General features: G+C 50.1%; 53 protein-coding genes (2 of these 53 cut by a window edge). 24 read left to right on the plus strand and 29 right to left on the minus strand.

All coding sequences use genetic code 11. The annotated features are described in order from the left end of the window. A protein-coding gene (locus tag WH45_RS07070) for a potassium/proton antiporter (protein ID WP_046213707.1) crosses the window boundary here: on the plus strand, positions 1 to 1420 show its 3' portion. The gene continues 56 nt to the left of window position 1, outside the view; the window shows 1420 of its 1476 coding nt (coding positions 57-1476); its start codon lies off the left edge, out of view; its stop codon occupies positions 1418 to 1420. A 102-nt stretch (positions 1421 to 1522) separates the two neighbouring features. Here WH45_RS07070 and WH45_RS07075 read toward each other — a convergent pair whose 3' ends face one another. Next, entirely contained in the window at positions 1523 to 2446 is a 924-nt protein-coding gene (locus WH45_RS07075) for an anti-sigma factor domain-containing protein (protein ID WP_046213708.1), read from the minus strand. After that, the gene (locus tag WH45_RS07080) at positions 2439 to 3020 is read right to left on the minus strand and encodes an RNA polymerase sigma factor (protein ID WP_046213709.1); all 582 of its coding nucleotides are present in this window, start codon (positions 3018 to 3020) and stop codon (positions 2439 to 2441) included. The genes WH45_RS07075 and WH45_RS07080 overlap by 8 nt, the downstream gene beginning before the upstream one ends. A gap of 615 nt (positions 3021 to 3635) precedes the next feature. Between WH45_RS07080 and WH45_RS07085 the strand changes: the two genes are divergently transcribed. From WH45_RS07085 to WH45_RS07110, 6 genes are all read left to right on the plus strand, one after another. Next, on the plus strand, positions 3636 to 4118 hold the full coding sequence (locus WH45_RS07085; protein WP_046213710.1) for a stalk domain-containing protein: 483 nt from the start codon (positions 3636 to 3638) through the stop codon (positions 4116 to 4118). A gap of 293 nt (positions 4119 to 4411) precedes the next feature. Continuing rightward, positions 4412 to 4894: a copper amine oxidase N-terminal domain-containing protein gene (locus WH45_RS07090; RefSeq protein WP_046213711.1), complete on the plus strand. Its 483-nt coding sequence runs from the start codon at positions 4412 to 4414 to the stop codon at positions 4892 to 4894. Positions 4895 to 5862: 968 nt separating this feature from the next. Further along, a complete protein-coding gene (locus WH45_RS07095; RefSeq protein WP_046213712.1) occupies positions 5863 to 6558 on the plus strand; it encodes a response regulator transcription factor in 696 nt (231 codons plus the stop codon). After that, positions 6551 to 7639: a HAMP domain-containing sensor histidine kinase gene (locus WH45_RS07100; RefSeq protein ID WP_046213713.1), complete on the plus strand. Its 1089-nt coding sequence runs from the start codon at positions 6551 to 6553 to the stop codon at positions 7637 to 7639. Before WH45_RS07095 ends, WH45_RS07100 begins: the two co-directional genes overlap by 8 nt. Positions 7640 to 7737: 98 nt before the next feature. Beyond that, positions 7738 to 8607, plus strand: coding sequence for a D-Ala-D-Ala carboxypeptidase VanY (locus tag WH45_RS07105; protein ID WP_046213714.1), 870 nt, complete (start codon positions 7738 to 7740; stop codon positions 8605 to 8607). 28 nt (positions 8608 to 8635) lie between these two features. Continuing rightward, a complete protein-coding gene (locus WH45_RS07110) occupies positions 8636 to 9205 on the plus strand; it encodes a VanZ family protein (protein WP_052723661.1) in 570 nt (189 codons plus the stop codon). Between the two features lie 347 nt (positions 9206 to 9552). On the opposite strand, the gene WH45_RS07115 is transcribed toward WH45_RS07110, so the two are convergent. Beyond that, positions 9553 to 9861 (minus strand): MTH1187 family thiamine-binding protein, encoded by a 309-nt coding sequence (locus WH45_RS07115; protein ID WP_017812536.1) that lies wholly within the window; start codon positions 9859 to 9861, stop codon positions 9553 to 9555. Between the two features lie 338 nt (positions 9862 to 10199). Here WH45_RS07115 and WH45_RS07120 point away from each other — a divergent pair, with 338 nt between their 5' ends. The 4 genes from WH45_RS07120 to WH45_RS07135 all read left to right on the plus strand — a co-directional run bounded on the left by WH45_RS07120 (position 10200) and on the right by WH45_RS07135 (position 16046). Continuing rightward, complete coding sequence (locus WH45_RS07120) at positions 10200 to 12332, plus strand: anaerobic ribonucleoside triphosphate reductase (RefSeq protein WP_046213715.1); 2133 nt, start codon at positions 10200 to 10202, stop codon at positions 12330 to 12332. Then, complete coding sequence (nrdG, locus tag WH45_RS07125) at positions 12332 to 12832, plus strand: anaerobic ribonucleoside-triphosphate reductase activating protein (protein ID WP_046213716.1); 501 nt, start codon at positions 12332 to 12334, stop codon at positions 12830 to 12832. Before WH45_RS07120 ends, nrdG begins: the two co-directional genes overlap by 1 nt. Positions 12833 to 13232: 400 nt before the next feature. After that, a complete protein-coding gene (locus WH45_RS07130) occupies positions 13233 to 14063 on the plus strand; it encodes a TerC family protein (RefSeq protein ID WP_046213717.1) in 831 nt (276 codons plus the stop codon). A gap of 396 nt (positions 14064 to 14459) precedes the next feature. Then, entirely contained in the window at positions 14460 to 16046 is a 1587-nt protein-coding gene (locus tag WH45_RS07135; protein WP_046213718.1) for a methyl-accepting chemotaxis protein, read from the plus strand. A 163-nt stretch (positions 16047 to 16209) separates the two neighbouring features. On the opposite strand, the gene WH45_RS07140 is transcribed toward WH45_RS07135, so the two are convergent. The 5 genes from WH45_RS07140 to WH45_RS07160 all read right to left on the minus strand — a co-directional run bounded on the left by WH45_RS07140 (position 16210) and on the right by WH45_RS07160 (position 20994). Continuing rightward, positions 16210 to 17919 carry a bifunctional ADP-dependent NAD(P)H-hydrate dehydratase/NAD(P)H-hydrate epimerase gene (locus WH45_RS07140; protein ID WP_046213719.1) on the minus strand — a complete coding sequence of 570 codons (1710 nt, stop codon included), beginning with the start codon at positions 17917 to 17919 and terminating at the stop codon, positions 16210 to 16212. A 251-nt stretch (positions 17920 to 18170) separates the two neighbouring features. Beyond that, on the minus strand, positions 18171 to 18731 hold the full coding sequence (locus WH45_RS07145) for a hypothetical protein (protein ID WP_152663500.1): 561 nt from the start codon (positions 18729 to 18731) through the stop codon (positions 18171 to 18173). 48 nt (positions 18732 to 18779) lie between these two features. Beyond that, positions 18780 to 19565 (minus strand): hypothetical protein, encoded by a 786-nt coding sequence (locus tag WH45_RS07150; RefSeq protein WP_046213721.1) that lies wholly within the window; start codon positions 19563 to 19565, stop codon positions 18780 to 18782. Between the two features lie 267 nt (positions 19566 to 19832). Beyond that, the gene (locus WH45_RS07155; protein WP_046213722.1) at positions 19833 to 20465 is read right to left on the minus strand and encodes an NAD(P)-dependent oxidoreductase; all 633 of its coding nucleotides are present in this window, start codon (positions 20463 to 20465) and stop codon (positions 19833 to 19835) included. Positions 20466 to 20547: 82 nt separating this feature from the next. Beyond that, positions 20548 to 20994, minus strand: a complete 447-nt coding sequence (locus WH45_RS07160) for an Rrf2 family transcriptional regulator (RefSeq protein WP_046213723.1) — start codon at positions 20992 to 20994, stop codon at positions 20548 to 20550. Positions 20995 to 21336: 342 nt separating this feature from the next. Between WH45_RS07160 and WH45_RS07165 the strand changes: the two genes are divergently transcribed. Then, positions 21337 to 21660 carry a hypothetical protein gene (locus WH45_RS07165; protein ID WP_046213724.1) on the plus strand — a complete coding sequence of 108 codons (324 nt, stop codon included), beginning with the start codon at positions 21337 to 21339 and terminating at the stop codon, positions 21658 to 21660. A 98-nt stretch (positions 21661 to 21758) separates the two neighbouring features. Further along, positions 21759 to 22607 carry a hypothetical protein gene (locus WH45_RS07170; protein WP_046213725.1) on the plus strand — a complete coding sequence of 283 codons (849 nt, stop codon included), beginning with the start codon at positions 21759 to 21761 and terminating at the stop codon, positions 22605 to 22607. A 121-nt stretch (positions 22608 to 22728) separates the two neighbouring features. Here the strand turns inward: WH45_RS07170 and WH45_RS07175 are convergent, their stop codons facing one another. The 5 genes from WH45_RS07175 to WH45_RS07195 all read right to left on the minus strand — a co-directional run bounded on the left by WH45_RS07175 (position 22729) and on the right by WH45_RS07195 (position 28501). Further along, on the minus strand, positions 22729 to 23796 hold the full coding sequence (locus WH45_RS07175) for a lactonase family protein (RefSeq protein WP_046213726.1): 1068 nt from the start codon (positions 23794 to 23796) through the stop codon (positions 22729 to 22731). A gap of 102 nt (positions 23797 to 23898) precedes the next feature. Then, positions 23899 to 24978 (minus strand): AbrB family transcriptional regulator, encoded by a 1080-nt coding sequence (locus tag WH45_RS07180; RefSeq protein ID WP_046213727.1) that lies wholly within the window; start codon positions 24976 to 24978, stop codon positions 23899 to 23901. Beyond that, on the minus strand, positions 24975 to 25703 hold the full coding sequence (locus WH45_RS07185; RefSeq protein ID WP_046213728.1) for an MBL fold metallo-hydrolase: 729 nt from the start codon (positions 25701 to 25703) through the stop codon (positions 24975 to 24977). The genes WH45_RS07180 and WH45_RS07185 overlap by 4 nt, the downstream gene beginning before the upstream one ends. A gap of 122 nt (positions 25704 to 25825) precedes the next feature. Next, positions 25826 to 26989, minus strand: a complete 1164-nt coding sequence (locus WH45_RS07190; protein WP_046213729.1) for a GGDEF domain-containing protein — start codon at positions 26987 to 26989, stop codon at positions 25826 to 25828. Positions 26990 to 27292: 303 nt separating this feature from the next. Next, positions 27293 to 28501, minus strand: coding sequence for an amidase (locus tag WH45_RS07195; RefSeq protein WP_046213730.1), 1209 nt, complete (start codon positions 28499 to 28501; stop codon positions 27293 to 27295). 230 nt (positions 28502 to 28731) lie between these two features. Here WH45_RS07195 and WH45_RS07200 point away from each other — a divergent pair, with 230 nt between their 5' ends. Genes WH45_RS07200 through WH45_RS07210 form a run of 3 tightly spaced genes read left to right on the plus strand, consistent with a single transcriptional unit; the run spans position 28732 to position 30423 of the window. Beyond that, the gene (locus tag WH45_RS07200) at positions 28732 to 29217 is read left to right on the plus strand and encodes an Lrp/AsnC family transcriptional regulator (protein ID WP_046213731.1); all 486 of its coding nucleotides are present in this window, start codon (positions 28732 to 28734) and stop codon (positions 29215 to 29217) included. Positions 29218 to 29221: 4 nt separating this feature from the next. Further along, positions 29222 to 29857 carry a chromate transporter gene (locus tag WH45_RS07205; protein WP_268748566.1) on the plus strand — a complete coding sequence of 212 codons (636 nt, stop codon included), beginning with the start codon at positions 29222 to 29224 and terminating at the stop codon, positions 29855 to 29857. Beyond that, a complete protein-coding gene (locus WH45_RS07210) occupies positions 29857 to 30423 on the plus strand; it encodes a chromate transporter (RefSeq protein WP_324292922.1) in 567 nt (188 codons plus the stop codon). The genes WH45_RS07205 and WH45_RS07210 overlap by 1 nt, the downstream gene beginning before the upstream one ends. Positions 30424 to 30570: 147 nt before the next feature. Here WH45_RS07210 and WH45_RS07215 read toward each other — a convergent pair whose 3' ends face one another. The 7 genes from WH45_RS07215 to WH45_RS07245 form a co-directional block, all read right to left on the minus strand. Then, complete coding sequence (locus WH45_RS07215) at positions 30571 to 31023, minus strand: Lrp/AsnC family transcriptional regulator (RefSeq protein WP_046213732.1); 453 nt, start codon at positions 31021 to 31023, stop codon at positions 30571 to 30573. A gap of 256 nt (positions 31024 to 31279) precedes the next feature. After that, on the minus strand, positions 31280 to 32419 hold the full coding sequence (locus WH45_RS07220) for a hypothetical protein (RefSeq protein WP_052723662.1): 1140 nt from the start codon (positions 32417 to 32419) through the stop codon (positions 31280 to 31282). Then, entirely contained in the window at positions 32416 to 33897 is a 1482-nt protein-coding gene (locus tag WH45_RS07225; RefSeq protein ID WP_200897665.1) for a glycosyltransferase family 2 protein, read from the minus strand. The genes WH45_RS07220 and WH45_RS07225 overlap by 4 nt, the downstream gene beginning before the upstream one ends. After that, on the minus strand, positions 33878 to 34993 hold the full coding sequence (locus tag WH45_RS07230; RefSeq protein ID WP_046213733.1) for a HEAT repeat domain-containing protein: 1116 nt from the start codon (positions 34991 to 34993) through the stop codon (positions 33878 to 33880). The genes WH45_RS07225 and WH45_RS07230 overlap by 20 nt, the downstream gene beginning before the upstream one ends. Then, a complete protein-coding gene (locus WH45_RS07235; RefSeq protein ID WP_162198439.1) occupies positions 34990 to 37128 on the minus strand; it encodes a GGDEF domain-containing response regulator in 2139 nt (712 codons plus the stop codon). Before WH45_RS07235 ends, WH45_RS07230 begins: the two co-directional genes overlap by 4 nt. Positions 37129 to 37248: 120 nt before the next feature. After that, a complete protein-coding gene (locus WH45_RS07240; RefSeq protein ID WP_052723663.1) occupies positions 37249 to 40260 on the minus strand; it encodes an ATP-binding response regulator in 3012 nt (1003 codons plus the stop codon). Next, a complete protein-coding gene (locus tag WH45_RS07245) occupies positions 40260 to 40649 on the minus strand; it encodes a response regulator transcription factor (RefSeq protein ID WP_046213735.1) in 390 nt (129 codons plus the stop codon). The genes WH45_RS07240 and WH45_RS07245 overlap by 1 nt, the downstream gene beginning before the upstream one ends. Positions 40650 to 41250: 601 nt before the next feature. Here WH45_RS07245 and WH45_RS07250 point away from each other — a divergent pair. Continuing rightward, entirely contained in the window at positions 41251 to 41751 is a 501-nt protein-coding gene (locus WH45_RS07250) for a CcdC family protein (protein WP_046213875.1), read from the plus strand. A 291-nt stretch (positions 41752 to 42042) separates the two neighbouring features. Here the strand turns inward: WH45_RS07250 and WH45_RS07255 are convergent, their stop codons facing one another. Next, complete coding sequence (locus WH45_RS07255) at positions 42043 to 43059, minus strand: NADP-dependent oxidoreductase (protein ID WP_046213736.1); 1017 nt, start codon at positions 43057 to 43059, stop codon at positions 42043 to 42045. A gap of 511 nt (positions 43060 to 43570) precedes the next feature. Here WH45_RS07255 and WH45_RS07260 point away from each other — a divergent pair. Both WH45_RS07260 and WH45_RS07265 read left to right on the plus strand, forming a co-directional pair. Continuing rightward, positions 43571 to 44527 carry an L-lactate dehydrogenase gene (locus tag WH45_RS07260; protein WP_152663501.1) on the plus strand — a complete coding sequence of 319 codons (957 nt, stop codon included), beginning with the start codon at positions 43571 to 43573 and terminating at the stop codon, positions 44525 to 44527. 361 nt (positions 44528 to 44888) lie between these two features. After that, positions 44889 to 45287, plus strand: a complete 399-nt coding sequence (locus WH45_RS07265; protein WP_046213738.1) for a hypothetical protein — start codon at positions 44889 to 44891, stop codon at positions 45285 to 45287. A 145-nt stretch (positions 45288 to 45432) separates the two neighbouring features. Here WH45_RS07265 and WH45_RS07270 read toward each other — a convergent pair whose 3' ends face one another. From WH45_RS07270 to WH45_RS07280, 3 genes are all read right to left on the minus strand, one after another. Continuing rightward, positions 45433 to 45879 (minus strand): universal stress protein, encoded by a 447-nt coding sequence (locus WH45_RS07270; RefSeq protein WP_046213739.1) that lies wholly within the window; start codon positions 45877 to 45879, stop codon positions 45433 to 45435. A 362-nt stretch (positions 45880 to 46241) separates the two neighbouring features. Beyond that, a complete protein-coding gene (locus tag WH45_RS07275) occupies positions 46242 to 47456 on the minus strand; it encodes an MFS transporter (protein WP_046213740.1) in 1215 nt (404 codons plus the stop codon). A 266-nt stretch (positions 47457 to 47722) separates the two neighbouring features. Beyond that, positions 47723 to 48157: a MerR family transcriptional regulator gene (locus WH45_RS07280; RefSeq protein ID WP_046213876.1), complete on the minus strand. Its 435-nt coding sequence runs from the start codon at positions 48155 to 48157 to the stop codon at positions 47723 to 47725. Between the two features lie 315 nt (positions 48158 to 48472). On the opposite strand from WH45_RS07280, the gene WH45_RS07285 reads away from it, so the two are divergent. Then, positions 48473 to 48712 carry a hypothetical protein gene (locus WH45_RS07285; protein ID WP_046213741.1) on the plus strand — a complete coding sequence of 80 codons (240 nt, stop codon included), beginning with the start codon at positions 48473 to 48475 and terminating at the stop codon, positions 48710 to 48712. A gap of 253 nt (positions 48713 to 48965) precedes the next feature. Here the strand turns inward: WH45_RS07285 and gnd are convergent, their stop codons facing one another. Beyond that, positions 48966 to 49865 (minus strand): phosphogluconate dehydrogenase (NAD(+)-dependent, decarboxylating), encoded by a 900-nt coding sequence (gnd, locus tag WH45_RS07290; RefSeq protein ID WP_046213742.1) that lies wholly within the window; start codon positions 49863 to 49865, stop codon positions 48966 to 48968. Positions 49866 to 50125: 260 nt separating this feature from the next. Beyond that, positions 50126 to 51625 carry a glucose-6-phosphate dehydrogenase gene (gene zwf, locus WH45_RS07295; RefSeq protein WP_046213743.1) on the minus strand — a complete coding sequence of 500 codons (1500 nt, stop codon included), beginning with the start codon at positions 51623 to 51625 and terminating at the stop codon, positions 50126 to 50128. Between the two features lie 458 nt (positions 51626 to 52083). Between zwf and WH45_RS07300 the strand changes: the two genes are divergently transcribed. Next, a complete protein-coding gene (locus WH45_RS07300) occupies positions 52084 to 52542 on the plus strand; it encodes a MarR family winged helix-turn-helix transcriptional regulator (protein WP_046213744.1) in 459 nt (152 codons plus the stop codon). 166 nt (positions 52543 to 52708) lie between these two features. Here WH45_RS07300 and WH45_RS07305 read toward each other — a convergent pair whose 3' ends face one another. Both WH45_RS07305 and WH45_RS07310 read right to left on the minus strand, forming a co-directional pair. Then, a complete protein-coding gene (locus WH45_RS07305) occupies positions 52709 to 53221 on the minus strand; it encodes a hypothetical protein (RefSeq protein WP_052723664.1) in 513 nt (170 codons plus the stop codon). 165 nt (positions 53222 to 53386) lie between these two features. Further along, a complete protein-coding gene (locus WH45_RS07310; protein ID WP_046213746.1) occupies positions 53387 to 53989 on the minus strand; it encodes a TetR/AcrR family transcriptional regulator in 603 nt (200 codons plus the stop codon). A gap of 206 nt (positions 53990 to 54195) precedes the next feature. Here WH45_RS07310 and WH45_RS07315 point away from each other — a divergent pair, with 206 nt between their 5' ends. Then, complete coding sequence (locus tag WH45_RS07315; protein WP_046213747.1) at positions 54196 to 55497, plus strand: aldehyde dehydrogenase; 1302 nt, start codon at positions 54196 to 54198, stop codon at positions 55495 to 55497. A gap of 439 nt (positions 55498 to 55936) precedes the next feature. Beyond that, on the plus strand, positions 55937 to 56302 hold the full coding sequence (locus tag WH45_RS07320) for a hypothetical protein (RefSeq protein ID WP_046213748.1): 366 nt from the start codon (positions 55937 to 55939) through the stop codon (positions 56300 to 56302). Between the two features lie 91 nt (positions 56303 to 56393). Here WH45_RS07320 and WH45_RS07325 read toward each other — a convergent pair whose 3' ends face one another. Beyond that, positions 56394 to 56894, minus strand: coding sequence for a hypothetical protein (locus WH45_RS07325; RefSeq protein ID WP_046213749.1), 501 nt, complete (start codon positions 56892 to 56894; stop codon positions 56394 to 56396). A gap of 351 nt (positions 56895 to 57245) precedes the next feature. On the opposite strand from WH45_RS07325, the gene WH45_RS07330 reads away from it, so the two are divergent. Next, positions 57246 to 57671, plus strand: partial view of a hypothetical protein gene (locus WH45_RS07330; protein ID WP_046213750.1) — the 5' portion only. It continues 42 nt past the right edge of the window; only the first 426 of its 468 coding nucleotides appear in the window; it begins with the start codon at positions 57246 to 57248; its stop codon lies beyond the right edge, outside the window.

Genomic DNA, 57671 nt, shown 5'->3' on the forward strand with positions numbered 1-57671 from the left:
GCTCGGCGTCCTCTCGACCAAGTTTTCTTCGCGCTTTGGCATGCCTGCACTCGTCTTCTTTATCGTAGCCGGGATGATTCTCGGCCGTTTTATTTATTATGACAATGCGTTTATTACCCAGTGGTTTGGCGTCTTGGCGCTGGTCATCATCCTGTTCGAGGGTGGTATGCAGACCGATATGAAGCTGATCAAGCCGGTCATTCGGCCTGCCCTGTCGCTGGCGACGATCGGAGTACTGCTGACGGCCTTTATTATCGGCTATTTCGCCCATCTGATCCTCGGTGTCAGTCTGCTGGAGGGCATGCTGTTCGGCTCCATCGTCGGCTCAACCGATGCAGCGGCCGTCTTCTCCGTCCTCGGCAACAAGAATGTACGCAAAAAGCTCACCTCTACCCTGGAAGTGGAATCCGGCAGTAATGATCCGATGGCGGTTTTCCTGACGCTAATGTTTATCGAGCTGCTGAACAACCCGGAGACCAGTGTATGGGGCGAGATCTTGTCTTTTGTCTGGGAAATGGGATTTGGTCTGGTGCTGGGGATTATCTGCGGCAAGCTGGCTGTCTTCCTGATTAATAAAATCGATTTTGAGACGTCCAGTCTCTATCCCGTGCTTGCTGTGTCCAGCGCACTATTCACCTATGGCGTGAGTTCGCTGACGCATGCCAGTGGCTTTCTCGGCGTCTATGTAATGGCGCTTGTAATGGGTAATTCCGATCTGACCTACCGCCGAACGATTCTACAGTTCAATCAGGGCTTCGGCTGGATTATGCAAATTCTGATGTTTGTCCTGCTCGGTCTGCTCGTATTTACCGATCAGCTAATCTCTATCATCTGGCAGGGTTTGGCTCTGTCGCTGCTGCTGATCATTGTCGCCCGTCCGGTCGGCGTGCTGCTCTCCCTCCTGTTCAGTCAGTTCTCCTTCCGAGAGAAGACACTGCTGTCCTGGGCGGGGCTGCGCGGAGCCGTACCGATCGTACTCGCTACGTACCCGCTGCTGGCCGGCGTCGAGCATGGACAGCTGTTCTTTAACGTTGTGTTCTTTATTGTGCTGACTTCCACGCTCATTCAGGGAACGACGATCGCTCCGCTCGCCGAGCGGCTCGGACTGACCGAGAAGGTGCTGGATCAGCAGCCGTCGATTCTGGAGCTGGTCGCTACCGGGCGCACCACATCCGAGATTACCCATATGACGCTGACCAGCCGCAGCCGGATGATCCACCGCGAGCTGCAGGAGATTGATCTGCCGCCAAGTGTACTGATTACCGCCGTACTGCGCAATGAAGAGATTGTCACACCTCGTGGAGATACCGTTCTGCTGCCCGGAGACAAGGTCTATCTGCTCGGTCCAAAAGCCAAACGTGAAGATATCCGCCGCCTGTTCACCGGTGAACGGGTTCCGGATTCATCCGGCGCTTCCTGAACATCAAATGCGAATTATAACCCTGAACACAGCAAAAGCAGCGTATCCTGACAGGATACGCTGCTTTTTTACCATGGACCACCTGCTCGGCAGGTTATTCAATTAACCTTGATCCTGAATGCTGGCTGCGAGAATAACCGGCCCGCGCGGCTGGCTGCCCTTCTCATCCGGCTCCAGCGTAATGGCTACTGTATCATATCCCTCCGGTTCAAAGGTATAGTACATCGCGCCTTTGCCATTACTTGCCCAGAAGGTTCCGGCGCTCTGTTTGACATCGCCCTTAATGAGCCATACCTGGAAAGCTTGCTTGCCCTGGAGCTTCGGCAGATTATCCGCCTGTACCAGCAGATGCGTACCTTTGTCATCAATGACGATCGTAGCCAGTCCCTGTGCCACAATATCCTTGGCTGCCGGACTCAGCTTGACCGCTTCATCCACGCGCGCTCCCTGCGTCGGCATCGAGACGGTCGCCAGCTGCCCCTGCAGACTGTCCTTCTGACTATCCGCAATCGCGAGCTGCTGCTGCAGATCCTGAACTTGCCCCTGCAGGTTACCGGCATACAAGCCTGCAATAATCGCTGCTGCTGCCGTTATGGCTGCTGTGGCACGCCAGAATATACCTGCTTTTGGTTTTGCGCCGGAATCTGATCGCTGCCGGTCTTGTGCCACTGATGCAGCGGTCGACGGCCGCGCAGCCTCCTTTTGTATCGCTGCCGGTATCGTGCTGGGTACGGCATCCCGGTAGGCCATCGGCGTACCCTCGGCTGCGCTGCTGCTGCCTGCCTCGTTACTGCTGCCCAGTACCCGTTCCAGAACACGGTTTCTCATGCCCTGCGGCGGCTCCACAATCTCGGAAGTCAGCGGAAGGAAACCGATAATATCCAGAAGCTCTTCTACAGCTGTACGGCAATCGTCATCCTGTGTCATATATGCTTCAAACCGCTCCTTTTCTTCACGATCCAGACCGCCGAGCACATACATTTCGACCATATCCATCATATCGCTTTTTTTGTAATCGTTACTCATATGCGTTTCCCCCCTTTACCGCTTCAGCAAGCTTGTTATGAAGCTGCCGTATGGCAAGGCGTACCCTGCTCTTCACGGTTCCAAGCGGAATGCTGAACTTTTCAGATACTTCATGCTGAGTCAGTCCCTGGAAATAGATCGACTCAATCACCTGCTGCTGCTCCTCCCGGAGTTCCATCATGGCTTCGCGTATACGCTCTCGTTCCCAGTTCAGCGATACCTGCTCCTGTACATTCGTTTTCGTATCCGGTAATACCTGAAGTGCTTCGTCACCGGACGGATCAGTTGTAGCACGGGAGGCTTTGCGCCGCAGCATGTCTACTGCTATATTACGCGTAATAGTGAACATCCATGTCGAGAGTTTCCCCTGGCTCCGGTCATAACGTTCCGCGTTATTCCATACTCTGAGAAATAATTCCTGAACAACCTCTTCCGCAGTCATCGTGTCATGAACGATACGATAGGCAAATGAGTATACAGCCCGCTCATAACGGTCGTATACATGCTCCAATGCATCGGTGTCCTTTTCGGCAATACGCCGCATGAGTTCTCTATCATCAGTTATGTCATTCATCCAAGGGCTCCTTTCCCATTCCCTTATATTATAGCGTTCGCAGGAAATATTGCGATGGATGACTTTTTGCAATATTTATTTTTTGTCGTTGAACGCCTGACAGCCCTCTTTTATCATCCTTATTTTTGAGTAAACGTTTTCGTTTCCAGCCGTTCCTCCTATGCTTTTCTGACCAAAATCCTTTCCCTGCAAGGCAATTTTACCGTCTTGGAACAGATAACCATAATCGCACGCAGTCATTTTACATAGTCATTTGGTTCCTTAATTTTATGTGGTTTGCCTGCTTGCTTTTGCTGATACCGGCACTACGGCTATATTCTTCCTGTTCCGCCAAACTGGAAACCATCCCCATAGGCTTAGGTCTTACATAGCAGTAAGCGTATAAATCCACCTTTTTTGGTACTATCTGATTAACTACTCCTTAATAGGTTTATACAATACATAGACAGCAAGGTAACAAACTTGATCTCCGGGCTCTCCGCCCTGGCTCCAATAGACCAGCACGGCCGGCAAAGACCGAAAGATCCACTTGACTACTCCAACCTCATGATAGCGCTTTGATTTTACTCATCAGGTACAGACAGAATAATACATTAGACAAAGGAGCAATACACTATGAAAATGAGAAAACTGATCGCACCTGTTCTTGGACTTTCCCTGTTACTGCCGGCTGCTGGCGCATTCGCTGCCGAAGGAACAACTGCAGATTACAACCCTGAGCTGAAGACAAGAGCTATCCAGTTCAATCTGGGCAGCAAAATGTACATGGTTAATGGTCAATCCATGAGCATGAGCATCATGCCTGTCGAATACATGGGTACTACATATGTACCGCTGCGCTACCTCGCCAACAACGCCAACATGAGAGTTTCCTATGATAGAGCTACTTCCACAACATGGCTCGACACAGGTATCCAGCGTTATGAGTTCTGGGCGAACTCCAAAGTATACAAAGTCGACAACATGCGTAAAGGCATGAACGACATGGTCATCTCCAGAAATGGACATGTACTTGTACCGGTTCGCTGGTTCGCAGACAACTTTGAATGGAATCTGACTTACGATAACGGTATGATCACTCTTACCAAAACGTACTAATCCGCCCATTCTTCATATTCATACTACGGCGATCAGGATCGAATACCATCGTTCCCTGTCACGCCCTTACAGCCCTGACTGCTTGTTATAGCGGTCAGGGCTTTTGCATGCAAAATATATTATAAAAGTTTACAAAATTGTATCTTTTTATGTTAAAAGCTGATTGAGCGGTTTATGCCGGGTTTATTAATTAATGATTGATCAAGAAAGCGTACTGCTGTCCATATTATTTTTCATGCTGCCATGTTTTCCAAGGCTTTTCCAATCCCATGATTTGAAAAGGAGCTGTGCATATGAAACTCAGAAAATGGATCGTCCCTGCTCTGTCCCTCTCCCTGCTGCTGCCTGCTGCCGGTGCTTTTGCCGCCGAGACGACCGCTGACCAGAATCCGGAGCTGCAGACCAAAGTTATTCAGTTTACGGTTGGCAGCGATATGTATATGGTTAACGGACTATCCGAACCGGTGGATACCGAGGCTACGGTGTATAACAATGTAGCCTATATTCCGCTGCGCGATCTGGCCGACAGCATGGATGGCGCGACCGTATCCTACGATGCAGCCACAGGTACGACTTGGCTGGACACCGGGCTCGCCCGTTACGAATTCTGGGATAACAGCAGCCGTTACAGAGTCGACAATATGGAGATGAGAGCGGATGCGCCGATCATTTCCCGGGATGGTCATGTGCTCGTTCCTGCATCATGGGTAGCGGATACGCTCGACTGGACACTTGTTTATGAAAATGGACTGGTGACATTGTACAAACGCTACTAATTGGTATTCTCCCGATATCCTGCTTGTTCTCTGATTATTCGGAGCAGGTCTGTTTTTGAACATCCTATTTCGCTCGGTAAAACAGGCACTCTCTGCGGGGAGTGTCTTTTTAGTGGGAATAAAATAACTTTACAGCTTTTACAACTTCCATAACTTTCATAGCTCTCATAGCTTTTACAGAATTATTATTTAATAATACAGGTTATACTGTAATTATTTGACTTTCACTTCAATCTGTTATATGATAGAAGAGTTGTTTTTAACCCTCGGTTTTATCCTTCGCAAATTTTTCCGGGTGCTGCCGGAATCATCCCAAATTTCTTTTTTATCCCAACACATTTGAAATTTGACGATCTGATTCACACTGGCGCGGTCATCGGAGCCGCAAGGACAGAAGAGAGGTAGGGCTTTTGTTGTTTTGGATTCAACGTATGCAGACACAGACCATTTTATAACAGGTTGCCTCTGTATACACAAAGCAAGCGAACCAAAACCGTCCCCGTCTACACATTTCACTTTCACCGCACACGGGGTTAACGGGTTAACGATAGCTGCAGTTAAGCAGCCATATGAACACCGGAGAGCAGATCTACGCAATCTGACTCTGTAACTAAAGCAGTACATTTTGCACCACACGGCATCCCAACATGCCATCCGCAAAATCCGGCGACATCAATACACAAATTGTTGAGCATGAAGCAATTCACATATGGCTCGTAAGCTGCATAACGGCTTATGGCATTCAGTAAAATCAAACATAAGACGCAATACCAAGATCCCCGGCGGAATCACTCACACAGTGTTTCTGCCGGGGATCGTCCAATTTATGGGGTTATAATGCGTTGTCACCCCTCTCTTCTGTCCCCTCCTTTCATAATTGAGGCGGACAGTTTGCTTTCCGCGTCGTATCTGTTACATTCAAAATAGATCGTGCTTTGATACCATCATATACAGGGGTGAAATGCATCATGAAGCGAATTACGATTCTGATTGCCGATGATGAAGCAGAGATCGCCGATCTGGTCGCTTTGCATCTGCAAAAGGAAGGATATCGGACCGTCAAGGCACTGGATGGGCAGTCCGCACTGGATGCCGTTCAGACGCAGGCGATCGATCTGGCGGTACTCGATATCATGATGCCTGGCATGGACGGCTATGAAGTCACCCGCAGAATCAGGGAACATCATCATATGCCGATCATTTTCCTGAGTGCCAAAACATCGGATATGGATAAAATTACGGGCCTGATTACAGGGGCAGACGATTATATGACCAAGCCGTTCAATCCGATGGAGCTGGTGGCACGGGTCAATTCCCAGCTGCGGCGCTCTCTGCAGTTCAACCAGTCTGCGCCTGCGCAGCGTAGCATATTGGAAAAGGGCGGGTTGATCATTATGCCGGATCAGCACAGTGTGACACTCTACGGCAGACCGCTGGAGCTGACGCGCAAGGAATTCGATATTCTGTATCTTCTCGCCAGCCACAGCAAACAGGTATTCAGCGCAGAAAGCATTTTCGAACAGGTGTGGGGAGAGACCTATTACGAGAGCGGCAATACGGTAATGGTCCATATTCGCACCCTCCGCAAAAAGCTCGGGGAAGATCTGGACAAGAACAAATTTATCAAGACGATCTGGGGCGTGGGGTACACGTTCAATGACTAAACAAAGAAGTTTCCGCACGACCATGATCCTGCTGCTGGGCTTAAGCATGCTCGCTTCCGGCGCCATCACCTATGGCGTCTACAAACTGCTGCAGGCCTATTATTCGGGCGTACGGGCGGAAGATCCTCTTGCCCAATACCGCCATTTTATGAGAAATATCGGGGATATTTATTTTTTCCTGCTGCTGTTTATTCCGCTCGCCATTTTGTTTTTCTTCTGGTTTACCAAGCCGTATGCCGCCTACTTCAGGGATATCTCCGCAGGCATCAGCCATTTGGCAAATGGGGATTTTCAGCATCGGGTACAGATTTCTTCCCGGGACGAGCTGGGCATGATTGCCGAAGATGTGAATCTGGCGAGCGAGAAGCTGCAGCAGGCAATCGAACGGGGAGATTTTGCCGAAAACAGCAAAGATCAGCTTGTTGTCAATCTTGCACATGATCTGCGAACCCCGCTGACCTCGGTACTGGGCTATCTCGATCTGCTGATGAAGGACGATCAGCTGACCGAAGAGCAGGTACGGCACTTTACAACGATCGCCTTTACCAAATCCAGACGCCTGGAGAAATTGATCGATAACTTGTTTGAGATTACCCGCATGAACTATGGCATGCTGACCGTACAGAAAACGCAGCTCAATCTGAGCGAACTGCTCAAACAGATGAACGAGGAAATGTATCCTGTCTTTGAGAAAAATCATCTGATCACCCGTGTGAAGCTGGATGCCGACCTGGTCGTCTCCGGTGATGGCGAGCTGCTGGCCCGCGTATTCGAGAATCTGTTAATGAACGCTTCGCGTCATGGCAAAGATGGAGTATATGTGGATATTCATGGATCACGGGAAGAGGATCAGATCGTTATTCAAGTGATCAATTACGGAGGACATATTCCTCCCGAGGATCTGCCTTACATTTTTGATATGTATTATACGGCTGATCGGGCACGTACTCCGCAGGAAGGCGGAACAGGACTCGGACTATTTATCGCCCGCAATATTGTGGAGCAGCACGATGGCACCATTTCGGTCCAGAGCAATGTTGTACGTACCCTGTTCGAGGTGCGCCTGCCCGCATTGTCATGAGTTTCGATATGAAATTTAAGAAAAACTTTAAAAATGCCCCACTTTTTCTTTAATCCCTTTCCCCTATTCTGGATAGTATACAGAGGAGGGGAACACGGATGAAGAAAAAGTGGTTTTTTGCGTTAGGCATCCTGTTGCTCTGTTGTATCATTGCCGCCGCAACAGCCGTATGGATTCAGCACAGGGAATGGTTATCCATTGATACGGAAAATACACAGCAGGACGGTTGGAACTATACCGTCCCTGTAACCAAAAATATAGAGAGTCTGGTACATCAGGGGAACTTATTGCTGATCAACAATCAGTATCCGATCCACCCGGAAGGCGTCAAGAACGATATTGCAGTTGTTGCCAAGCAGACTGATCCGGAGCAACACTACGGGTTACTGGATCGGAAAATTATGCTGTCCCGGCAGGCGACAGAGCAGTTCCAGAAGATGACCGCAGCGGCTGCCAAAGAAGGCGTCCATTCCTTCCTTTTGAGCAGCGGCTACCGTAATTGGGACAAGCAGGACGAGCTGTACCGGGAAAAGGGAGCCGACTATGCACTTCCTGCCGGTCACAGCGAGCATAACTTCGGATTGTCTCTTGATATCGGCTCCACTCTAACAACGATGAACGAAGCGCCGGAAGGAAAATGGCTGGAGCAAAACGCGTGGAAATATGGCTTCATTTTGCGGTATCCGAAAGACAAGGTTGATATTACAGGTATTCAATACGAACCATGGCATTTTCGGTATGTGGGACTCCCGCATAGCGCCATTATGTACAAACAGAATATGGTGCTCGAACAATACCTTGATTTTCTAAAAGAACAGCAAGAAATTGCGGTCGAGCTGGATGGTCATGAGTATCATATCCGCTATTACCATGCCGCACCTAACACGACGATTTATGCCCCGCTGCAGGGTTCTTACGAAATATCCGGAGATAATAGAGAAGGAATTATTGTGACCGCCAAAAAATAACGGCCATATGCCAGGAGAGGAGTCCTACATGAATCATCCTACACCGCGCAGCAGCCCTGCGAAGAGTACCTTCGGGATCGTTCCGCTTATCCTGCTCGTCATTTACCTGTATCTGCTGACCCGAATGATTTTGTTCAAGGGAAGCCCCATCGATCCCGGCATGGTCAAAATACAGCTGTTGGCATGGCTGCAGCAGCCCGATTTGATCTATACGCGAACGGTTAATCTGATACCTTTCCAGGAAATTTCAAGAGACTGGAGCAGACTATCCCTGCATCCATCGCACACCTCTATCCAGCTGATCGGTAATGTACTCGCCTTTATTCCGCTGGGAATCTTCATTCCTGTACTGCTGAAGCGCCGGTTATTATCGGCTGTTCTGGTACTGCCGCTATCTTTTCTTCTCAGCCTTGCTTATGAGGTAACACAGCTGTTGACGGGCATGGGCATATTCGATGTGGATGATTTGATGCTCAATACGACGGGCGGGGTAATCGGGTACGCTGGTTTTGCGGTGATCGTCTTTTTCGTTCAATGGTTCATCGGTACCCAGTCGGCTCCGACAACCACCCAACACACTTCCAAAAGCGGAATTTGATCACAGAACAAAAAAAGGGACTCCATCATTCGCAGCTGATGGAGTCCAAGATATAGTAATTCAAAAGGGGTTATTACAGACATTGTAGCCTGCTCATCTTAAAATAACCTGAGAGAAACCTGAAAGAAACATTAATTTTCGCTTTTTAGGTATCTTCTTTTATAATATTGGGCAAAAAAAGTGAACGCCACGGTCGCAGTCCATGGCGTTCAAGTCGTTTATATATATTCAAAAGGGGTATGCATTTACTATAACCGGGTTATCTTAAAGGTTCATGAAGTGCACCTAAAAATCGCATTAATTTTGCCGTGCCCTATTGAAAAGGTCTTGATCCTGCTCCATTTTGCTCAGGAATCAGCCAGTTTCTGCCGAACCGACTCGATTTTGTACTGGGCGGATGTCGGGTGATCCCGCCGGTCGTCGATCTTGACGGAAGTGGATACACGTCCTGCTCCCTCGTCAAACGGACACTCATGCAGCGCCAGAATCGCCTGCATCACATCCTTGATGTCTCCCTCGATAATCGTGCTCATCGGTGTTAATTGAAAAGTAATTCCCTGCTGGCTGTTCAGCACGCGCTGCATCTGCGCTACATACGCACTCAGACTTGTACTGCCTGTTCCGATCGGAATAACCGTTACTTCTGCAATTGCCATATAATCTCCTCCTCAGGTGAAATACGTTTATTCTCTTATATTAAACCTGTTATGTCCCCTTTCCAACCGCGCCTGCTGCCGAAGAGGTATTCACCTGTCTTGGCCCCAGATGAACAGGCTGCCTACCCGCGCTTCGCTGTCACATCTGCAGACTTCACATATTTGCCTTTTTCCTGTCATGCAATCTCCATTTTCAGCAATGCTTTTTTCGCTGCATTTGTCAATATATTGGGTCATATCATCATATATGCATCTATATATAGAATAAGGTGAACTTCTGCTGCCCTCAGAGCCAGCAGACCGGATTGCACACTTATATCGGGAAAGGATGATGATTTATGACCATATTGCGACCTTCCTCCGCTCCTCAGCCGGTTAGATCGGCTGCTGCCCCTTCGGATTCATATGCCCATCTGCTGCCGCTTGCAGAGCTGGGAGATCATATTATTCACGGCGAACATGAGTCCGCCAGAGAAAATGCCAACCTGAACGGAGACAGTTTCTCCGGCAAAATGAGCCGTCTCGGCAGCGAATATGCCCGCTGGTATACCCGTCAGAATGTACTGCCTGAACCTGTACTGCAGGCTGTTCGGCAGAACCGCATCTATATTCATGACCTCGATCATTATGCACTGGGAACGACCAACTGTATCTTTATCCCTTTTGAGAAATTGCTGCGGGACGGATTCAGCAGCGGGAACGGCAGTCTGCGTACTCCCAATTCCATCATGACCGCCATGGCACAGGTGGCGATTATTTTCCAGTGCCAGCAAAATGCCCAGTACGGCGGCGTGGCTGCCAATAAGCTGGACTATGATCTCGCTCCCTATGTAACCCGCTCCTTCCGCAAGCATCTGCGCAAAGGACTGCGCTATTTTGCACCGACAACAGGCAGTGCTTCCGATCTTGCAGAAAATCTGGAAGCATTGATTCTACAGGCCGCCATGGGCGATGAGCAGCTGGCTGCAGATTACCCACAGGCATATGCATATGCGGTCGAAGAGACCCGTACAGAGACGTATCAGGCGGCAGAGAGCCTGATTCACAACCTCAACACGATGTCCAGCCGGGGCGGTGGCCAGATTCCATTTACCAGCATCAACTATGGCACCTGTACATCGCTTGAAGGAAGATTGATTGTGCAGAGTCTGCTGGCTGCTACCGTGCGTGGACTGGGCCATGGAGAGACACCGATTTTCCCGATCCAGATCTTCAAATGCAAGCAGGGCATCAATCAGCAGCCGGGTGATCCCAACTATGACCTGTTCCTGCAGGCAGTGGAGTGCTCCTCCCGGCGGCTGTATCCGAACTTCGCCAATCTGGATGCACCGCTCAATGCGGAATACATGATTCCTGGAGAGCCGGATACCGAGTTTGCCACCATGGGCTGCCGCACACGGGTCGTAGCTGACCGGTTCGGACGCAATCACCTGTCCGGCAAAGGTAATCTTTCGTTTAATACGATTAATCTGGTGAAGCTCGGGATCGATCACGGCATTTACCGCCAGACCGGATCTGCCGCTGACCACAATCCCGTCACCAGACAGCAGGCAGACAGCATTCATGGCAGCATCAGGCTCGCCGGTACCGCTTCTTCCTCCCGTCCATCGGACACGGCTGTACCGGATGAGCAGGGATTCTACCGCGCACTGGATGAATGTATCGCGGTTGCCGCCGAGGGACTGCTGCACCGTTACCGGATTCAGGCCATGCAGCCTGCCAAGGCATCCGACTTTATGATGCGTGAAGGGGTATGGGAAGGCGGAGACCAGCTGCAGCCGGACGATCAGGTGGGCGACTGTCTCAAGCATGGTACGCTGTCGATCGGATTTATCGGTCTGGCCGAATGCATGAAGGCTCTCTATGGCGTCCATCATGGCGAAGACGAGCAGGTATACGAGCGCGCCCTCTCCCTGATTGCCTATATGCGCGAAGCCTGTGATGCGCTGAGTGAACGCCACAATCTGAACTTCTCGCTGATGGCGACACCTGCCGAAGGATTATCCGGCAAATTCGTGCAAAACGATCGCCAGCTGTACGGATCTATCGAAGGCGTGACCGACCGGGAGTATTACACCAATTCGTTCCATATCCCGGTCTATTATCCGGTCACCGCTGCCCGCAAAATCCGGTTGGAGGCGCCTTTCCACCATTATTGCAATGCCGGCGCCATCTCCTATATCGAACTGGATGGCAATGCCCGCCATAATCCGGAAGCAATGACCCGGATTATCCAGTATGCGCTGTCCTGCGATATCAGCTATTTCAGCATCAATCATCCGATTGACCGCTGTACCGCCTGCGGGCATGAAGGCATCATCGGTTCACATTGTCCGGACTGCGGTGCTTCCGAACAGGAAGTCCATATCGCACGACTGCGCCGGGTGACCGGGTATCTGACCGGCGATTACCAGACCCGGTTCAATCCGGCCAAGCAGGCTGAAGTACGCGACCGACTGAAGCACAGCTGATGAATATTTGCGGTTATATTCCCGAGTCGATCAACGAAGGGCCGGGGCTGCGGGCTGTTGTCTTTATCAGTGGATGCACTCACCGCTGTCCCGGCTGCTTCAGCCCGCATACATGGTCTTTTCAAGCGGGCAAGCCATTTACTGCGGAGCTCCAGCAGCAGATTATCGAGGAAATAGCGGACAATCCACTGCTCAGCGGCCTTACTATTGCTGGTGGTGATCCTTTTTTCTCTGCGGCAGAAGTGTCCAGATTTGTGTCTCGTGTTCGTGCAGCTTTGCCGGATTTCTCCATCTGGATCTACAGCGGATATACATGGGAAGAAATAATTCAACACACTTCTCCTGAATATATGAAACTTTTGCAATTATGCGACGTATTGATAGATGGTCGCTTTGTTCAGCAGCAGCGGGATGTCTCCCTGCTCTATCGCGGAAGTAGCAATCAGCGCATTATTGATATTGCCCGCAGCTTGATCAGTGGTCAGCCGATCACCATGTGATTTGAATTTGGCAGCGGTCATGATTGTGTATTTTTTTCTATATCAGAATAATACTGGAAATAAAAAAGATTGACTTTTGCGATTGAATTGCATATGATTTCCTTAATGCAGATTGAATTTGCAAAAGAAATTTATTGTTTTATCGGGCTCCTTTACCGGTATTAACTTCATAATTCTATTCCTGTTAAAGGGGAGTAGCTGTACAGGCACAGTCGTCATTACGGGTGAATAACCCCGGTTCTGCCTGGCAATGATTAACAAACATTGTTAGCGAGACCTTTACCACAAATTGGTGAAGACCCGCTATTTTTTGGGAGACCTTTACCTTTGTGGTAAAGGTCTTTTTTAATACACGGTTCAGTCATCTGACCGGAATATACTATATTTTAGGAGGAGTCTCATGGATGCAGCTTTGTTGTTAGAGTATGGCTGGGTATTACTCGTATTGATTGCGCTGGAAGGTCTGTTGGCCGCAGATAACGCGCTCGTACTGGCGATCATGGTAAAACATTTACCGGAAGACCAGCGAAAGAAAGCTTTGTTTTATGGATTGTTCGGAGCCTTTATCTTCCGCTTCGGCTCCTTGTTCCTGATCTCCTTCCTCGTCGATGTATGGCAGGTTCAGGCGATCGGTGCTCTTTATCTGTTGTACATTTCCATCAATCATATCGTCCGTACGATTATCTCCAAACGGGCTGGAACCGAGGAAGCTGCCGAGGACAAAGGCCCTATAGCCAATCCGAAAAAGCAGTCTGGTTTCTGGATGACCGTATTCAAGGTTGAAGTTGCGGATATCGCTTTTGCCGTCGATTCGATTCTGGCAGCGGTAGCGCTGGCAGTAGCTCTGCCGGCAAGTGGACTTCCACCGATCGGCGGACTGGATGGCGGACAATTTATCGTCATCTTCCTGGGTGGTCTGATCGGATTGATCATTATGCGTTTTGCCGCTTCGTTCTTCGTCAGACTGCTGCAGGAACGTCCGGGCCTGGAAGTCGCTGCATTCGTAATCGTCGGTTGGGTCGGTATCAAGCTGACCGTTATTACACTGGCGCATCCGGCTCTCGCTATCCTGCCTGAGCATTTCCCGGAAAACTCCATCTGGAAGCTCAGCTTCTACGTGGTCCTCGTCGCTATCGCACTGGCTGGCTGGTTCCTGTCCAGTAAAGTAACGATCACGGAAGATGAGAATGCGGTAAAAGAAGTAAAACAAGAAATCAAAGAAGATCTGTAAACCCGATACCATCGTCCGGCTGCAATTGATGGGCAATATGTTGATTCTGGTGTATGGCATATCTGACTATTACCAGAGTGAATGCTTATCCCTGCAGCCCTGCCAAGAGTGAAGTCTCCATTTGGAGCTTCGCTCTTTTTTTGTATAAAAATTTTGATAAACCTTACATACATAGATTCACTAATTAATTTCCCATTATTTTGAATTATCTATTATAATTTTGAAATTATGGACGAAATAATAGACATGTAAACTTAATCAGGTGGGCGTTTCAGAGCTATATATGGATTATATTTCAAATTATAGAAAATTATTATAGGTCATTGTATAATTTGAATACATGTGTTACATACACTCTGCAAGACGCTCACACTACAATACATTGGAGTGAATTTTATGCGACTAGCCGGTAATTTCAAAACATTCACCAAATTGATCAGTGCCTTTATTTTTGTGGCTCTTATCGTTGCTGCCATAGGATTCTATGGACTGAACAATCAGAACGTAATGAAGAACAGCGTCGATAGTCTATATACAAACAACCTTGTCTCTATGCAAGCCCTGTCTGCCGCCGAACTCTCTCTTCAGAAAATGCGCGTAGCTTCCCGTGATATCGCCCTCAGCAGCAGCAGAGAAGACAAGCAAAAGGTACTGGATACCATTCCCGGTCTGATCAGCACGGTGACTGAGAATATGGATAAATACCGTAATACGCCACTAATTGCAGCGGAAAGTGCAGAACTGCAAAATTTTGATGCTTTATGGACCAAGTATTATGCGCTTTATAATCGCGCCGTAACCCTGGCACAGGATGCTTCGCCTGCGCAGTTCCAGCGCTTTGTGCAAACCGAAGTCGTCCCTGCCGGAACCGATATGTATAACAGCATCGCCAAGCTGAATGAACTGAATGCCCAGGTGGCCAAAGAAGCCTATACTACTGCCGACAGTGTATTTGATAGCGCCAAGCTGTGGACAACGATCTGGATTGCAGTTGCTTTCCTGTTCTGCCTGCTGCTCGGAACCGCAATCTCTCGCATGATCAGCGCTCCACTCAAGAATATTGCCGGGCTGCTCCAAAAGGTCGCTTCCGGTGATCTGCGTGAACGCTCCACACTCACCGGCAAAGATGAAATCGGCCAGCTCGCTGCTGCAGCCAATGAGATGACCGAACGACTGAATGTACTGGTATCCGAAATTGTGGATTCCGCTCAGACGGTAGCGTCCACTTCTGAAGAAATCTCCGCAAGTACCCAGGAGATTGCCGGCAGCAGCGCCAACCAGTCTCAATATGCCCAATCTATCGCCCAGCTGTTCAAGGACATGTCCGTCGCAATTGATGATGTGGCCCACAGTGCCGAAGAAGCAGCCGAATTGTCCAACAATACGGTCAATAAAGCGCAAAAAGGCGGCGAAATTGTCGCTCAATCCGCGAATGGCATGCAGGAAATGAACCAGCAGATGTGCAATCTGGAGAAAGACTCCAATCAGATCGGCGACATTATTGAAGTAATCGACGATATTGCCAATCAGACCAACCTGCTCGCTCTCAATGCGGCTATTGAAGCGGCACGCGCAGGCGAACAGGGACTTGGATTCGCTGTCGTCGCCGATGAAGTACGCAAGCTGGCCGAGCGCAGCAGCGCAGCCACCAAAGAAATCACCGGTATTATCCGCTCCATGCAGTCCAATATGAAACAGACGCTGGATACAGTTGAACGCAATGCCCAGCACTCGCTGCACACGAGTGAATCCTTTACGGATATTGTGAGCCGGGTCAGTGATTCCGCGATGAAGATCAACGGTATCGCCGCAGCCAGCGAAGAGCAGAGTGCCCAATCGGTTGAGGTGATGAATTCAGTCAACGAGATCGCTTCGGCTACCGAAGAAGTGGCTTCGGCCTGTGAGCAGACCGCCAGCTCTTCCCAGGATCTCGCACAGCTCGCCGATCGTCTGCATTCTGCTGTTAATACATTCAAAATCTGATACAAATAAAAAATCCCCCTGTCCGCGACGTTATTCCAGTCGGACAAGGGGATTTTCCGTATTTGCAGTATCTTAATAGCTGCAGTTATATTTGTTCTGCTGTTTGTGCTCCGGAACCGGAAATAGAGGTCATATTCAGAATAAAAATGAAACTAAAATGGAACTAAAGAGACTCAATAATATCACCGGCCAACAGGGAAGCCGGATTGCCTGACCGTTTGCGGGCAGCCTCTTCTCCGGCATGTCCATGCAGATGTACGCCAAAAGCGGCAGCCTGCCATCCACTCCATCCTTGAGCCATCAGTCCTGAGATAACACCAGTCAGTACATCTCCCGATCCACCGGTAGCCATGCCAGGATGACCGGTCGTATTGACCAGTATGTCCCCGTGCGGCGAAGCCACAATCGTACGGGCGCCCTTGAGCACGAGCACGACGCCATGCTTTCTGGCAAACTCGCGGGCGATGCCGATCCGGTCACGCTGAATATCGGCTGTGGATACACCGGCCAGGCGGGCCATTTCCCCCGGATGCGGAGTCAGTACCGTATCTGCCTTTCGGTGCGGCCAGCGGGAGAGTCCATCCGCTTCGGATAATATATTCAGTCCGTCTGCATCCAGCACCCATGGCTGCTCGGTCTCTTTCCACAGGGTATGCAGCCACTCGCCATCCTTTTCAAACCGGCCCAGACCCGGACCGATGGCCAGCACGTCCGCTTTGGCCGCCTGCTTCATAATCGTATGGGCTGTATCTGCTGTCCACTGTCCATCCGGGTCCTGTGAAGCAGGTGCCATCATCAGCTCGGGCACATGTCCGACCATATGCTTCATCAGCTGCTCCGGCAGCGCCCATGTAACCAGTCCGCTGCCGATCCGTAGTGCGGAGCGGGAAGCCATCAATCCGGCGCCGCTCATATTCATGCTGCCGCCCACGACCATGACATGACCATAGGTGCCTTTGTGTCCGTCGATCGCCCGGGCACGGCTGGTGTCGATCTGCAGCACATCACGCAGTACGTCATCGGTAATAAGATGGGTGCGCAGTTCGGCTTGGCGGGCAGCTGCGCGCGGAATCCCGATAGAGCGTACGACCACTTCGCCTGCTGCTCCGGCACCGGGATACTGGGTCAGCCCCTGCTTGAGAAAAGCGAGGCAGACCGTTACTTTCGCCCGGATGCAGTTCTCCGCCACTTCACCTGTATCTGCGTTCAAACCGCTTGGAATATCGGCGGCGATGATCGGTTTGCCTGACGCATTGGCCGACCGGATGATGGACGCATAGGGTTCACGCGGTTCTCCCTGGCTGCCTGTACCGAGCAGGGCATCGATGATACCGCTATATGCCGTCCAGTGATTTGGGGATTGTCCGGTAGGTTCGGCATTCGCTGCTGCCGGGCTGGTTGGTATCGTTTTCTGTTCGTTATTTCCAGACTGCGGCTGCAGATTCCACTCGTCATTCCAGATCAGATGTGGAATCCCGGAACGCTGCGCCGCATCTCGCTGGGCAGCGGCATCTCCTGTCAGCTCCTGCGGATCGCCTGCATACAGCAGTGTGACTGCCAGTCCTGCATCCGCCAGATAACGGGCGGCGACCAGTCCATCTCCGCCGTTGTTTCCCTTGCCTACAAGTACGAGCCAGTGCTGGCGAGAACGGCCCGGAATCGCCTTTTCGTCGCTGCGGATGCCGCCTTCATTGGTCAGTGCCCGTCCACGCGGTACATCCGCCTGCGCATCCTGATGTCCACCGCACCAGGCGATCACTTCCTCCGCAATCGCTTTTCCCGCACTCTCCATCAGGGACATCGCCGGAATACCGAGCTGCTCTATCGTATACTGGTCCAGATCACGCATCTGCTGCGCGGTTACAATGTACATGGGTTCTGCTCCTCTCCTGATTCACCGTGTAAGACTTTCTCTTACTATATAACCGTATTTATAGTTATACAAAAATTCGGCTCGCTTAGTTAAAAAATACATTATTTCCCATTTTGTCACAACATGTCGTTAACAGATAGTAAAGCGAAAACAAAAACCCTTTTCCAGGAGCTTATAGGAAAAGGGTTAACGTCGATATTTTGTTATCTGTACTGGACGGAATATTGCAAATTCAAAAAACATCCTGCCTGTTAATTGTTTTTATAATGACTTAAATAATCAGTCACAGATTCAATAGTATGCTGCATTCCGGCCAGCTCAAGCGGTTTATTCTTGGAGATACGTGTAATGTTAATAAGAACATTATTATAGGCAAGCATGCATTGATCATATTTCTTCAATTTGTTTTGCTTTTGGTAAATATCCAATGATTGTGTCGGCCAGTAAATCATGTCTTTTCCCATCGAATGGTCAGTATAAATAACATCAATCAATGTATAAACATCTGCTTGCTTCTCTTTGTAAATAATTCTGCGCTGGGTAGTTGTAGCGGATTGTTCTCCATCTGCGGTGAGATACTTCCGCTTTCCAAAAGAATACTCAGGCTCAATAGCGACGATATTTACAGATGTTGTTTTGTCTACCTGAACATGATCTCGGAGATTCATATCAACAACCATCTTTGTAAACAACTGATTGTAATCATTGTAATTTAGTAGCGGTTCACTTGCAGATTCGCTTTTTGTCGATTGTACAGTTGGATTGACAGGTACGGGCTGGGGTTCTTTGTTACATCCAATCAACAGCACCATTATAATCAGCAAATTGATAATAGATTTGATCGTTTTTATCATCAACAATTATAATTTATATTCATTTAATGTAATTGTAGTCGCATTCTCGTTAACAGCCCAGCCTGATTCACCAGTATAGTACATACCAACCCAAGAGGCGGAATTTTTAGGATATTTTCTCCAACTGGCCTGACCTTTGCCATAGCCACCACTTCTGTATTTAGTATAACTAGCAGAATACCCAGGCTTTACATTCTGTGGACCTGCTTCCACTGTTGTACTTGAGGAAGTGGTTTTCGACTTGTTAAAAGTTCCTCCTAAAGTAGCTTTCAAACTCGCTAAAAACTTAACCTTTAATTCAGCTTCTGCTTGGATATTGGCACCTACCTCCCAGCTGGACGTAACTGAGTTTTGCTGGATATACTTCAAAGGCAGCGGGCTTGATGTTCTATTTTCAACCGTGATCTTATCCACAAAGAAACGTTTAGGATCCTGCTTATGATCTGAAAGTGCCCAGCCCTCAAATACATATGTATAATTGGCATCACTAAAGGAATTAGAATGAATGAGATTAGGATTGTTGGGCACAATATAAGGGACTTCTTTCTTGTTTCCATCTTGATCCACTTCCCAGGCTACGGGAGAATCTAATTCATATTGTTCCTGCCGTTGCAGTTCGGCTTCATCTGGAATGGTAGTAAAGACTCCTAATGTTTTAGTATCTGACTCATTAGACGATAGCTGGGCTTCTGCTCCGTCTATAGAAGCCGCAAATGTAGAGTGTACAAAAAGAGGGGTTGAGGAACAAACCAAGAAAGCTGCTAACAATGAGTTGAACAATTTCTTTTTCAAGCATTATCTCTCCTTCAATTAATCTGTGAATACTTACCAAATATAATCTATTGTGTAAACAATATATACATATATATTTAATAAGTGACATAATAATAAGGAAGCATTGTTCCTATTTCATTGAAAACATCTAGCTGACATTTTATATACGACAAATAAGCGACCTTTATCTAATTTAAGAACAGATAAAGGTCGCTTATCATTAGCTAAAGTATTCACTTGAATTGGTACTCGGTTAGCCTTACCCTTCGCTAATCAACCCTTGGATCAATAAGCTACCGTAAAGCGGTCGTGGATAAACTGTGGATCTTCCACCTCGTCAAACAGTGCTGCTGCGTAATCTTCGGCCGAAATGCGGCTTGCTCCATCATCGTCTGTGACCAGGCGGGTCGTACCGATGCGGAAATTGCCTGTGCGCTTGCCCGGTTCAATCCAGCTGGCCGGGCTGACATAGGTCCAGTCGAGATCGCTGTGACGATAGACCTCATAAGCTTCTACATGAGCCAGCGCCAGCGGCTTGATCTCTGCCGGGAAATCAGGTGTGTCCATCAGGCGCACGCCTGGTGCTACTTCCAGACTGCCTGCACCGCCGACAATTACCAGACGCGAAACACCGGCATTTTTCATGCCTTCCACAATAGAGCGTGCTGCTTCCGGCAGGTCGGATTCCTGCCCGAACTGTGGACCAAATGCGTTGATGACCACATCATGTCCGGCTACAGCCGCCTCCACGCTTGCCGGGTCCATCACATCCATGCGGATACCGTGCAGACGCTCGGTGTTCTGATCGATTTTGGAAGAATCACGTGTCGCAGCGGTCACTTCGTATTTGCGGCGCAGTCCCTCCTGTACGAGACGCTGTCCAATAGTGCCTGTTGCACCGATAATAATTACTTTCATCATTCATCCATCCTTTCCGTCATGACAGGTTATGCCTGTTTCTGTCTTTTACATACCCTGAGCAGCCGCTGATGATTCAGTATCAACGCTGGATCGCCTGGCGGACCTCTTCCATCTGCTGAAGATCGGTCGTTATCTGGCGCAGGGTAATCTGTTCCAATTCATGCTCCATCGCACGCTGGGCCCGGGCAAATACCTGCTCCAGTTCCTGCTGGATATTACGTCCCACATCGCAGTTGGGATTGGGATTATCATGAATCGCAAATAACTCATCCCGCGTATCATTCTGCGTCGCCCGGTAAATATCGAGCAGCGTAATCTCGTCAGCCGGACGCGTCAGCTGTGCACCGGCCACCCCCGGCTGGGTACGCAGCAGTCCTGATTTGGTTAACTGGCTAATCATACGGCGGATCACCACCGGATTGGTATTGACGCTGCCTGCGATCATCTCCGAAGTGATACGCCCTTCTGTGGAATCAAGCAATGACAGTGTATGAATCGCTACGGCAAAACGGCTGTTGTAAGCCATCTGGATTCCTCCTTTCCTGCTGGCAGTTCTGATACAGAGATCAGGTTCCCATTTATATGAATAATTGTCTATTTATAATTATTACAATTCCAGTCCATAGTTTAGTATACCAGCAATTTGCGCAAAACCAATATTGATTATGCAATGGTGACGATAAACCGTGCTTTTTATGGATACATGTCGGGTGACAACTGCACAATCGTCTGATTGGATCGCTACCGCAGCAATATGTGATGGTTGTGAAACTCAAAAGTGTATTTTTCGTTTATATAGAAGTAAGAGTAAACATATTTATGATACTGCCGGTTGGCTATGACTATTCCAAGAAAGGAAGCTGATATTATGTCATCCGCATTGCCTGTATTAAAATGGATTACCTTTGCACTGGAGGCACTGATGGCGATTCCGATCATCGGAGGTACATTCGTGATCTCCTATGGATATTCGCCGCTGTTTATCGCCTTTGTTCTGCATCTGGTTGCGCTGGTGCTGGCTGTACGTCTGGGACGCTCGCCGTTCGGGAACGCATTTGGTGTCATTACTTCCGCACTGGCCTGGATTCCGTTCCTCGGCTGGATCATGCACTGTATCGCGGCCATCCTACTGCTGATCGAATCGATTGCTGTAACCGGAACCCGCAGCACGGATCGTTATCGCCGTTACTGAATGGAACCTGTCTTGTCTCCCACCCTTTCTTGTGTAATAGTGATATTATCAGCATGAATAGATTATCGTATTAATCGATCAATGAAGGAGTGAATCGGGTGGGATCACTGGAATGGACCTTTCTTCAACATAATCCGGCGCTGCTTGTCATTGTCCTTCTTGCCGGATTGGCAGTTCTCTCCCTGACATACGGCTTGTCCGCCAGACAGCGGATCAGTATGGAGCGGGAACGAATGCGCCGGATTCAATCCAGCCTGGATTACTTTACCCAAGCAGCCGGACGATTGTATCCGGCTGTTGTTATGCCTGCCTCAGCGCTGGGGATTTCTTCGGGAAAACCACGTACTGCCGAAGATCAGAGCCTAACTGCGGTCATCCTGAGCTGCAAGGCAGCGCCGTATGCTTCCGCTGAACTGCTGAAGCGGATCGACGAGTATATGGAGCGGCAGGACCGACAGTCCATGCTGCTGCTCTACCGGACACTGGAAATGGAGATCAGCCGACTGACCCGCGAGCGTGCCGGGCTGCTTACGCGCGGTGAACATCCACGCTGGGGAATGCTCTTCTGGATGACGCTGCGTCCGCTGCTGCCATTTGCCGCACTCATTGTAGAGCTGCTGTTCTGCTGGCAGCTGACAGACGATCTGCAGGAAGCTGCCGGGCTCGGACCGCCTGCACCGTTATTCGCGGTACTGCGGTTTGTGTCCTGTACCGGCGCGCTGCTGCTGCTGTATGGCGTGATGTGCGCGGAGTTCCGGGAGAGCGGACGGCGGGCTTCCTTTGTCATGGCGGCACTGGTGATAGGTGCGCTGACACTGCTGCATTTACTGGGCTTGATGGCTGCACCGTATGTGCTGGTTGTGCAGATTCTGATGTATGCGGCCGGATATCGTCTGACCCGGGAGCCCAAGCGCAAGGAACGCCCTTATGCCGGAGAATATGAATAAAAAACGGTGCAGAACCTCTGGACAACCGGTTGTGGTTATCCAGGGAACTGCACCGTTTTTATTTTAATTTATGGAATATATAAAAGAAAACCTGTTCATCGCATACGATGATTTCTACTGATCAGCCTTCGACCTCATTGATATCCGCCATCAGGCATACCGGACGATTCAGGGTAAGTTCCTGGCCGGTAGGCGTCAGGCGGCCGGTATCGGGCTCCATGGCAAACTGGACAATATTATTGCTGTCCTGATTGCAGACGAGTACGTACCCGCCGGGCACTACGGCAAAGTTGCGCGGGGTCTGGCCTTTGACCGATACCCATTCGACAGGTGTCAGCTCACCGGACTGCTCATCGATATTGTAATGCACGAGGCTGTCATGTCCACGGTTGGAGGCGTACACATAACGGCCGCACAGGGATAGGCGAATATCCCCACCCGTATTTTCCCCCTGGAAGTCCTCCGGCAGTGTCGATACCGTACCGAGAATCTCCAGTACACCGTTCTCGACATTGCGGGCATAGGAAGTAACGGTACTGTTCAGCTCGTTGATGCCATAGGCCAGCTGACCGTTCGGATGAAAGACCAGGTGACGGGGACCCGACTGCGCAGGCAGCTCGGTCACTCCCACCTTGACCAGCTGATCATTCTCGATGCGGTAGCTTACAATCTGATCCAATCCCAGATCGGATACATAGGCCATCTGGCTGTCCAGCGAGGATACCGCGGAATGCAGATGCGGCGCATCCTGGCGTTCCGGATGGGCGCCACTGCCCTCATGATGCACTTCACCGCTCATTGCACCCAGATTGCCGTCTTCCTGTACCGGGAAAAGGTTGGCATTTTTACCGGTATAGTTGGCAGCCAGCAGATAACGTCCATCCGGCGTCAGCTGCACATAACATGGCGCACCGCCGCCGGTTGGCTTGCGATCCAGCAGATGCAGCTCATGGGTCTGTTCGTCGATCGAGTAAGCTGTAATTTCCCCTTCATCGATCTCACAGGCAGCATACAGATACTTGCCGTCTGCGGACAGCGCCAGATACGACGGGTTCTCCGCCCCACTGATCTCCGAGACGATGCGCAGCTCCCCTGTCTCCTGATTCATCACAGCCACATGAATACCGGCCTCTTCCTTGCCTGCGTATGTACCAATGTACATCCATACCTGATTATCGGTTACCGACATGATGATTCCCCTCTCCAATCCGTATTGGCCTGCTCTTGTACATATCGTCGTAGAGCGGGCATGTGCATTCTCTAATTAATACCGATTCTGTGAGGGGATGAATCATCCACGCAGGGATATCTTACGGAACACCATGCGTAAAACAGCCGGCACCGCCAGGAAAATGAGCAGCGTACGGAACAGCTGATAGCAGCTCACCGTGGCAATATCCGCACTCACCTCATGAGCGATAATGCCCATCTGATCCATGCCGCCAGGAGCCATACTCAGCAGCGCAGTCGCCGGGGTCAGATGATGCCACTGGATCAGAATCACCGTCATGACGCAGGCAAAGATCAACAGTACTGCTCCGCTGCCGACCGCGAGCAGAATCATCTGCAGTTTGCGTTCGAGCTGTTCGGGATGCAGCATCAGCCCAATCGAGCTGCCGATCATCAGCTGGGCCGCATCCAGCAGGGACGCCGGCAGTGCCGGACCCGGAATGCCGCAGAGCTGAATTCCGGCCGTGACGATCATCGGCAGCAGCATATAGGCGGTCGGGAAGTGGAATCGTTTGCCGATCACTGCCGCGACCGGACATACTATCGCAAACAGCCAGATTGTCGGCGGCAGCGATGACCAGCCAGGAGAAGTATGGGTGATCGCCTCTGTCACCGCATTCAGATCCACACCGAACAGCGGACTGAAAATAAGCAGCGGCACAAAGATCACAATCATCATCAGCCTCGATACCTGTAAAAAGGTAACCACCGTCAGATCAATCCCTTTGATTTCCTGTGCCAGCAGTACCATCTGGGTGAGTCCACCCGGAATACTGCCAATCAATACCGTCGGAAAGGAAATCCCTGTCCAGCGGGAGATGAGATAGGCGGTTGCCGCTGAAAACAAAAGCAGCAGCACCGTCATCACAATCATTGACGGCAGCTGCTGCCCGATCCGGGATAGCGTGGAAAAGGTCAGCGACAGGCCCAGCGAGTAACCGACGATAATGGTCCCTGCATCCCGTATGGCTGCCGGCCAATCCAGCTGCAATCGCCGGAAGATCCTGGACCCGATAAAGACCAGGATCATCGGGCCGAGCAGCCATGGTACAGGCAGATGAAGCCATGTGAACAGCAGACCGCCCAGCAGTGCCAGCAGCAGGGTATATCCCCAGCTTAGCCAGCGGGACGGGCTGTTCATGAAGAATGCACCAGCTCATCCAGCCGCTGCTGCAGATCCCCGCGGAACAATCCGCCATGGTAACATACGACCGTCTCCACATCCAGATTGCGGAAAGCATTCAGCGACTGGATCGCCTGCTCCATATTAAGAGTATGCTGTGGTACAGGTCCCATCAGCTGACCATCCTCCACGACCATGGCATCTGCTGTGATCAGCGTTTTGCTGGATGGATGGTACAGACTGATATGTCCCGGTGTATGGCCGGGCGTAGCAATCACCTGCAGACCGCCTGCAAATGGAAGCAGCTCCCCGCCATGCAGCGTATGGGTGACATTACCGGGAGTTTCCGGCGAGAAGACCGAGCGAAAAGCATCTTGCTCCGGCTGAGGCAGAGCTGACAGCATCATATCCAGACGCTCCGGTGAAGCTTTGAGAAAAGGAGCCCTGCCGTCGATTGCAGGCTGATCCCCGGTATGGGCATAGACCTTCAGTCCGCCATTTGCCGCTGCCAGCAGCTGTGGCAGTGTACCGATATGATCCAGATCCTGATGGGTCAGTATAACCGTGTTAACCGGGTACGCCGGATCAATATGCTGCATCAGCATCTCGTAGCTTCCCGGGAATCCAGTATCGATCAGTACCGCCTGACCTTCTTCATAAATAACGATCGGATGAATCACTATCTCATGGCCTCCGACTTCCAGCTTGAATTCAATGACTTCCATAGTATCTGTAATTTTCATCGTTTCCCAAAGTCTAACGCTAGACTTCGGTTCACCTCCTTGTATTTTACTTGTTTCTACATCTATTATCCCGCTTCGGCTGATTGCCTGTCAAAATTCAAGCAGGCGACCATTCACCTGCTTCATATCCAGGCTGCACATACCCTATTACGTCCTTCGCCCTTGGCCCGGTAGAGTGCCTGATCCGCCTGATCCAGCAGTTCCTCGGCCGATCTGTCCGGGAAAACGGATACCCCGATCGAAGCCGTAATCCGCAGCTGCTGCCCATCCGGAAGCGGAAAGACATGCTGTTCAATCTGCTGGCGCAGACGCTCTGCCGCCTGACTCGCCTGGCTGTGGTTGCAGCAGTGCAGCAGCACGACGAATTCTTCTCCGCCTTTGCGGGCACAATCGTCCGAAGAACGGACAAAATGATGCAGCAGCTCCCCCATCTCTGCCAGCACCGCGTCCCCAGCACTGTGCCCGTACGTATCATTAACGGATTTGAAATGGTCAATATCCATCATCAGCAGGGCAAACGGCTCTTCAGTACGCATGGCATGAAGTACCTTCTGCTCAAAAATCGCCTCGAAAGCGCGCGGATTATGCAGCCCGGTCAGGTAATCGCGGCTGGCCGTTTCCTTGAGCAGATAAATCGAACGGTTGGAGCGGCTCAGATAGGTCAGCAGCAGATATGTAAACAATCCGCCCAGCGTATACACAAACATCACCAGCAAAAAAGGCAGTACAATATTGCCCTCATACATCATATACACCGGCAAGCCGGGAAGAATCATGCTTCCGCCCACAATAATGGTCCAGCGCTGTAACGATTGGTTATGCTTGCCGTCAAACAGCAGACTCGAAAGTATAAAAGCCAGAATCAGCATGGATATGCCAACAAGCAGTCCTGCCGTGTTGCTTGTATCCACCAGCAGAAAGCGGCCCAGCAGCAAAATGATCAGACTGATCAGCCCTGCCAGACGACCGGACATATAGACTGCGCTAATAATCGCCAGCGTACGCAGATCCAGATAAAAACCACCAGGTGTACTGACACTCGAAAACATCAGTCCGATCCCGAGCAAACCGAGCAGAGTCCCGGCAATATAAGGAAAGACGCGGCTGTATTGAGGAATACTTTCCTGAATCTTATTGAGCAAAAGATTGCACAGGAACAAAAAAGTGGTCATTAATGTTAGATTATTCAGCAGATTAACAAGCATCGTATCCAGCCTTTCATACAAACGGTATTCCCGGGCATTCCGCCGAATCATTACCGATTGGCGGCAGGCTGGGGAACCCATGTATAATTACGGTCTTTTCCGAAAAATGGTTCATCCGTACAGACCTTCTCCATTATAACCGGATATCTTTTATGATCAGTTACATGTTCTTCATCTTATTAAAGGAATGCTTTTCCACTCTCCGGCCAAAAGAGCAAAAAGACCCGGTGTCCAAAGAGACCAGACCAATTACAGTATTTCTCATTCTTCTGTGCACTGCGAAAAGTTACTATAAAAAGGCTGCCACAGATCATACTGCAGCAGCCTTTTTATGGTGATCGGTTCGTTCTGTTTCTGTTGTTGAGCCTGGCAGGTGTACTGCATTCAGGAAGTGATAATTGCACCCTGACGCACCCACTGAAGCAAACGCAGATCCTGATGTACTCCGGCAATCACGGACAGCCCGACAGGCGCACCGTCGATCGTACCTGCCGGAATCGTAATCTGCGGCAGACCCGCCAGACCGGCAATGGAGGACAGCTGCATCGTCTGCGAACGGCGGCGCTCACTGTCTTCGCCCTGAATATGCAGCGATGGCGCAGGGCCAGTAGCAGTTGGTACAATCATCAGCCCTTCGGTACCCAGCAGCGATCGCAGCGATTCCCGCACTTCATCCATCCGTGTAAATGCTTCGCCCTGTTCCTCACGCTTCAGTGTGCTTGCCCAGGCGAAACGTCCGGCAATATCCTCGGCGAACACCGGCTGCACCTCTTCGATCCACTCCCGATGCTGCTTCCAGATCTGAATGGCCTGCACCCTGCGAAAGGCGGTCATCCAGGCTGCCAGCCCTTCCGGAGCAATCGATATCCACTTCTCCGCCACTGACTGCTCTGCCAGCCGGGACAACAGATCATGCGCTGCAGCCAGCAGCAGTTCCTTCGTATCCGCTTCGGCGAGATCCCAGGCTTCACGAGGGAAATATATCTTCTGAAAATAATGATTCGGATCCGGCGCAGACTGCAGCGGATCTTCCGCGAGCAGCACCTGACCGACATCATGCAGCAGCTCTGCCGTATTCGCCATCCAGCCCACCGTGTCAAAACCGGCAGCCAGCGGAATCACGCCTTCCAGGGATATCGCGTCATGTGTGGGACGCATGCCGTAAATGCCGCAGTACGAGGAAGGAATCCGTACCGACCCTCCCGTATCTGTGCCAATGGCAAAGTCACGCAGACCGGCAGCGACAGCAACCGCAGAGCCGCTGGAGGAACCGCCCGGAATGCGGTCCTTTGCCCGCGGATTAACCGGTGTGCCGTAATGTACATTTTGTCCGTTCAGGCTGTACATCAGCTCATCCGTATGTGTGGTGCCGCGCAGCACGGCTCCCGCATTCAGCAGAGACAGAATCGCCGGAGCCGTATATTCGGCTGGCGGATGAGTGCGCAGCCAGTCCGGATTGCCGGCACCGGAAGCGTATCCTTCCAGCGCGAATACATCCTTTACCCCAAAGCTTAATCCGGCCAGCGTTCCCTTACTGCTGCTTGCCGCAAGTTCAAACTGCTCATTTACAAATGCATTCCAGTCAGACGTCATACGGATTCCTCCCTTAAAGTCGGTAAGCGGCAGCAAGGCCGCATGATGAAAAACGTAAGCATTATTTCATTTTGATATTGAAAACGATTTTTAAACATTATATATTTATTCATATTGTAATTAAAAGTATTATTTTTCGTTCAAAAAGAAAGTTGTTCACCATATATCTGCTGTTCGGCAATCAGCGTATAACGTGTCTCCGACAGCACAACAATCAGGGAGTGAATATAATGAGTCAATCCAAATCCTCCGGCGGCATGCAGGAGAATCATATTGATGATATTGACCGCAAGATTATTGCTATTCTAAACCAGAATGGACGCATATCCTATACCGATCTGGCCAAGGATATCGGATTATCCCGGGTCGCTGTACAGGCGCGGGTCAACGCACTGATGGAGAATGGAACAATCGAACGCTTTGCCGCGGTTATCAATCCGGCCAAAATCGGCATATCCGTCTCCGCTTTTTTTAACGTGGAGGTGGAACCTAAGCATCTGCACGAGACTGCCGACCGGCTCGCCGAGGAGCCTTTTGTCACCAGTCTCTACCATATGACCGGGCCGAGCAAGCTGCATATGCATGGGCTGTTCAAGGACAATCAGGAAATGGAGACATTTCTGCGGGAGAAATTATACAATATGCCGGGAATCATGAGCGTGGACTGTCAGGTGCTGATCACCCGCTACAAGAGCCGGATGGGAATGAGGTTATAACGATATGAATACACATGCTCCTCCCAACTCTTCGCAGCCCGGCGACACTCCCGCTTACAGGCAGGCCACCTACAGTGAGCTGAGCTGGGCGATGATCCGTACCGGCGTGCTCGGCTACGGCGGCGGACCTTCGGTGATGCCGCTGTTCCGGTATGAGGCGGTTACCCGCTACCGCTGGATCAGCGATGATGAATTTGGCGAGATTCTGGCGCTCGGCAATGCACTACCCGGTCCGATTGCCACCAAGATGGCCGCCTATCTGGGCTACCGCGGCAAAGGTATTCCCGGCGCCATCCTGGCGGTTATCGCGCATATTCTGCCTTCCTCCATCGCCATGATCCTGCTGCTGTCGGCAGTGGCCTATCTGAGTAATTCCAAGATCATTCAGGGCATGATCGCTGCGGTTGTACCAGTAATTGCCGTGATGCTTGGCGTAATGGCATATGAATTCGGGGAAAAGGCCGTCAAAGGACTGGGCAAGACGCTCGGCATTATCCTGTTCGTGATCGTGTTTATTTTGCTGCAGGTGCTGAATGTTCATGCGGCGATCGTTATTGCCTTATTTCTGCTATACGGCGCTTTTCATTTCAGACTGGTGCAGCGTCTGCGTGAACGGCGCATGAACGGAGGTGAGCGCTGATGGCTCATTCCCTGATGAGCGACTGGCTGGAATGGCTGCGGCTGCTGTGGGGATTTTTCCTGGCTAATGTGCTCGGATATGGCGGCGGGCCGGCTTCCATTCCGCTCATGTACAACGAGATTGTGACGCATTACCACTGGCTGGATGATACGGCATTCTCCAATGTACTGGCGCTCGGCAATACGCTGCCAGGACCTATCGCTACCAAGATTGCCGCATTTGTCGGCTTTGACGTCTCCGGGATTCCCGGGCTGCTGATCGCCCTGCTGGCGACGATTGTGCCTTCTGCGGCAGCGATGATTATTCTGCTGCGGCTGCTGCAGAAGCACCGTTCTTCACCGGTGGTCAAAGGACTCACCCTGCTTGTGCAGCCGGTGATCGCTGTTATGATGCTCGTACTGACCTGGCAGCTGGGGGATGAATCGTATGGCTCGATTGGATTGTGGCAGACACTCGGGATCGCGATCGTCGCTTTCTGGGCGATGCAGATCCGTAAAATTCATCCGGCCTTTGTTATTCTGGCGGCTTTTGCCTACGGGGCCATTGTCCTGCCTTATTACATTTGATTCTTCTTTACTGTTCAGCCTGCTGCCGTGTTCTGTCAGACGCCTAACCACAGCATGACAAAGAGCCTCCCAGATGACGCCTGGCAGGCTCTTTTCTTTGTTATGGTAAAAGCAGTAAAGTTGAAGCGGTATGCTCCAGATGCCGGGTTAACCCAGCCGCTGATCTTCCAGCAGGGAAGGCTTGAGCGCCTTGTGCTCGATCGGAGAAGACAATACGATCAGCGTCGTGTAATCCCCCTGGTTACTGATCCGATCCTCGAATTCTTCCAACTCGCGGATGGAAGAAGTGACCACCTTGAGCAGATAGTTATACGCTCCGCTGGTCCGATGACACTCCACAATCTCTATCGCTTCCCGGCAGAAGTCCAGAAAGTTCAGAGCGTCGCTGGCCCGAAACAAATAGTAGGCGGTTGACTGATGCCCGATCTTCTCCGGTGACAGGATCGCACGGTAGCCCTGTATAATACCGCTCTCTTCCAGCCGGCGTACCCTCTCGGTCACAGCAGGCTGCGACAGACCAACTTCCTTGCCCAGATCCGTCATCGAGATACGTGCCTGCTGCTGCAAATGCAGCAGAATATTTTGATCTACCTGATCCATTCCTTTTTCCCTCCGTCTCCATGCCGGCTGATATGCGGCAGAGTATAGCGGTATATCCCAAATCCCGACATAGAGTGTAATCGTTTACTGCCATAAATGATTGATATTTTCCCGGTTGTTATATGTATTAGTGCGATAGTATCACAGAAGCGGTATGGAGTAAATCCACCTGACCGCAAATAAAAAGCCCCCATCCACGGTAGAGAAAGCCCGCAAGCTTCCCCGCCCGCCATGGAGACCAAGCTGTATCCGGTGTTTATTTGCCGCTGGCGGCAGCCGTTTCCTGCAGAATCGACTTCATCAGCGGGACATAGATATGCCAGTAAAACGCATCTTCACTGTTAGGCCGGTCAAAGGTCAGCCAGCGCTTGAATGTCTCCCAGCCCTGATATTTGCGCCAGAAAGCGTAATGATTGTAATCTGCATAATCCCCTGCAAAATAGTAGGACACATACGTCTCATGCTGCTGCCGGATGACTGCCGGGAATTCATAGCTGATGCCGGCGGCCTGCAGCTTGTGCTTGCCGTCTTCGGTCAGTCCCAGATTATAATTGGCCAGCACCTCTGTACCTTCGGCCGGCTTCATCACATCAAACCAGTAATTGTAACGGACTGTACTGTCCAGACCGATCTGTGCCTCGCCCAGGGTGGTCGGCACCGTTTGGACGCCTTCTTCCCCAATCTGCTTGCCCTGCTCCAGCACGACAACCCGTCCGTCTTCATGAACCAATACAACGCCCGGTCCTTTGTAAGGCCAGCGGTTCGGATCGCTGCCATCGCCGCTCAGAAACGGCGGCACTTCACCGCCTATTTCCAGGTCGCTAAAATAACGTCCGGTCCAGCCGGTCCATTCCGCGCCGATCAGCGGATAGAATTCCTGCCGTGCGCCTGATTGTGTAGGCGTCGCCAGACTGTTGAATTCCGCAATCAGCGTCTTGACCCCGCCGCTGGTCACGGCGCTTCGGATACGCTGCACATCCGAGACGGTCAGTCCACCATAGAGCATTCCGGCTGACAGATCGCCGGTAGTCGAGCTGTCCTTTTCATATTGTGCACGCTCGATACCGTACGTATCCGCGACATAGATCATATCGGTACCGTTCAGATCTCCCGGAAGGCCTGTCGTCTCGTACTGCCGGTCCGGCTTTGGGATAAATCCGTAATAATCACGGGTATAGTCATAAGGCTGATTGTCCTGCTTTACATACTTTTGCTGATTCAGCAGCCAGACCAGTCCCTTGTGTTCACGGTATGTCATATCCGGTACCGTTTTGTCGAGAATGGCTACCTGCAGCGGCGTCGCCGGCTTGGACTCCCACCATATCCATGGAGTCAGCAGCAGCAAGGCGACCAGCAGTGGAATCAGCCAGAATGTCCATATACGTTTACGTTTCATGTCTGCCCTCCGCCTGTCGGGTTATCCGGTTTTTTGGAATTCATGACGCCGCCGCGAGCCATATCTCCCCAGCCCTGATTTTTGCGCCGTACAATCTGGATCAGTCCTTCGAACCGCCAGAATGTCATAAGCGGGCGGTACCAGAACGTCTCGGACAGCGCGAACAGGAACAACCGCGTCAGATCCGCTACCCGGTTATACCGCTTGAAGCACCATTCTTCGAACAGCACGGCACCCATCGACAGCAGAGAACCGTACAACAGCATCAGCAGTGCCAGTACGAGCGTGATTCGCACATCCACCGTATCGAGGAAAATGCCCACAATTACCGTAAGCACCCCGGCCAGCTCCACGACCGGCCCGAGCAGTTCCACGAACAGAAAGTACGGCATTGAGATCATGCCGATCTTGCCGTATTTGGGATTGAACAGCATCACTCTGTGCCGCCAGAGACTCTCGAACAATCCGCGGTGCCAGCGAGTCCGCTGACGGCGCAGGATTTTGGCATTCTCCGGGGCTTCCGTCCAGCAGACCGGATCGGGTACATAGACGATCTGCGCCTTGCTTTTCTTTTCCTGAATGCGTCGGTGCAGCCGGACGATCAGTTCCATATCCTCGCCGACCGTATCCACTTCATAGCCGCCTACCTCGATCACCCAGCTCTTTTTGAAAATGCCAAAAGCGCCGGAGACGATCAGCAGCAGATTATGACGGCTGAGTCCGATCCGTCCCATCAGAAAGGCACGCAAATACTCGATCACCTGCATCACAACCAGCGGCTTGCCGGACAGACGCACACTCTCACGGCTCAGATACCCGCTGTCCACATAACTGCCATTGGCGATGCCCACACTGCCGCCGGTGGCGACAATCTCTTCATTGGGACCGGCATCCATGATCGGCTTCATCACTTTGATAAAGGCGTTCTGATCCAATACCGTATCCCCGTCCAGGGAGGCAAAGTACGGATACTGGCAGACGTTGATGCCTACGTTCAGCGCATCCGCCTTGCCACCGTTTTCCTTGTCGACCAGCACCAGATTATTATGCTGAAGCGAGCGATAGATACCACGGATCGGCTTGGTCGGCTTGCCCAGCCCGGACCAGCGCACCCGGCTCTTGACCTCCACCATATCGAATTCATCGAGCAGATACTGCACCGTCCGGTCCTTGGAGCCGTCATTGACGACGACAATCTCGAACTGCTTGTAATTGATGCCGAGCAGTGAGCGTACGCTCCAGACAATATTCAATTCTTCATTATAGGCAGGCACGATGATCGAGAGCGGAGGGGCAAGCTCTTCCTCCAGCACCTGATCATACTGACTCTCGTTCAGATCCTTTTCCCGGTTCAGCTTCCGGGCGGCGACAAAGAACAGTACAATATACGCGATGCTGACCCCGACGACATAGATCATGATGATAATACTGAGAATCTCGAAAATGGTACCTGCGATATCAAGCAAGATTCCGCTCATATTGTTTCCTTTCCAGCGTCTCCTCCGCCATCTCGCGCGCATAGCGGTCCGCATGTTCACCGGCAGCCACCTTTTCCAGCAGCTCCAGCCCATTTTTGTAAGCAGCGATCGATTCCGCTGCCTGCTGACGGACACGGTACGCCGAATCCCCCAGCATTTCTTCCAGATAGGGAACAAATATATCCTCACGGATATTGCCCATTACTCTTGCCCGCATCAGCCGCTCTGGCCAGGAAACCTGCTCCACGGCCTGATCATGCTCATGTTCCATCCGCTCCACCAGCTGCCTGGTCGCTTCCGGTGTCAGATAGCCAAAGTTGGAAATGGCTTTGAGCGCGCGGATGCGCAGCTCACTGTCCTCTCCGGATAACTGGCGCTCCAGCAGATCCAGCACTTCGGCAGAGCGGATATTGCGGATGCGCAGTGAATCGATAAAGCTGCAGCGTACGCGGAACGGATACTGTTCAAAACCGGCGATCAGCTCACTCTGCAGCTCATCATTCAGCGGCAGCAGAATCTGCAGCAGCTGGCTGTCGGACAGATCATGATCATTTCCCAACAAATATTCGGGAATCCGGTGACTGTTCAGCTTGGACAGAATCCGCAGAATCTGAAAGTATTCCTCTTCCGAGCAGTGCGGATCTGCCATCCAGTCGAGCAGTTCCTTTTCCATGGATGTCATCTGGAACTGTTCAATCCAGAGCAGCGTGTTCATCCGTGTACTCCACTGACGGCTATGCAGCGATTCTTCATACTGGCTGGAGAAATACCTTTCCGCAAAATCATAAATCCGGGTGCGTTCCTCCGGGGTGCGGCTGATCGACAGACGATGCAGCAGCGCCTCCTGAATCGCTTCCATCCGAAAAGGTTCATTGGTCGACAGCCGACGCGATGTCTCACCGGTGGACAAATATTCTTCCAGCACCGAATCGGACATTTCCAGTTCCTTGCGCATTTTGTAGACGGCAGCCTTTCTGCGGTTAAGACTTGCCTTGCGGATTGCCAGATAGACATACAGGGCGATCAGGGCTGCCAGCATAACGGCGCACAGCCATAATATGATGGTCAGTGCGGAATCAGGGTCTATCGTATTCATAGGCCCATCCTCCCCAGCAGACGCCGGATACGGGCTTCCAGTTCCACGATGCTGAACGGCTTGGTCAAATAATCATCCGTACCTGCCCGGATTGCTTCTGCCACCTCGCGGTCGTCACCCACACTGGTCAGCATCAGTACCATATAATTGGCCCGCTTCTCCATACCACGAATCCGGCGCAGCACTTCCATTCCGTTCATGCGCGGCATCATCCGGTCGAGGATAATCACATACTGCGCATCTTCGCCATGCCACGGATCACTGAAAAAGTCCTCTCCATCGCTGAATGTTCTCACTTCCAGCGTATGTTCAATATCCAGTCCACCCAACCGCTTGCTGAGCATACCGCGGATCAGATCATCATCATCGATAATGGCGAGCCGCCACGGCTTAACCCCGGCAGGCGGCACTGGAGCCTGATCCACCTCGGCAGCCTGCTGGCTGACCAGTGCCCGCTCCTCATGCCCGACCCATTCCAGTGTACCTCGCGTGCCCTCCCCAGCGGCTGGCTCACGCTCACGGATTGTATCAGCCTGAAGCGGCGACAACGGTGATAATTCCACTACCTGCATCTGGACAGAATCGGCGGCAATGCCAGGTATGAGCACTTCTTCGGCAATCCTGCCAGCGGAAGCAGAGGATTCATGAGCCGGAGATACCGCCGGTTCAGACTGTCCGGTAGCGGATGCCATTGTCTGCTCTTCCCGATCCACCGGAAAAAGAGGCTCCTTGCTGGCATATTTCTTCAGACGTGAAGATACGGAAGAGAGCAGGACTTCCATCTGATCGGCTGCATCTGTATTTTCCCGGGCTTCCAAAGCAGGACGGGACTCTGCCCGGATATCCTCCTTACGGGACCCTATAGGAGCAGATGGCAGTTCCCGCTCTATCTGCCCGAATGCGCCGGTTGAGCGGGATTCCGTCATCCGTCGCCGCTCCGGTACAATCATCACTCCGTCATGCAGACGCTTGGCTTCGGCCACGATGCGCAGAATCTGGTCATAACAGGACTGCGCGGTCATGCCCGGCTTCAGCTCGAGTACACCTGCGGAAAAGGTAACCCGGTAGCTATCCGGTCCTACACGGTGTTCTTCCGCTTCCAGCCGATCCAGAAGCTGATTGGCAAAAGAAACAGCTTCCTTCTCCCCAATTCCCGGCTGGAGCAGGTAAAACCGGTCATACCGGTCACGTGCCCAGATATCCTGCGGTCCGAGCGAACTGCGTACCAGATCGGAGAAGTAGCGAAGCAGACGATCCCCTTCGGCATAACCGAACCGCTCATTAATATGACGGAAGCTGTCGAGATCGAACAGTGTCAGTACAGCCGGCTCATGACTGTCCGTTAACCGCTGCAAATGACGAACCAACTCCTGGGCAAAATAACTGCTGTTATAGGCACCGGTCAGCTCATCCGACATCAGCAGGGTATTCAACTTCATCCGCCGCTGTACCTGATGACGGATGCGTACGATAAACTCTTCCATATCCAGCGGTTTGCCTATAAAATCGTCGGCGCCCGACGCATATGCACGGATGCGTGTCTCCCGGTCTGCGCTCGTACTCATCAAAATGACCGGAATCAGATACTGTTCGCTGCGTGCCTGAATCTCCTGCAGCAGCTCAAAGCCGTCCTTGTCCTGCAGCATCACATCGAGAATGACACAATCCGGCTTCATATTATAAAAAATCTCCATTGCCTTGGCTCCGTCCGAGGCAGCCAGCGTCATATAGCCGGCCTGCTCCAGCTGATCCTTGAGCATCTGCAGCAGACTCATATCATCGTCCACGACGAGCAGGGTACCCTGATAGGCAAGAACCGGCTGTGGCTCCGGCTCGCTGACCGCCGTATCCCCTTCTTCCGGTTCTTCTTCTGCCAGCAGGAACAGATAGACCATGGGCGCCAGCAGTTCACGTACCTGCTCTGCGGACCAGACCTGTTCGCTTTCCGGTTCCAGACGATCCATCAGTCCGGAAGCGGCTTGATACCAGTCATCCAATCCGATAGTGCCCGAAGTGCCTTTGGCCGAGTGAACGAGCCGGTACAGCTCAGGCTCCGGTGTCCATTGCCCGGATAGCGTCATTTTTTTGATTTTATCTTTTATCTGCTTTATAAAAAGCCGCTGATATTTATCCATACTGCCTCCCCTGGCTGCTTCTGCATTCACGCCTTGCATATGCTGCGCTAACCAGCAGCCTGTTTTCATATCGAGAGCAAGTTTCTTTTTACTGTTTCATTACCCATTTTAGAGGAAGTATCAGTCGTCTTCTCCCAGCAGATCGACACTGATAAAGTCTTCATTCACCTGCATTTGAACGGCATGCAGCCCGTTTTTCTTGAGTGCCGACTGAATCACCTGTTCATTGTGGCCGGCGATCACCACATCGGTCGTATGATTACCGCTCTGGATCAGGGCCATCCCCAGCTCTTTCATGCGCTCGACGGTAAATGGCTTTTGCAGATACTTTTCATTCGGCTTCTCAGCAAAATCCCCCGGCTGGTCCAGCGCTGACGAGATAATGACCGGCACATGGCGGCTTGCTTCCCGGCTTTTCAGCATACTGATAAATTCCCAGCCATTGCGGGAGCCGGACAGCTGAATATCGACGATGCACAGCAGCGGCGCCTGCTCGCTCTGCTCCAGACTGAGCATGGCGGCTTCGGCGGTATGAAGCGACAGAATATCATAATGCTGCTCTTCAAAAGTCGCCCGGATCAGCCCCGACAGATTATCATCGTCCTCGATAATAACGACCTTGTTGCCAAGCTGCGGAATATGGTATTTGGGGAGCCGGACATAGAATGTACTGCCTTCGCCCAGACGGGAGTCAAACGACACTTCTCCGCCCAGATCGCGCACAATTTCCCGCACAATCGCCAGTCCCAATCCCGTTCCACCGATCTGTCGGCGATCCGAATTATCCACCCGGTAAAATTTGCCGAACATTTTGTCCCTGGCTTCATCCGGTATGCCGAGTCCGTAATCCTGCACCTCCGCGATCCAGTCGGCTCCTCCATCGCTAATACGCACATCAATCAGCGGCTGACCTGGTGAATACTTGACCGCATTGCTGATCAGATTATGCATCACCTGGGTAATCCGATCCGTATCGCCTTCCACAAAGCAGGACGCTGCCGGCAGCTCGATCCGTACCTGATGCTCCTGCTTGCCATCCCACTGTCTGGCCACATCATGTACGACCGTTCTCAGGTCAAATGGCACCCGTGTATAACTCTGCTTGCCGGATTCCATCCGCTGCAGATCCAGAAAATCACTGATCAGATTGGAGAGCCGGTTCGCCTCGCGATGGATGGTCTCCATATACTTGCGTGATTTCTCCGGCTTTACTTCGCGGTGCAGCAGAATCTCCACAAAACCGAGAATGCTCGCCAGCGGCGTGCGCAGCTCATGGGAGACGATGCTGACAAATTCATTTTTCATCTGATCCGCCTGTTCTTCCTCGGTACGGTCACGGAAGACGAGCAGATAATATTCCTTCATATCTACGCCTGTAATCGTATTGATATACAGCTCCAGATAATAGATCGAGCCGTCACGTCCCTGGAGCGAGAACTGGGTCTTCCAGTCCTCGGCAGGACTCAGAATGGCCTGCTGAATCTGCTCGCTCAGATTCTCCGTATTCACGCTGTGGGTATCCAGATAATCGCCGAGAGATGTGATGCTCGCACCGGTCTTCAGATCCGGCAGCACCTGGCTCACCTGCTTATTGGAAAAGGACACCGTCCCTTCCCGATCGCACAATACGAGTCCTTCATGCAGCGAATCAATGATCTCCTGAATAGCGTCACGCTGCTGCCGGATCATCAGCTTCTCCACTTCCAGCTCGGCATTCAGCTCTTCCAGCCGGATGCTCTGCTTGAGACGTTCTTCTCCGGCCAGCTGGGCCTGATACGCCATGCCGAACTGGTTGATCAGTCCCTCTGTCAGCATCTTGTCGTGAATCTGTACAGCTGCACTGCCATAGCTGGTAAGCAGCAGAAATCCGATCACCTGCAGCTGATCGTCATACAGCGGATAGTAGTGGTCGTCGGCACGCTCGTATCCGCGGTGGATGCCTCGTTCTTCCCCGCTCAGCACCCGACTGCGTACGATCGGCTTCTTTTCTTCTACAACCTGTAGAGCCGGTCCGAACAACGCGGTTCCGGCAGTCTGCTCCATATCTCCCGGCCATCCAATGGCATGAATGGCATGAAAAGTCGAATCTTCCTGCTCCGATTGAATAACAAGCATCAGTGCATCGTGATGCGTGGCCTGCAGCAGTGCCCGCAGACTGTTCTCCAGAAATTCATTCATCGTCGTAAAGCCTGTCAGCTTTTCCTGATACGAGTTAATCAGCTGCAGCTGGCGCTCCCGGTCCGTCAGTTTCGCCAGAATGACTTCCTGCTCATGCTGCTGCACCAGAATTTCTTCATTTTGCGCTTCCAGCTCATCATGCTGTTCGGCCAGCTGACGCAGATTTCTTTCCAATTCCTGATGACGCTCTCTCAACTGATCGTTCATATGGTTAATGCCATCCATCAGTTCGCCGATCTCATCGTCATTAATGCGATGATCCATCCGCACATCTTCACCCTGACTGATGCGCCGGACAGCGGATTCCATCTCTACGACCGGTTTGACGATCAATTCACGCAGATAGCGAATCAGCAGCAGCGCTGCACCCAATCCCAATACGATAAACACGAGCGGGATAAACAGCACCAGCGAATTGAGCTGCTGACTCTGCTGCATCAGCAGATTGACTTGATCCCGTTCACTGGTAATCAGCTGCTCCATTTCTTCATTAACGATCCCGACCAGCGCGGTCGTCGTCTGGGACATGCTCTCAATCTCCGTCTGGCTGTCTTCCTGCTTCATCTGCTGAATGGCTGGAAAGTAACTGAAATACTCTTCGCTGTGCTGCACCAGCTCATCCAGCTGCTGTGCCATACTGGTCGTATGGCTGAGCTGTGTACGATAATCCTCCAGTTCACTCCGGAAGCTGTCCCGATCGGTACGGGCAGCCGTCAGAAAGTCTTGCCGGCCATACGCCAGGTACGCACGGAAATTCGATACTGTGGAACGATAATCTTCGCCCATTTTCTGCAGCCGATTCTGCTGATCCAGATGATAATTGATCTGACCCGTAATCTGGGAGACCTGCTGCTTAAACGTCCACTCCACAGCAAATACGATCAATCCGAAAATCAAAAAAACGACAATCGTCCACCGGGCAATTCGGCGTGCCAATCCCCCGCGGCCCTGCATCAGTCACTCCCCACAGCGTCAGACAGCAGTTCCTCTACCGCATCCAGCAGCTGCAGCGGACTGAATGGCTTGGAAATGTACAGTGTAACCCCGGCCTGTTCTGCCCGAATCCGGTCTTTCTCCTGTGCCTTGGCAGTCAGCAGAATGACCGGCTTGTCCATATTGACATTATCGCTGGCACGCAGCCATTCGCACACTTCGATCCCTGTCGCTTCCGGCATCATGTAATCGAGAATAATCAGGTCATATGGCTCCTCAGCCAGCTTCTCCCGTGCAAGTCCTCCATCTTCGGCTTCTGTGACCTGATACCCTTCGTCTTCAAGTGTCTCCAGCAGCAGGAATCGCAGCGCAGGCTCATCCTCGGCAATTAAAATACGAAATGATGACATCATCTATTCCTCCCTGTATATTGAATATGGTGAAATGTACATTTTACTGCCTAATCATAATTAACAATAAATGGACTAATTTAAAAACAATAGTAATTTAATCTTACCACAATCGTATCCATCTGCTGCCCTCTGTCTCTGGAATGACTTACTTCGGATACATTCACTTCCGTGTCGCTGCAAGTATCGGAAAGTATGTTCTGCTCAATCAGCGATGGACAAAAGGATAGACTTCCAATTTTATGTCGGTCACAACGTCAAATATGCAAATAGGTCCTAAAGCTTAATCTGCAAGTTCCTTCCAGTATAGATCTGTTAGAGAAAGAATCAGCGGCTATAATGGATATACGGATGCCCGGCTTATGTGGATTGGCCCGGTGTTACATGTTCTGCTGCCAGTAATCATTTTCGGTAGATGTTCACGTTTGTTGGACTGTTGCAATGCGATTGATCACCAACCTATGATATAATTAAGAGAGTATTTCGCTTTGTATTTGGTATAGCTGAAAGCACGCCGTTTCATTCAGCATGATGGCTGTGCAGCAGCATATTGTATATTCACAAAATAACTTACACCCAGGAGAGGGGTTTGTCCTTTATCATGTTACAATTCAGTCCCTCCTTTTTACAGATAGGCTCTACCGTCGGTCTGCTCGTTATCGCCCTGACCGCCATTCTCGTACGTTCCCGAACGAACCACCGACCGGTTAATGTCAAAAAGATTCTGATTCCGCCGCTTGGCATGAGCACCGGATTTTTCATGTTTGTTGTGCCTGACTTCCGTGTATCCTGGCTGTGGGCGCTCGGTGCGTTCATCGTCGGCTGGTTCATCTTCTCGTATCCGCTGATTCGCGGTACCCGGTTCGAGCATAACGGCACCGATGTGGTTGTACAGCGTTCCAAAAGCTTCCTGTTTATTCTGATCGGGCTGCTGATGATCCGTCTGCTGCTGCACCGGTTTATCGAGCATTACATTACTATTCCGCAGACGGCGGGTGTGTTCTTTATCCTTGCTTTTGGTACCCTGCTGCACTGGCGGCTCGATATGTTCCGCAAATACCGCAAGATTACCGCAGCTGTAGATTCCGAGCCTACGGTATAAATAAAATCGGGATGCTACATCGAGTGTTTTCGCAAAGATGTATAAGTACCTTTGATGCTCATCCTTTTAATCTTCCGTGTCTCTGTCAGCAGCACATATAACAGCAAAAAAGCTAACCGCCTGATAATGGTGGTTAGCTTTTTTGTTTTATTTTGTGGCTCACTTTTTCATTTTATAAATCATGTGGCAAAGTGAGCGCTTTTACCTTTTCGTATCCCATGAGTTGGGCAATCCCTTTACCAAACGGCACCATCCTCTGCCGTCCAGCAGCATATCGATAAGGTTGGTATTTTACTCTTCTGCTACTTTGACCAGCTGCTTACCCAGATTCTCGCCGGTGAACAGTCCGAGGAATGCTTCCGGAATCCGGTCGAACCCTTCGACGATATTCTCTTTGTATTTGAGCTTGCCTTCGCGAACCCATTGTCCCAGTTCCTGCAGCGCCTGTACATTCTCATCGGCATAATCGCCGACCAGGAAGCCTTTGAGCAGCACGGTGCGAGTCAGCAGCGCCGGCAGAATGCGCGGTCCCATCTCCGGATTTTCCTGATTATACAGGGAAATCTGTCCGCACAGCGGAATACGTGCATTACGGTTCAGCTGCTCGATTACCGCATCGGTAATGTCCCCGCCCACATTTTCAAAGTATACGTCGATGCCATCCGGGCATGCTTTTTGCAGCGCTTCGCGAATCGGCTGATCGGTCTTGTAGTTGATTACTTCGTCGAATCCCAGCTCTTCCTTGAGATAGCGGTTCTTCTCATCCGAACCGGAGATGCCGACCACCCGTGCGCCCTTGATCTTGCCGATCTGTCCGGCGATCATACCGACCGCACCGCCTGCACCGGATACGACCATCGTCTCGCCCGGCTGGGGATTACCGATACGCAGTGTGCCGTAATAAGCCGTCAGTCCGGTCATGCCCAGTACACCAAGGGCTGTCGTGATCGGTGCCAGCTCCGGATCGACTTTGCGCTGACCATTGCCATCGATGATCGCATAACGCTGCCAGCCCCAGCCGCCTGCGATAATATCGCCTTCCTTGTAGTCCGGGTGCTTGCTGCTGAGCACTTTGCCGACCGAACCACCGGTAATCGGTTCTCCGATCTGGAATGGAGCGGCATAGGATTTGGCGTCTTTCATCCGTCCGCGCATATACGGATCGACAGATACATACAGTGTCTTCACGAGCAGCTGCCCGTCTTCCGGACTGCTCAACTCAGCCTTGTTAAACGAAAAGTTCTCCATCTCAGGTGTTCCTTGCGGACGACTCGCCAGTGCAATATATTCATTTTGTTCTTCAGCCATAAGTAATTCCTCCCATAAATTAAGTATTCCGATCCAAAAGACTATTATGCATCATAATCTGCATGCCCGATTGTTCTCGTCAGTGCAGCGCAATCGGCATGCCACTTCTATTATTACCCTTCTCACCTGAAATTAAGATGAAATCAGCCAATTTATCCGCCAACTCCCCGATAAGTTTCCTGCAGCGAGATTCCAGCTTTGTAATTTCTGCTGCCGAACTTCTGTGCATGGATTTCATTTTCTCCCGCTGTCCGATTCAGCAAAGAAGGTAGATTGTTCGCCTTTTATATGTATTTTCAGATATATAAAAGGGGAAAAGGATATATTTCCATCCTATAAGTTAATTATTGTGACATATTTCCTTATTATCATTCTGATAAAAGTATGTATAATAGTAGATATGGAAAGTTAATTAACATTCGAATTGAAGCAATCATCCTAACCAAGCACAGTATTCACCGGCACGTCCGGGAAATACTTTAATATTATGAATACAGGAGGGCTGTACAGCGTGGGAAAAAAGAACAGAAAAGTAGCCATTGTCGGCGTAGGAATGGTCGGAGCGGGATGTGCCTATTCCATGATCAACCAGTCGATTGCCGATGAGATTATGATGGTGGGACGCACCCACGAGAAAGCAGTCGCTCAGGCGCTGGATCTCTCGCACTGTATGGACTTTACGTCTCATCGAACCAAAGTGTATGCAGGCACACTGAATGACTGTGGCGATATGGATATCGTCATTATTACAGCCGGTCCCAATCCCAAGCCAGGCCAGGACCGCATGACCCTTCTGCATGAAGCTGCAATGATCGTACGCGAGATTACCGATCCGATCATGGCAAGCGGATTTGACGGTATCTTTATCATTGCTGCCAATCCGGTTGATGTGGTCACTTACCTGACATGGCAGTACTCCGGTCTGCCAAGAGAACGCATTATTGGTACAGGTACATCCATTGACTCTTCCCGTCTCAAGACGATCCTGTCTGATGTGTTCTCGATTGATCCGCGCAGTGTACACGGCTATGTACTCGGCGAGCATGGTGAATCCCAATTTGTCGCCTGGTCGCATGTCACAATCGGCGGCAAGCCGCTGCTGCATATTATGGAACAGCATGCCCAGCGCTTCCCTGAACTCAGTCTCGACGATGTGGCACTCAAGACACGGGATGCTGGCTGGGAGATCTTCACTCGCAAAGGCCATACCCAGTTCGGCATCGGCAACGCACTCGCCCATATCGCCCGCTCGATTCTGTATGATGAGCACCGGATTATTGCGGTATCTGCGATCCTCGACGGCGAGTATGGTGAACAAAATGTATGTGCAGGCGTACCTGCCATCATTTCCGGAGAAGGTATCCAGGAAATCATTGAACTGCGCCTGGAAGAACAGGAACAGCGTCAATTCCATCATTCCTGCCAGGTGATCCGCTCTGCCATTGAGCAGGTACAGGTAATGGTGTAATTGCACAGCGATTGAGCGCTGATATGCAGCCTATGATATGCACGAAGGCATACGCCAATATTGGATTTACAGTTAAGAATAAAGAAGCGAATATAGCATAGAATGTAGCGATATAGGCTCACAAGACCCAGCGATTTATAGGTATTTTCTATGAACTTATAGGCAGATAGCGATCATATGGATATATAGAACCCGGGTAGTTAATCCGGGTTCTTTTTGTTTCAGTATCTTGCTTTCATTATTACTCTGTATCCTGCTTGGCTCAATGTTGAAGGCTGCAAGAACCATAACATTGAATAAGCTAATGGGTTGGGCTATGCTGGAATATAATCATCAACCTTTTGGAAAAGGAGATCGCACTGTGCATCCACTGATCAAACATTATGTATGGGTTACACTGCTAACTTCGGTCATTGTTCCTACCCTGCTCGTGATTATGGATCGAGATTCGGATACGGATCTGATTCATTTCGGCTGGGAAGACCTCATCGGAATAGTCATCTTCGCGGTGATGACCAGCTGGAGTTTTATTCTGATCGGCGGAGGTCTGTTATCTGCGCTGCTTCGTTATTTTGTGGCAAAACGTCTGGTACTGCCCCTTTTTCTGGCTATTGCACTGGTTCTATATGTAGTGTCTGTCCTCACTATATTGGACATACAACTTCTGTCGATTTATATAGCCGTATTTGGACTGTTCGATGCACTGCTATATAGAAACAAAGATCAACGGATACAAAAAAGCACCGATACATCATCATAATGTATCGGTGCTTTGCCAGTTATCATATTCCCTTTTCAAAAAGACCAGACCAATCTCATCCGCTCAAAAGTTCCAGTCACAACGTTGTTATTTACTATTTTCATACCTTCTTATATATTCTATTACCACGTTCTTATCCGTCCTCTTACTTCACCGTCATGACCGGACAATGAGCATGCTGAATCACCTTGTGACTCACGCTGCCCAGGAACAGCTCGGATACCGCACTTTTCCCGCGTGTACCCATAATGATCAGGTCCATCTGTTCCTCATTGGCCGTATCGCAAATCACGGTCGCCGGATCGCCGGTATGATAGCGTACCTCATACTGCACACCTGTCGTATCCAGATACGTACGATACGGCTCGGTCATCGCATGACCTTCTTCATCCAGACGCTCATCCACATCCACCCCGAGCGGCGGCTCCGCTACCATCATGACCGGATTCACATGCAGCACGGTCAGACGCGGTGCGATCTGCAGCCCTTTCGCCAGCTGCACCGCATGTTCCAATGCACGCTGCGCATGCTCGGAACCATCAACCGCCACCAGTATACGCTCATACGCTGAACTACCCTGTACTTCTGCCATGATCTGTTCCTCCATTTCATCTATTTGATACCTGTCAGCCCACTATATACTCCATATACAGCCTTAACTTTTTTTCCAATGCTCCATATCCTTACTCATAGAATCTTCCTTTGGAGCTTCTTTTAATTATTTTCCAACTCTTCTTTAAATCTCTTAACTCTTTCAGGTCTTTCAGGTCTTTAAGATCTTTTACCCTGCTCCAATCCAAGCTTCCAGCACTGAGCGGAGCAAAGAGAATTCTGCCAATGACCGACATTTAAGCAGGGAGATCGACCGCCATGCGGTCATTCCAGATCTCCCTGCTTAACCGGAGGGAATGGCAGAATCTCTTTGCGCAGCGGCTGATGCAAGCACACCCCAAATTAATGTCCGTGCGACACATCAATTCCCGCCAGATGACGACGACGCACCGCCAGCACGATTACCGCTACGAGCACCATCGCACCACCAAAATAGAACGGGGTCGCCGAGTTGTACCATTCTGCCAGTTTACCTGCCAGGAATGGTGATACCGCACCACCGAGGAAGCGGACAAAGCTGTACGCTGCCGAAGCAACTGAACGCTCGACCGGAGCGGATTCCATCACCGCTGTAGTGATCAGCGTATTATTAATACCGAGGAAAATACCGGCGACGATAACACCGATAATGACCAGCGTTGGCGAACCGGTCGCTGCGCCCAGACCCATAAATACCAGATCCAGTGCAAACAGGGTCAGCATAACGCCCATCGAACCGGCCAGGTTAAAGCGAGCCTGCAGCTTCGGTGCCACAAATACGGAAGTGATCGCCAGCAGCATCCCCCAGCCGAAGAACACATAACCAAGACCGTGCTCATCCAGTCCCATCACATAAGGGGAATAAGCCATCAGGGTAAAGAAACCAAAGTTATACAGGAAAGCGACAATCGCCAGCGTCTTCAGCGCCGGGAATTTCAGTGCGCGGAACGGGTCCGCCAGCGTGCTGCGTGTTTTTGGTTTGGGAATCTTGGGCAGCATGAACAGAATGAAGAAAAAGCCGATCAGCATCAGTACACTGACACCGAAGAACGGGCCGCGCCATGAAATGGAACCGAGTTCGCCGCCCAGCAGTGGGCCGACCGAGATACCAAGTCCAAGTGCAGCTTCATACAAAATGATCGCTTTGGCTGTACCGGAAGTCGACAGTCCAACGATAGCGGACAGCGCAGTCGCGATGAACAGTGCATTACCCAATCCCCAACCACCACGGAAACCGACGATCTGACCGATCGTATCCGAATATCCGCCGAGTGCCGAGAAGATGATGATCAGCAGCACACCGGTTAACAATGTCCATTTAATACCGATCCGGCTGGATACGACGCCAGTGATCAGCATAGCCAGACCGGTTACCAGATTGTAGCTGGTGAACAGCAGAGACACCTGACTTGGTGTCGCGTTCAGTTGGCTCGCGATCGCCGGCAGAATAGGGTCAACCAATCCGAGACCCATAAAAGAAATAACACAGGCAAAAGCAACGGCCCATACGGCTTTGGGCTGGGATAATAATCCGCCCTGCTGTGGCAGCTGCTTTGCAGTTGCTGGTTTACTACTCATAATAAAAAACTCCTCCTTGATTGTGCTGATTCACATCAAAATCATTTTATTGTTTTGCTAAGTATTTAGAGACAAAAGGAAAGACCGGCTCCATCGGATATCCGGTATGTGTAAACGATGACTATCCCAAACCAAATGTCTGCATTCCGATGGATGTCGTACAGTCTGACTGTTGTAAAGAATGAACTGTACTGTGCATCTATTGACATATTCACCGATCTGCAGAAATGGATTCAACCCTTTTGCAAATTACAGATCAAACCGTCTTAGCTGTCCGTTTCCCGGCTCAGCCTCGCCAAGCCTTCACGTACCTGTTTACGCAGCTGCTCCGCTTCATCCTTGAACGAATGAATGGTGCGAATCTTCTCTTCCATCATCGCCAGCTGCTCGCCGAGCGTACGATCAATCTGTTCCAGCTGGTGTCTGCGCTGCTCATCATCGGTAATGCTCCGGTAGCGCTCCCGCTGCCCTCTCAGCATCTCGACAACTTCGATATACCGCTGCAGCTCCTGCAGCGAAAATCCGAGCACATCACGCGCGCTGATGATTTTTTTGAGCCGCTCGATATCTTCACGCGTATACAGCCGGGTGTTGCCATCGCTCCGCTGCGGTGACACCAATCCGATCTCTTCATAATAGCGAAGTGTACGTTTGGTCAGATTGCATTCCGTTGCCACTTCATCAATCTTGTAGAAAGTTATTGTGCCCACCTTCTTTATTTAAATATTTACATATCTTATATGAATATAATAGTACTATCTCACGTTAACGTCAACGTCATTTGAGAAATAAATCTATTTTTTCAGAAAAAAAAAGAAAATATGCGCTTTGATATCCATTTACAGATTTGTCGAAAATGGACGGCATTCTCTCAAGGACTAGCAGGTATACACTTCCTTTTATGTACCCTTAGGCAGGCTATGCGCTTTGTATTTGGTTTCCTTGCCTCAGGTGTGCTATGGTGGTGAAGACAATTCTGGAATTGAATGACAAATTCCTATAAACAGGAGGAACCCATGAATATTCTGAGATCACAGGCTTATATCGAACTGAGCATTGCCAGCTGGGAAAATACGTCACTCGGTGCCACACTTGCCGAGATCGTCCGTCGTCAGAGACAGTATCAGAATGATTATGTAGAAGTTCATCAGGTCGTGGAATTGTTCAAAACCGAGGAGACAGCGGATTTTCTGGTCATCCTGAATGTGATACGTGATATGGATAATCCCGGCGATCCTGTTCCGCAGGAGACCTGATTACACAGCTCCCTCATGTAGCTGCGTGGATGATACCCTCGCATTCTTGAATACATGCCGATCGACCATATACAGGCATAAAACGACCCACAGGCATCACAAAAAGCCTCTGTACGCAGGAAGATATCTCTTCACTGGTACAGAGGCTTTGTTATATAACGGCGCAGAAGTCAAAACCCGTATCTGCCGGCTATGACCGGCAAGGATGCCCTTCTTTACTCCGTCATATATTCAAATCCGGGTTGCTGCAATCTTACTTGCTTGCTTTCTCAACAGCGTGGCCGCCAAATTCGTTACGCAGGGCAGCTACGACTTTACCTGTAAATGTATCGTTATCCAGGGAACGATAGCGCATCAGCAGGGACAGCGCGATAACCGGAGTTGCCATTTGCAGATCCATTGCTTCCTCAACGGTCCATTTACCTTCACCGGAGGAGTGCATGATGCCCTGGATTTCTTCCAGACGTCCATCTTTGGCAAATGCATTTTCAGTCAGTTCCATCAGCCAGGAGCGGATAACGGAACCGTTGTTCCATACGCGTGCCACTTTTTCATAGTTGAAGTCGTATGGGCTCTTCTCCAGAACTTCGAAGCCTTCACCGATTGCTGCCATCATACCGTACTCGATACCGTTGTGGACCATTTTCAGGTAGTGACCGCTGCCGGCTTCACCAGCATACAGGTAGCCGTTCTCTACAGCTGTATCGCGGAAGATCGGTTCTACGATTTCCCAAGCTTCTTTGTCGCCACCAACCATGTAGCAAGCGCCGTTACGAGCACCGCTCATGCCGCCGGAAGTACCTGCGTCCATGTAACGGATACCGCTTTTTTTCATTTCGTTGTAGCGGCGGATCGATTCTTTGTAGTGGGAGTTCCCTGCTTCGATCACGATATCGTTCTCGGACAGCAGCGGAGCCACTTCAGCCAGTACGGAATCCACAACGCCGTGAGGTACCATTACCCATACCACGCGCGGTGCTTCCAGTTTGCCGACCATTTCAGCGATGGTGTCTGCACCCTGTGCGCCCATGCCGGACAGTTCTTTTACCGCTTCTTTGTTCAGGTCAAATGCAACCACTTCATGATTGTGATCCATCAGGTTTTGTCCCAGATTCATACCCATTTTGCCTAAGCCAATCAGTCCGATTTTCATTGTATAGTCCTCCGTGTTGTTGGGGATTGGTATCCCTCTTTTTTTGGTCGTACTCTCTATCCACTGCGGCAAGTATATAACACTCACCCCGGACGCTTGTTCCTACGTCCGAATCTATTACCGCATTGTGCATGGAGACACAAAGCGGTTTGACAAAGCCGGAATCCGGCTCTGAAAGCATGGAGAATACGCTCTGTCCATCATTAACCAGAGCGTATGCCACTCATTCAATTATATAAGGATCAGGTCGTGATTAACGATTAGCGTACAACGGCGCTTTCTCTGACCGGAGCAACCGCTTTGTCTCCGAGCCAGCGGAAGCCCTGTTCAGCCAGCAGTGCGTTGGATGCTTCGGGACCATAAGTGCCGGCTGCATACTCGTGAACCGGCAGGCTGTTGTCTGCAAAAGCTTCCAGCATCGGCTGGATCCACTGCCAGGACAGTTCCACTTCATCCCAGTGAGCGAAGAAAGTAGCGTCGCCGTTCAGGGCGTCACCGATCAGCAGCTCGTAAGCTTCCGGATCGTTGTCGGTACCCATCACGAATTCGGAAGTCATTGGCTCAAGCTGGCCGGTTTTGACATTGCGGCGGTTCAGCTGCAGCGTGATTTTCTCTTCCGGATTGATGCTGATGGTCAGCATGTTCGGCTGACCGTCGCAATCGACGCAGATATCGTTGTTTTGCATCGTGTTTTTGAATTCCACGACGACACGGGTGGATTTCTCTTTCATCCGTTTACCGGTACGGATGTAGAACGGTACGCCCTGCCAGGAGAAATCGTCGACCCAGACGCGTGCAGCCACGAATGTGTCGGTGTTGGAACCTAGCGCAATGCCCGGCTCGTCCTGGTAACCCTGTACTTCCTTGCCGTTCATTTCACCAGCAGTGTACTGGGCACGTACGAAGTGCTTGTGCGCATCTTCTTTGGAAATCGGACGCAGTGCTTTGGCGATGTACTTTTTGTGTGTACGCACATCGTCAGCGGTATGGCCGCCAGGCAGCGTCATCGCTGTCATCATCAGCACCTGCAGCATATGGTTCTGCACCATATCACGGATCGCTCCGGTATGATCATAGTAACCCGCACGTTCTTCCACGCCTACCACTTCGGAAGCGGTGATCTGTACATTCGCGATGTGGCGGTTATTCCACAGGGACTGAATGACAGGGTTCGCGGAAGTGAACGATTCCATGTTCTGTACCATCGGTTTGCCGAGGTAGTGGTCGATACGGAAGATCTCTTCTTCAGCAAATGTTCTGCTCAGCTGTTCGTTCAGCTGACGTGCCGAAGCCAGATCATGACCAAACGGCTTCTCGATGATCAGACGCTTCCAGCCTGTTGTGTTGCCCAGGCCGCTTGCTTTGATATTATCCGCGATCACTTCAAAGAATTCCGGCGCTACGGACATGTAGAACATGCGGTTTTGCGGGATATTCAGCTCGGTCTCGCGCTGTTCCACCAGCTTCAGCAATTCCTGATAGCCGGCTGTATCATCAACATTCAGAATGTGATAACGAATCGAACGCAGGAATGCATCGACAGTCTCACGGTCTTCCGGTGTATTACGGGAAAATTCCTGCAGAGCCTGTTCCACATAAGTCTGGAAAGTCGCATCATTGAATGATTTGCGTCCCAGGCCAATAATGGAGAATGCTTCAGGCATTTTGCGATCAATAAACAAATTATACAATGCAGGGAAGATTTTGCGTTTTGCCAAATCCCCTGTTGAACCGAACAATACAAATGTCATAGCTTCCATAATGGTTTCTCCTCCAAAATGTACCTCACCCTGTTCTCTATATCGCATGGGTGTAAGTATTCAGACTTAGTTCATGGGTTTACTATACGGTTGATATAGCAACTATATCGGCAAAAAATAAACGAGCGACCCGGTATGTGGACTGGTTTTAGCAAACACAGCTTATATCGAAGCCTCGTCGTGAAGTCAATCTTTCATTGTGTCTCTTTTGTGACAGTCATTCTTTACAAAATTTACAATAGACCTTGTGTCGAACAATGTCAAGAGTAAAAATGAAAGTTTCACAATGAATATTACTTGTCTGCTAAATTATTTATCGGTAACTTTTGGTTGTTTGTGAATAGCTGCGTTGACAGGTACGAATAAAAGTGTTAGTCTAACGTCGATTAAAAGGTTGATATAGCAACTATAATTATGTATGCGATACCAAATACGAAAACATATAAGGGTGAATACTCATGCCATATGACTTAGAAAAGAGCTATACCGTATTCATTCGTGACGTTCATCTTGCGATTGCCGGATATATTAAAAATAAATTGGCTCCATTCAATCTTGCTCCCGAACAGACTTTTGTGCTGATGCTGTTATGGAAAAAAGACGGCCTCGCCCAGAATGAGATCGGCGAACGCCTCGGCAAGGACAAAACGAACATTACACGCATGATCTCCAATCTGGAGAGCAAAGGCTTTATCCGCAAGATCACCTGCACCGATGACCGCCGCTGCTTCAAAATCTATCTGACTCCCGAAGGCGCACGACTGGAACAGGACGTCGCTGTCATTATGAAAGAGATCAGCCTGGATCTGATGGACGGCATCTCGGATGAGGAACTGATCGTGCTGCGCCGACTGCTTAACAAGATCAAGGACAACGCACGGGTCAACGAAGCGGACAGCGTCGGCATTTCTGGCTGATTCATAACCGGGGAAGCTTGCCTGAGGATCGGGCAGCTCATTTATTTCGCCATGGGATCAGCTGACTTCTGGAGTTCGTTCCAGAAGTCAGCTGATCTCAAACATTCTCTCCCAAGCAATGAAGACGCCCTGACGGCGTCTTTTCTTTTTTGTAAAGTAATGTCCTCTAATCAATTGACCCCAATTTCCATTCTCCGCCTTTATCTTTTACAAAATAAAAAGAAAGGAATAATTCACTCTCTTCTTTTGTTTTTTTTAAATGCCCCTGAATAGGAACAACGATACGTCCGGATTCTTTGTATGCAGCAAGCACGGTTGTAAACTCCATTTTGTTATTCAACAGGTAATCAAAAGCAGTTCCCATATCCCTGCCGATCGCTTGAAGAAATTGATCGACATCCCCGGCTGCCATGGCATCTATTGCTGCTTGGAGCTGTGCTTTCATCGCATCATTTACGAGCGGATCGTTGACTTGATCCCAATTAATTTTATCGGTAATTGGCTTGGCAGTTGGCTCCTCCTCTGCACTGCTAGCTTGTTCGGAAGGGGCTGGTGCTGTCGGATTGGTAGCAGCGGCTGGCTCCTGGGGGCTGGGTGCAGCAGTTTCCTTGCTGCAGCCAGCCAAGCAGATGGTCAGCGTTAACGCTGCAAGAACAATTGTAATTTTAAGTATGATCAACACATCCTTTCTAAGTTTATGGACGTTGGTTACAGCAAAAAGTATGCATTATGTCTAAGCATTTACATCCTTCAGCTTTTATGTCAACGATAAAGAAGAGAGCACAGCCTGATCAGGTGTGCTCTCCTCGCTTTGCGTACTGCGCTATTTTGGGCGTGCTGCGTGTTAGTCCTCACCTTTGTACGTACGAATAATATGGATCGGTCCGTGGGAGTTGAGCAGGATCATCTGCTCGGTCATTTCTTCGGGGGTATACGGCATGCCGTTTTCCAGCCACCAGTGAATGATGCCTACGTAGGCGGAGCTGATATAGCTGGCGATGACATCCTTGTGCACAGGCAGCTTGTCGTCATCCAGCTCCGCAAACTTCTCTTCATAGAACCGCGCGATATACCTTTTCATATAAGAGACAAAGTTGAACATCGCCTTGCGCTCGAACATGACCTCGAAAAAGCGCCGGTACCGAATCATATATTCGAAAATCCGGCCGGCGATATAACGCTGCAGCTCATCGACCGACTGGTCAAAAGAACCCGCATCCCTCGCCTCACCGAACAATTCATCCAGCATCTCGTCTGTCACGGCGTACAGCAGATGGTCCTTGGATTCATAATGCAGATAAAAGGTTTTGCGATTCACGGCAGCCAGCTTGGTGATATCCTGAATCGTAATTTTGTCATACGCCTGCTCCTGCATCAGCTGCTTGAGTGCATTATGCAGCGCAGTACGCGTCCGCAGCACCCGCGGATCTTCCCTGTGTTCTTTCATCGCTGGATCCTTTCTGTAACCGGGTATTTCTCTATTTATTCGGCAGTTATGCCTACATTTATTACCCATCTGTGGCATAAACCTCATATCTGGATCATCTGGTTATTGTAACATAACATTTCCTGTCTTATAATCCGATATATTGCGAGTAATCATATGTAAATAAATACAATTGTATCAAACATTTATAGAGGAGCTGACTATCCATGCTTAATGTACAACCACTCGTCCAGCAGCAGCGGACGTTCTTTTATACAGGCCAGACCAAAGATGTATCTTACCGGATGACTGCCCTGCGGCAGCTGAGACAGGGAATCGAAAATTATCACCAGCGTATTCTGGATGCACTTCGTTCTGACTTGAATAAGTCGGAAGCCGAAGCATACGGTTCGGAGATTCGCATCGTTATGGGCGAGATCGACTTTGCACTGGAGCACCTTGAGCAATGGGCAGCCCCGCGGCAGGTTCCTACTGCAGCAGCGCTGCCGGATGCGGTCAGCACCATTTATCCGGAACCGTATGGCGTGGCGCTGATCATCGCACCATGGAACTATCCGTTCCAGCTGGCATTCGGTCCCCTCGTTGGCGCGATTGCTGCAGGCAACTGTGCGGTGCTCAAGCCTTCCGAACTGACTCCTGCCGTATCCAAACTGACCTATGACCTGATCCATGAACTGTTCCCGGAAGAATATATTGCTGTTGTCGAAGGTGAAGTGGAAGCCAGCACTGCTCTGCTCAAAGAGAAATTCGACTATATCTTCTTCACTGGCAGCACCGGCGTCGGCCGCATCGTCATGAGAGCCGCTGCCGAACATCTGACTCCGGTAACGCTGGAACTTGGCGGCAAAAGCCCAAGCATCGTCCATCATGATGCAGATCTGCAGATCGCGGCGCAGCGTCTCGTTCGCGGCAAGTTCCTTAATGCCGGTCAGACGTGCGTAGCCCCGGACTATCTGCTCGTCCACAAGGATGTGCGTACCCAGCTGCTGGAACTGATCCAGGCAGAGATCAAGGACAAGCAGGGCGAGGATGTTATGCAAAATCCGGACTTCCCGCATATCGTAAATGCGCGCAACTTTGACCGTCTGTCTACTCTGATGAAAGGCGAAGAAGTGCTGATCGGCGGCCGTTCCAATCGTGACCAACTGCTGATCGAACCGACTCTGCTCGGCGGCGTAGACTGGAATTCACCAATCATGCAGGAAGAGATCTTCGGACCGATCCTGCCGGTGATCGAGTATGACGACCTGAACCCACTGCTGGACGAAATCGTGAGCCGTCCAAAACCGCTGGCACTGTATCTATTCACCCAGGATGAACAGCTGCAGGAACAGGTATTGAGCACTGTATCCTTCGGCGGTGGCTGTATCAATGACACGCTGTCCCACATGACTTCGCATTATCTGCCATTTGGCGGTGTGGGTGAAAGCGGCATGGGCTCGTATCATGGACAGCAGAGTTTTGAAGTGTTCTCTCATCTGAAAAGTGTAATGAAGCGCAATTCCTGAGTGGTTGAGCATTTGGAGCAGCCTACGGAGCAGAGGCATCATTTGCGATGAAAAGCTGGAGCGTTGGGGCGCTTGGCAGTAGTCGCTTTGAAAAGATGGATTGCTCGGCAGCATCCGCTCCGAAAAGAGATAGGGGCACGTCCTCCGGTGGAGCCTGGAAATTATGGAAGAGGTCAAAGGTCAATTTCCAGGCTCCAAGGTCGTCCTTTGCCCCTATTCCCTTTTCTCCGCTTGGTGCTGATGCATCTTTTGGTCACTTTTGCCTTCTGCGGAATGTAAATGCAAGTAGATCTAAACTGCAACTGAAGAATAAGCTTAATAGACGGGCCGGGGCATGTCATGCTCTGGCCTGTTTTTTACTTATCATTTTAATTCGCAATACGGCTTCATTTCTAATATCAATCGGGTGGTTCAATCGCTTCCTCTATAGGATACTTTTTTGATTTTATGGGCATTTCCTATTGATTTGCGGCATATACCACATATCTCGTGGTTGGCCGCAGCCGGAGCGATGGCTGCACTGGCACGCCGCGCCGAGGAAGGCGGCAGCTATCGGGTGCATATTTCCCTCAGCCGGGTATCGCTGTGGCTGATGTCGATGGGATTGTTTGATAAAGAGTTCGCTCACCAGACGGCAGGAACGTCCGAAGAACATCTGTATCTTGATCCAGAGCTGTTTACGGCCGACACGGTATGCGGCCATTATCAGGGCGTGACTGATCAGGTGTATATGTCGGAGACGCCGGGTGAGTATCGGACAGTGCTGGTGCCAAGAGGATCATGTCGACCAGAGTGGCTGGAATAATTGGTATTGAATAATAAAGGAGCATCTTATCTGGCTTTGAGCCGGATAGATTTTCCTTTTTGGTGTGTTATCCAGAAATCAGGCTTGGATTTCAGCTGTCTGCTTGCAGCTTATTTATATCTGTATCAATATGAACTTTCAGTTGCCCTTTCATTTCAGCAGAACCGGAAGATACAGTAATAATATAGGTGCCGGATTCCAGCATGGCAGTAATATAGAATTTCTGATAACCAGATGTAGGCTTTACTATGCCAGACATCACTTGTTGTCCGCTACTATGATCTTTATTTACGGTAAAAGTTACATTCTGTGAACTATCATTTTCTATACTGATTTTCATATAACTTTCCGGGATGATCATTTCTTTTTGAAAAGTAGTATTGCTCAAAGAATCATTAATAATCATTCCATGTTTGGTTTGGGAAGTCTCATTATTACTATCAGATTTTTCTTTTCCAACAGAGGACTGATTGCTATCTATCACAGTATTATTTGAAAACATAATAATTTGCCCAAATGGTTTATTGATCAGAATAATGGTTAGGATGATAAACACTAATACAATTATAATGATAAATTTCTTTTTGCTCATGTTTATTTCATACTCCTCAGATTGGAAACTTTACTTCTTAATATATAGCTAACTACAACGTTTAAGCCATTTTTCAATTCATGCATATTTACGAAATTCTCCTAAAATTTTTAGTCTAAAAGTATGAGATGAATTTTATAATTATTTGATTATTTTGGAATAGTGATTAATTATTTACTTTCATATATGCTGTTAAATGCTGTGAAATTTCAAATCGCCTGAAACTTGCATAATAGGAGGTGTACTAAATAGGTTGGCGCGTTATTAAGCATTTGTATTTATATACATAGAATGATTAGAACAAAAACACAGCTACAAATAATAGAAGAAAGAATTAAAGGTACCCGTATCATGAAAATACCCGTTGGTTTAATTATCGTAATTGTTTTAGTCTGTTTCTCATTTGCTACATTTTTTATCCCTTTTAGTGCAGCCACCTCTTCTGCGAATTTTTATTCCACAAAGTTTTTTGTTCCTGAAGAAAGCGATTGGGGAACTATGCTTATTGAAGCCTATATTACGGATTTACCCGATGACATTCAGGGTCGTATGTATATTTTAGGACGTATCCAGGCTCTTATGCTTATACCTTCCATTATTTTAGGTTTGAATGCTTTGAGTTTGGTTTTCCGATTTTATATCGTGTCTATTATATTTGTTTCTTTCTCCCTGCTCTATTATATGAGCCAAGGGAATATATTAGGGATCATGTCGTTTTTCGGCATCCTGATCTTTATCACGGTTAATAAACGTACAAGGTTTTATCTGAGACGTAAA

Source organism: Paenibacillus wulumuqiensis (assembly GCF_000971965.1).
Lineage (GTDB): Bacteria > Bacillota > Bacilli > Paenibacillales > Paenibacillaceae > Saccharibacillus > Saccharibacillus wulumuqiensis.

Coding starts and splice junctions, on each gene's coding strand:
- WH45_RS07075 (WP_046213708.1), bottom strand. CDS start 2,446: ATGAGTAACGATTACAAAAAAAGCGATATGATGGATATGGTCGAAATG.
- WH45_RS07080 (WP_046213709.1), bottom strand. CDS start 3,020: ATGAATGACATAACTGATGATAGAGAACTCATGCGGCGTATTGCCGAA.
- WH45_RS07085 (WP_046213710.1), top strand. CDS start 3,636: ATGAAAATGAGAAAACTGATCGCACCTGTTCTTGGACTTTCCCTGTTA.
- WH45_RS07090 (WP_046213711.1), top strand. CDS start 4,412: ATGAAACTCAGAAAATGGATCGTCCCTGCTCTGTCCCTCTCCCTGCTG.
- WH45_RS07095 (WP_046213712.1), top strand. CDS start 5,863: ATGAAGCGAATTACGATTCTGATTGCCGATGATGAAGCAGAGATCGCC.
- WH45_RS07100 (WP_046213713.1), top strand. CDS start 6,551: ATGACTAAACAAAGAAGTTTCCGCACGACCATGATCCTGCTGCTGGGC.
- WH45_RS07105 (WP_046213714.1), top strand. CDS start 7,738: ATGAAGAAAAAGTGGTTTTTTGCGTTAGGCATCCTGTTGCTCTGTTGT.
- WH45_RS07110 (WP_052723661.1), top strand. CDS start 8,636: ATGAATCATCCTACACCGCGCAGCAGCCCTGCGAAGAGTACCTTCGGG.
- WH45_RS07115 (WP_017812536.1), bottom strand. CDS start 9,861: ATGGCAATTGCAGAAGTAACGGTTATTCCGATCGGAACAGGCAGTACA.
- WH45_RS07120 (WP_046213715.1), top strand. CDS start 10,200: ATGACCATATTGCGACCTTCCTCCGCTCCTCAGCCGGTTAGATCGGCT.
- nrdG (WP_046213716.1), top strand. CDS start 12,332: ATGAATATTTGCGGTTATATTCCCGAGTCGATCAACGAAGGGCCGGGG.
- WH45_RS07130 (WP_046213717.1), top strand. CDS start 13,233: ATGGATGCAGCTTTGTTGTTAGAGTATGGCTGGGTATTACTCGTATTG.
- WH45_RS07135 (WP_046213718.1), top strand. CDS start 14,460: ATGCGACTAGCCGGTAATTTCAAAACATTCACCAAATTGATCAGTGCC.
- WH45_RS07140 (WP_046213719.1), bottom strand. CDS start 17,919: ATGTACATTGTAACCGCGCAGCAGATGCGTGATCTGGACCAGTATACG.
- WH45_RS07145 (WP_152663500.1), bottom strand. CDS start 18,731: ATGGTGCTGTTGATTGGATGTAACAAAGAACCCCAGCCCGTACCTGTC.
- WH45_RS07155 (WP_046213722.1), bottom strand. CDS start 20,465: ATGAAAGTAATTATTATCGGTGCAACAGGCACTATTGGACAGCGTCTC.
- WH45_RS07160 (WP_046213723.1), bottom strand. CDS start 20,994: ATGGCTTACAACAGCCGTTTTGCCGTAGCGATTCATACACTGTCATTG.
- WH45_RS07165 (WP_046213724.1), top strand. CDS start 21,337: ATGTCATCCGCATTGCCTGTATTAAAATGGATTACCTTTGCACTGGAG.
- WH45_RS07175 (WP_046213726.1), bottom strand. CDS start 23,796: ATGTCGGTAACCGATAATCAGGTATGGATGTACATTGGTACATACGCA.
- WH45_RS07180 (WP_046213727.1), bottom strand. CDS start 24,978: ATGAACAGCCCGTCCCGCTGGCTAAGCTGGGGATATACCCTGCTGCTG.
- WH45_RS07185 (WP_046213728.1), bottom strand. CDS start 25,703: ATGAAAATTACAGATACTATGGAAGTCATTGAATTCAAGCTGGAAGTC.
- WH45_RS07190 (WP_046213729.1), bottom strand. CDS start 26,989: ATGGGTTCCCCAGCCTGCCGCCAATCGGTAATGATTCGGCGGAATGCC.
- WH45_RS07195 (WP_046213730.1), bottom strand. CDS start 28,501: ATGACGTCTGACTGGAATGCATTTGTAAATGAGCAGTTTGAACTTGCG.
- WH45_RS07200 (WP_046213731.1), top strand. CDS start 28,732: ATGAGTCAATCCAAATCCTCCGGCGGCATGCAGGAGAATCATATTGAT.
- WH45_RS07205 (WP_268748566.1), top strand. CDS start 29,222: ATGAATACACATGCTCCTCCCAACTCTTCGCAGCCCGGCGACACTCCC.
- WH45_RS07210 (WP_324292922.1), top strand. CDS start 29,857: ATGGCTCATTCCCTGATGAGCGACTGGCTGGAATGGCTGCGGCTGCTG.
- WH45_RS07215 (WP_046213732.1), bottom strand. CDS start 31,023: ATGGATCAGGTAGATCAAAATATTCTGCTGCATTTGCAGCAGCAGGCA.
- WH45_RS07220 (WP_052723662.1), bottom strand. CDS start 32,419: ATGAAACGTAAACGTATATGGACATTCTGGCTGATTCCACTGCTGGTC.
- WH45_RS07225 (WP_200897665.1), bottom strand. CDS start 33,897: ATGAGCGGAATCTTGCTTGATATCGCAGGTACCATTTTCGAGATTCTC.
- WH45_RS07230 (WP_046213733.1), bottom strand. CDS start 34,993: ATGAATACGATAGACCCTGATTCCGCACTGACCATCATATTATGGCTG.
- WH45_RS07235 (WP_162198439.1), bottom strand. CDS start 37,128: ATGGATAAATATCAGCGGCTTTTTATAAAGCAGATAAAAGATAAAATC.
- WH45_RS07240 (WP_052723663.1), bottom strand. CDS start 40,260: ATGCAGGGCCGCGGGGGATTGGCACGCCGAATTGCCCGGTGGACGATT.
- WH45_RS07245 (WP_046213735.1), bottom strand. CDS start 40,649: ATGTCATCATTTCGTATTTTAATTGCCGAGGATGAGCCTGCGCTGCGA.
- WH45_RS07250 (WP_046213875.1), top strand. CDS start 41,251: ATGTTACAATTCAGTCCCTCCTTTTTACAGATAGGCTCTACCGTCGGT.
- WH45_RS07255 (WP_046213736.1), bottom strand. CDS start 43,059: ATGGCTGAAGAACAAAATGAATATATTGCACTGGCGAGTCGTCCGCAA.
- WH45_RS07270 (WP_046213739.1), bottom strand. CDS start 45,879: ATGGCAGAAGTACAGGGTAGTTCAGCGTATGAGCGTATACTGGTGGCG.
- WH45_RS07275 (WP_046213740.1), bottom strand. CDS start 47,456: ATGAGTAGTAAACCAGCAACTGCAAAGCAGCTGCCACAGCAGGGCGGA.
- WH45_RS07285 (WP_046213741.1), top strand. CDS start 48,473: ATGAATATTCTGAGATCACAGGCTTATATCGAACTGAGCATTGCCAGC.
- gnd (WP_046213742.1), bottom strand. CDS start 49,865: ATGAAAATCGGACTGATTGGCTTAGGCAAAATGGGTATGAATCTGGGA.
- zwf (WP_046213743.1), bottom strand. CDS start 51,625: ATGGAAGCTATGACATTTGTATTGTTCGGTTCAACAGGGGATTTGGCA.
- WH45_RS07300 (WP_046213744.1), top strand. CDS start 52,084: ATGCCATATGACTTAGAAAAGAGCTATACCGTATTCATTCGTGACGTT.
- WH45_RS07310 (WP_046213746.1), bottom strand. CDS start 53,989: ATGAAAGAACACAGGGAAGATCCGCGGGTGCTGCGGACGCGTACTGCG.
- WH45_RS07315 (WP_046213747.1), top strand. CDS start 54,196: ATGCTTAATGTACAACCACTCGTCCAGCAGCAGCGGACGTTCTTTTAT.
- WH45_RS07325 (WP_046213749.1), bottom strand. CDS start 56,894: ATGAGCAAAAAGAAATTTATCATTATAATTGTATTAGTGTTTATCATC.